Source organism: Dolichospermum sp. DET69, from assembly GCA_017355425.1.
Taxonomy (GTDB): Bacteria; Cyanobacteriota; Cyanobacteriia; order Cyanobacteriales; family Nostocaceae; genus Dolichospermum.
Window position 1 is genome coordinate 1,312,202 of the sequence record CP070233.1, and the last position, 57,671, is coordinate 1,369,872.

At 37.0% G+C, this 57,671-nt stretch carries 48 protein-coding genes (1 of these 48 cut by a window edge); 16 read left to right on the plus strand and 32 right to left on the minus strand.

Features of this window, described 5'->3' with window-relative positions; translation table 11 throughout:
* Window positions 1-60: 60 nt before the first annotated feature.
* From EZY12_06385 to EZY12_06440, 12 genes are all read right to left on the minus strand, one after another.
* Window positions 61-273 (minus strand): hypothetical protein, encoded by a 213-nt coding sequence (locus EZY12_06385; GenBank protein ID QSX69261.1) that lies wholly within the window; start codon window positions 271-273, stop codon window positions 61-63.
* 258 nt (window positions 274-531) lie between these two features.
* Window positions 532-2,805 (minus strand): NHLP family bacteriocin export ABC transporter peptidase/permease/ATPase subunit, encoded by a 2,274-nt coding sequence (locus EZY12_06390; protein ID QSX69262.1) that lies wholly within the window; start codon window positions 2,803-2,805, stop codon window positions 532-534.
* A gap of 66 nt (window positions 2,806-2,871) precedes the next feature.
* On the minus strand, window positions 2,872-3,831 hold the full coding sequence (locus EZY12_06395; protein QSX69263.1) for an NHLP bacteriocin system secretion protein: 960 nt from the start codon (window positions 3,829-3,831) through the stop codon (window positions 2,872-2,874).
* A gap of 67 nt (window positions 3,832-3,898) precedes the next feature.
* Complete coding sequence (locus EZY12_06400) at window positions 3,899-4,918, minus strand: cyclic nucleotide-binding domain-containing protein (GenBank protein QSX69264.1); 1,020 nt, start codon at window positions 4,916-4,918, stop codon at window positions 3,899-3,901.
* Window positions 4,919-5,860: 942 nt separating this feature from the next.
* Entirely contained in the window at window positions 5,861-7,372 is a 1,512-nt protein-coding gene (locus EZY12_06405; protein QSX69265.1) for a response regulator, read from the minus strand.
* A gap of 160 nt (window positions 7,373-7,532) precedes the next feature.
* Entirely contained in the window at window positions 7,533-8,543 is a 1,011-nt protein-coding gene (locus tag EZY12_06410; protein QSX69266.1) for a chemotaxis response regulator protein-glutamate methylesterase, read from the minus strand.
* Window positions 8,544-8,607: 64 nt separating this feature from the next.
* Entirely contained in the window at window positions 8,608-11,535 is a 2,928-nt protein-coding gene (locus EZY12_06415; protein ID QSX69267.1) for a response regulator, read from the minus strand.
* 232 nt (window positions 11,536-11,767) lie between these two features.
* Window positions 11,768-12,562, minus strand: coding sequence for a chemotaxis protein CheW (locus EZY12_06420; GenBank protein ID QSX69268.1), 795 nt, complete (start codon window positions 12,560-12,562; stop codon window positions 11,768-11,770).
* A 29-nt stretch (window positions 12,563-12,591) separates the two neighbouring features.
* On the minus strand, window positions 12,592-14,328 hold the full coding sequence (locus tag EZY12_06425) for a methyl-accepting chemotaxis protein (protein QSX69269.1): 1,737 nt from the start codon (window positions 14,326-14,328) through the stop codon (window positions 12,592-12,594).
* A 51-nt stretch (window positions 14,329-14,379) separates the two neighbouring features.
* Complete coding sequence (locus EZY12_06430; protein QSX69270.1) at window positions 14,380-16,239, minus strand: methyl-accepting chemotaxis protein; 1,860 nt, start codon at window positions 16,237-16,239, stop codon at window positions 14,380-14,382.
* A gap of 135 nt (window positions 16,240-16,374) precedes the next feature.
* Window positions 16,375-17,652: a methyltransferase domain-containing protein gene (locus tag EZY12_06435; GenBank protein ID QSX69271.1), complete on the minus strand. Its 1,278-nt coding sequence runs from the start codon at window positions 17,650-17,652 to the stop codon at window positions 16,375-16,377.
* The gene (locus EZY12_06440) at window positions 17,633-18,115 is read right to left on the minus strand and encodes a chemotaxis protein CheW (GenBank protein ID QSX69272.1); all 483 of its coding nucleotides are present in this window, start codon (window positions 18,113-18,115) and stop codon (window positions 17,633-17,635) included. The genes EZY12_06435 and EZY12_06440 overlap by 20 nt, the downstream gene beginning before the upstream one ends.
* 626 nt (window positions 18,116-18,741) lie before the next feature.
* Between EZY12_06440 and EZY12_06445 the strand changes: the two genes are divergently transcribed.
* Both EZY12_06445 and EZY12_06450 read left to right on the plus strand, forming a co-directional pair.
* Window positions 18,742-19,509 (plus strand): ATP-binding cassette domain-containing protein, encoded by a 768-nt coding sequence (locus tag EZY12_06445; protein QSX69273.1) that lies wholly within the window; start codon window positions 18,742-18,744, stop codon window positions 19,507-19,509.
* Between the two features lie 24 nt (window positions 19,510-19,533).
* Complete coding sequence (locus tag EZY12_06450) at window positions 19,534-21,060, plus strand: ABC transporter permease subunit (GenBank protein ID QSX69274.1); 1,527 nt, start codon at window positions 19,534-19,536, stop codon at window positions 21,058-21,060.
* A gap of 145 nt (window positions 21,061-21,205) precedes the next feature.
* Here the strand turns inward: EZY12_06450 and EZY12_06455 are convergent, their stop codons facing one another.
* The 6 genes from EZY12_06455 to EZY12_06480 all read right to left on the minus strand — a co-directional run bounded on the left by EZY12_06455 (window position 21,206) and on the right by EZY12_06480 (window position 27,457).
* Window positions 21,206-21,700 (minus strand): DUF427 domain-containing protein, encoded by a 495-nt coding sequence (locus tag EZY12_06455; GenBank protein QSX69275.1) that lies wholly within the window; start codon window positions 21,698-21,700, stop codon window positions 21,206-21,208.
* 38 nt (window positions 21,701-21,738) lie between these two features.
* The gene (locus EZY12_06460) at window positions 21,739-22,596 is read right to left on the minus strand and encodes a sterol desaturase family protein (GenBank protein ID QSX69276.1); all 858 of its coding nucleotides are present in this window, start codon (window positions 22,594-22,596) and stop codon (window positions 21,739-21,741) included.
* Between the two features lie 476 nt (window positions 22,597-23,072).
* Window positions 23,073-24,584 (minus strand): DegT/DnrJ/EryC1/StrS family aminotransferase, encoded by a 1,512-nt coding sequence (locus EZY12_06465; protein QSX69277.1) that lies wholly within the window; start codon window positions 24,582-24,584, stop codon window positions 23,073-23,075.
* A gap of 17 nt (window positions 24,585-24,601) precedes the next feature.
* Window positions 24,602-25,576 carry an L-histidine N(alpha)-methyltransferase gene (egtD, locus tag EZY12_06470; GenBank protein ID QSX69278.1) on the minus strand — a complete coding sequence of 325 codons (975 nt, stop codon included), beginning with the start codon at window positions 25,574-25,576 and terminating at the stop codon, window positions 24,602-24,604.
* Window positions 25,577-25,675: 99 nt separating this feature from the next.
* The gene (gene ovoA, locus EZY12_06475) at window positions 25,676-26,998 is read right to left on the minus strand and encodes a 5-histidylcysteine sulfoxide synthase (protein QSX69279.1); all 1,323 of its coding nucleotides are present in this window, start codon (window positions 26,996-26,998) and stop codon (window positions 25,676-25,678) included.
* Between the two features lie 276 nt (window positions 26,999-27,274).
* The gene (locus tag EZY12_06480; protein QSX69280.1) at window positions 27,275-27,457 is read right to left on the minus strand and encodes a hypothetical protein; all 183 of its coding nucleotides are present in this window, start codon (window positions 27,455-27,457) and stop codon (window positions 27,275-27,277) included.
* On the opposite strand from EZY12_06480, the gene EZY12_06485 reads away from it, so the two are divergent.
* The 7 genes from EZY12_06485 (at window position 27,456) to EZY12_06515 (ending at window position 33,095) form a co-directional block, all read left to right on the plus strand.
* Window positions 27,456-29,444 carry a GAF domain-containing protein gene (locus tag EZY12_06485; protein ID QSX69281.1) on the plus strand — a complete coding sequence of 663 codons (1,989 nt, stop codon included), beginning with the start codon at window positions 27,456-27,458 and terminating at the stop codon, window positions 29,442-29,444. The two genes, EZY12_06480 and EZY12_06485, sit on opposite strands and share 2 nt — an antisense overlap.
* 200 nt (window positions 29,445-29,644) lie before the next feature.
* Window positions 29,645-30,061 carry a photosystem I reaction center subunit II gene (locus EZY12_06490; protein ID QSX69282.1) on the plus strand — a complete coding sequence of 139 codons (417 nt, stop codon included), beginning with the start codon at window positions 29,645-29,647 and terminating at the stop codon, window positions 30,059-30,061.
* Between the two features lie 179 nt (window positions 30,062-30,240).
* On the plus strand, window positions 30,241-31,752 hold the full coding sequence (gene trpE, locus EZY12_06495) for an anthranilate synthase component I (protein QSX69283.1): 1,512 nt from the start codon (window positions 30,241-30,243) through the stop codon (window positions 31,750-31,752).
* Window positions 31,753-31,815: 63 nt separating this feature from the next.
* Window positions 31,816-32,049 (plus strand): hypothetical protein, encoded by a 234-nt coding sequence (locus tag EZY12_06500; protein ID QSX69284.1) that lies wholly within the window; start codon window positions 31,816-31,818, stop codon window positions 32,047-32,049.
* 66 nt (window positions 32,050-32,115) lie between these two features.
* Complete coding sequence (locus tag EZY12_06505; protein ID QSX69285.1) at window positions 32,116-32,361, plus strand: UPF0175 family protein; 246 nt, start codon at window positions 32,116-32,118, stop codon at window positions 32,359-32,361.
* Window positions 32,358-32,840 carry a DUF3368 domain-containing protein gene (locus EZY12_06510; protein QSX69286.1) on the plus strand — a complete coding sequence of 161 codons (483 nt, stop codon included), beginning with the start codon at window positions 32,358-32,360 and terminating at the stop codon, window positions 32,838-32,840. The genes EZY12_06505 and EZY12_06510 overlap by 4 nt, the downstream gene beginning before the upstream one ends.
* A 69-nt stretch (window positions 32,841-32,909) precedes the next feature.
* On the plus strand, window positions 32,910-33,095 hold the full coding sequence (locus EZY12_06515) for a PD-(D/E)XK nuclease family protein (protein ID QSX69287.1): 186 nt from the start codon (window positions 32,910-32,912) through the stop codon (window positions 33,093-33,095).
* A gap of 70 nt (window positions 33,096-33,165) precedes the next feature.
* On the opposite strand, the gene EZY12_06520 is transcribed toward EZY12_06515, so the two are convergent.
* The 3 genes from EZY12_06520 to cobA all read right to left on the minus strand — a co-directional run bounded on the left by EZY12_06520 (window position 33,166) and on the right by cobA (window position 35,497).
* Window positions 33,166-33,774: a dephospho-CoA kinase gene (locus EZY12_06520; GenBank protein ID QSX69288.1), complete on the minus strand. Its 609-nt coding sequence runs from the start codon at window positions 33,772-33,774 to the stop codon at window positions 33,166-33,168.
* Between the two features lie 34 nt (window positions 33,775-33,808).
* Complete coding sequence (locus EZY12_06525; protein ID QSX70545.1) at window positions 33,809-34,609, minus strand: uroporphyrinogen-III synthase; 801 nt, start codon at window positions 34,607-34,609, stop codon at window positions 33,809-33,811.
* A gap of 168 nt (window positions 34,610-34,777) precedes the next feature.
* Window positions 34,778-35,497, minus strand: a complete 720-nt coding sequence (cobA, locus tag EZY12_06530) for a uroporphyrinogen-III C-methyltransferase (protein ID QSX69289.1) — start codon at window positions 35,495-35,497, stop codon at window positions 34,778-34,780.
* A 124-nt stretch (window positions 35,498-35,621) separates the two neighbouring features.
* Here cobA and EZY12_06535 point away from each other — a divergent pair, with 124 nt between their 5' ends.
* Window positions 35,622-36,317, plus strand: coding sequence for a response regulator transcription factor (locus tag EZY12_06535; protein QSX69290.1), 696 nt, complete (start codon window positions 35,622-35,624; stop codon window positions 36,315-36,317).
* Window positions 36,318-36,582: 265 nt separating this feature from the next.
* Here EZY12_06535 and EZY12_06540 read toward each other — a convergent pair whose 3' ends face one another.
* Window positions 36,583-36,864, minus strand: a complete 282-nt coding sequence (locus tag EZY12_06540) for an Npun_R1517 family heterocyst differentiation transcriptional regulator (GenBank protein ID QSX69291.1) — start codon at window positions 36,862-36,864, stop codon at window positions 36,583-36,585.
* A 687-nt stretch (window positions 36,865-37,551) separates the two neighbouring features.
* Between EZY12_06540 and EZY12_06545 the strand changes: the two genes are divergently transcribed.
* The 4 genes from EZY12_06545 to EZY12_06560 all read left to right on the plus strand — a co-directional run bounded on the left by EZY12_06545 (window position 37,552) and on the right by EZY12_06560 (window position 42,981).
* Entirely contained in the window at window positions 37,552-37,908 is a 357-nt protein-coding gene (locus EZY12_06545) for an NAD(P)H-quinone oxidoreductase subunit M (protein QSX69292.1), read from the plus strand.
* A gap of 214 nt (window positions 37,909-38,122) precedes the next feature.
* The gene (locus EZY12_06550; GenBank protein QSX69293.1) at window positions 38,123-40,336 is read left to right on the plus strand and encodes a protein phosphatase 2C domain-containing protein; all 2,214 of its coding nucleotides are present in this window, start codon (window positions 38,123-38,125) and stop codon (window positions 40,334-40,336) included.
* Window positions 40,337-40,468: 132 nt separating this feature from the next.
* Entirely contained in the window at window positions 40,469-42,085 is a 1,617-nt protein-coding gene (locus EZY12_06555) for a CHAT domain-containing protein (GenBank protein ID QSX70546.1), read from the plus strand.
* Between the two features lie 263 nt (window positions 42,086-42,348).
* The gene (locus tag EZY12_06560) at window positions 42,349-42,981 is read left to right on the plus strand and encodes a hypothetical protein (GenBank protein QSX69294.1); all 633 of its coding nucleotides are present in this window, start codon (window positions 42,349-42,351) and stop codon (window positions 42,979-42,981) included.
* Between the two features lie 250 nt (window positions 42,982-43,231).
* Here the strand turns inward: EZY12_06560 and EZY12_06565 are convergent, their stop codons facing one another.
* The 9 genes from EZY12_06565 to EZY12_06605 form a co-directional block, all read right to left on the minus strand.
* Window positions 43,232-44,581: a PrsW family intramembrane metalloprotease gene (locus EZY12_06565; protein ID QSX69295.1), complete on the minus strand. Its 1,350-nt coding sequence runs from the start codon at window positions 44,579-44,581 to the stop codon at window positions 43,232-43,234.
* Between the two features lie 1,203 nt (window positions 44,582-45,784).
* Window positions 45,785-46,237, minus strand: coding sequence for a phosphate-starvation-inducible PsiE family protein (locus EZY12_06570; GenBank protein QSX69296.1), 453 nt, complete (start codon window positions 46,235-46,237; stop codon window positions 45,785-45,787).
* A gap of 469 nt (window positions 46,238-46,706) precedes the next feature.
* Window positions 46,707-48,887 carry a nitrate reductase gene (locus tag EZY12_06575; GenBank protein QSX69297.1) on the minus strand — a complete coding sequence of 727 codons (2,181 nt, stop codon included), beginning with the start codon at window positions 48,885-48,887 and terminating at the stop codon, window positions 46,707-46,709.
* Between the two features lie 103 nt (window positions 48,888-48,990).
* Window positions 48,991-50,487 (minus strand): NarK family nitrate/nitrite MFS transporter, encoded by a 1,497-nt coding sequence (locus EZY12_06580; protein ID QSX69298.1) that lies wholly within the window; start codon window positions 50,485-50,487, stop codon window positions 48,991-48,993.
* 125 nt (window positions 50,488-50,612) lie between these two features.
* Window positions 50,613-52,175 (minus strand): ferredoxin--nitrite reductase, encoded by a 1,563-nt coding sequence (locus EZY12_06585; GenBank protein QSX69299.1) that lies wholly within the window; start codon window positions 52,173-52,175, stop codon window positions 50,613-50,615.
* A gap of 386 nt (window positions 52,176-52,561) precedes the next feature.
* The gene (locus EZY12_06590; protein QSX69300.1) at window positions 52,562-54,799 is read right to left on the minus strand and encodes a type I restriction enzyme HsdR N-terminal domain-containing protein; all 2,238 of its coding nucleotides are present in this window, start codon (window positions 54,797-54,799) and stop codon (window positions 52,562-52,564) included.
* Between the two features lie 400 nt (window positions 54,800-55,199).
* The gene (locus EZY12_06595) at window positions 55,200-55,436 is read right to left on the minus strand and encodes a UPF0175 family protein (GenBank protein QSX69301.1); all 237 of its coding nucleotides are present in this window, start codon (window positions 55,434-55,436) and stop codon (window positions 55,200-55,202) included.
* A 118-nt stretch (window positions 55,437-55,554) separates the two neighbouring features.
* The gene (locus EZY12_06600) at window positions 55,555-55,896 is read right to left on the minus strand and encodes a XisI protein (protein ID QSX69302.1); all 342 of its coding nucleotides are present in this window, start codon (window positions 55,894-55,896) and stop codon (window positions 55,555-55,557) included.
* The gene (locus EZY12_06605; protein QSX69303.1) at window positions 55,884-56,300 is read right to left on the minus strand and encodes a XisH family protein; all 417 of its coding nucleotides are present in this window, start codon (window positions 56,298-56,300) and stop codon (window positions 55,884-55,886) included. Before EZY12_06605 ends, EZY12_06600 begins: the two co-directional genes overlap by 13 nt.
* A gap of 235 nt (window positions 56,301-56,535) precedes the next feature.
* Between EZY12_06605 and EZY12_06610 the strand changes: the two genes are divergently transcribed.
* Window positions 56,536-56,832: a hypothetical protein gene (locus EZY12_06610; protein ID QSX69304.1), complete on the plus strand. Its 297-nt coding sequence runs from the start codon at window positions 56,536-56,538 to the stop codon at window positions 56,830-56,832.
* A 2-nt stretch (window positions 56,833-56,834) separates the two neighbouring features.
* Window positions 56,835-57,239: a type II toxin-antitoxin system VapC family toxin gene (locus tag EZY12_06615; GenBank protein QSX69305.1), complete on the plus strand. Its 405-nt coding sequence runs from the start codon at window positions 56,835-56,837 to the stop codon at window positions 57,237-57,239.
* A 61-nt stretch (window positions 57,240-57,300) separates the two neighbouring features.
* On the opposite strand, the gene EZY12_06620 is transcribed toward EZY12_06615, so the two are convergent.
* Window positions 57,301-57,671 carry the 3' end of a DUF4070 domain-containing protein gene (locus EZY12_06620; protein ID QSX69306.1) on the minus strand. The gene runs 1,207 nt beyond the window's last position, so 371 of the gene's 1,578 nt are visible here — the last part of the coding sequence; its start codon lies beyond the right edge, outside the window; it ends in the stop codon at window positions 57,301-57,303.

Sequence of the window (57,671 nt, forward strand, 5' to 3'; positions counted from 1 at the left end):
TCAGGGGCTTTTCATATCTGACTAAAAACTGCCAATGAACAATATCTAAATCGCTAATTCCTAGCTTTTCTCGATAATAGGAAATTGTAACTGGAGCAAGGCTGAACGCAAAGCTTTAAATACTCCTATTTCTTCAGCTTTTGAATAATACCTTTCCCACGCGGTAATGTGGGGTTCTGAATCTAAAGGAAAAGTTGGTGATTCTGTTAAATTGGTAGAGTTAAAAGTGGTTTGAGTGTAAGCTACAGCACTTCCCGATGTTATGAGGTACAAGAACCCCACCCCCAACCCCCACCCCGCAAGCGATGAGGGGGCTAAGATGTACCTCATAAGAGCGGAAACCGCTGTAATAGTTCGGTAATTTCTGCTGGTGAGCTTCCATAACCAGCCAAAATTTCAGTTTTTATTGTGTTAGTTTGTAAAGACATAATGAATTAAGTAGTCGGACAAAATTAAATTCACTCGTTGAGAGAGGGAACAGGGAACAGGGAACAGAAAAATCAATTGTGTAATTAATTCTACCCCTACAATTTATTCGGCTTGAATTAATCTTTGATATGCTCCTTCTACATCTTTCATTTCTTCATGAGTTCCTCTTTGAACAACTTTTCCTCGTTCCAAAATAATAATCTCATCACAATCACGAATTGTACTTAAACGGTGAGCAAAGATAAGACAAGTACAACCCCGTCGCCGGATATTCCTGTCAATTATTTTCTCTGTTTCTGTGTCCAGCGCACTTGTGGCTTCATCCATCACCAAAATTGACGGATTATTCACCAAAGCCCGGGCAATTTCTAACCGTTGGCGCTGTCCGCCACTCAAATTAGATGCACCTTCTAATAATTTGCCGTCTAAACCGCCGGGAATGGCCATGACTACATCCAAAATCGCCGCGTCTTGACAGGCTTTCATTAACTGCACATCAGAAATTGTCTCATCCCACAGAGTTAAATTATCCCGCACCGTACCACCGAACAGAAAAATATCCTGTTCTACCATAGCTAGGGAATTGGTAATGACTGCACGGGGAATCTGCTGTCGGGGAACACCATCAAACAAAATCTCGCCCTCCCAAGGTTCGTATAAGCCGGTGACAATTTTGGAGGCTGTAGACTTACCTGAACCACTTCCACCGACAAAAGCTACTCGCTGTCCGGGTTTGAGGATACAACTGAAGTTTTGAATTAATGCTTCTTCTACCCGACTGTATCCAAAGGTCAGATTACGGATTTCTACATCACCCTGTAAGCGACAGTTTTCTATCGGCCAAGCATATTGAACGGGTGATTTTTCACTGGTAGCTTGCTGTTTTAGTGCGGCATCAGTAGGATTTTTTAGGACATCATCCAAGCGTTTGAGATCACCGTCTAGGGTCTGAATGGTTGTACCCAGTCCCACTAAGGTATTGACTGGAGTTTGAAATTTAATCATCAAGGTCTGAAAAGCCACTAACATTCCAATTGTTAAGTGACCATCTATCACCCGTAACCCACCGACAACTAATAACAGCATGGTAGTTAAGGATGAGAGAAACGATGGTAGCAGCGATACCCACTGTTCATTCTGGCTCATTTCCTGTTCGGAACTGGTCAGTTTAGCATAGTATCCTGCCCACCGACTAAAAGTGTCGGACTCTAATCCGGCAGCTTTGATGGTTTCAATACTTTGTAATGCCCCGATTTCTACCCCAGCGAGTTTACCACTGTCTTGTGCTAACCGCATACTCGTATCAATCCGACGACGGAACAGCCACTGAATAGCAGCAACATTAATGGCAACAGCAATTATGCCAATAAGTGTCAGCAACCAATCGTAAGCCAGCATGATTCCCCCGTAGAAAATAATCATTACCGCATCAATCGTAGTTCTCGCTAATTGTCCTGATAGGATGGAGGCAACTTTGTTGTTAATCCCAATGCGACTGCTAATTTCTCCGGCATATCGCTGGGCGTAGAAACCTGTAGGTAAGGATAAAAGATGCCACAGAAATTGCCCTGTCATGCTGATGGAAAGGCGCAGATTTAGGTATCTTAGCTTTTGCAGTTGTAGTAAGTTCATAACTGCTTGCAGGAGGGCGATCGCACCCATACCAATTAACATTGGTTTAAGCCATTCATACCTCTTTTCCATCAATATATTATCTATGAAAACTTGGCTCATGGCTGCTATTGCCAAGCTGGGAATTACTAACAAAAAGCCAATCAAAACACAAAATAACAGTTCAGGAAAGGAATTTTTGAGCCGAGAGGATAACGCGCCCATAATACTTGGTTTTTCCCCACCTTTCTTAAATTCTGTTCCTGGCTCCATGATTAACACAACACCAGTATAAGCCTCGTCAAACTCCTGCATGGTGACGCTACGAGGTCCAGTTGCGGGATCGTTTAACCAAACACGCTCACGCAGTGTTCCACCACTGGTATTACTGACAAAGCCTTCTACTACCAGAAAGTGATTGAAGTTCCAAAAGATAATAAATGGTGGTTTGATTTCTTGCAGTTGTTTGATATCTTTTTTAAATCCTTTGGCCTGCATTCCATAATTACGTGCTGCTTTGAGAATATTGGAGGCTTTAGAACCATCACGGAAAACGCCACAACTCACTCGTAGTTCTGCTAAAGGAACAATCAGCCCATAATGGCTGAGAATGATGCCTAAAGCGGCTGCTCCACATTCGACAGCTTCCATTTGCAATAAGGTCGGCGTTCGGAAACGATTGTTGTAATATTTGGATTTTTCGGGGGATTTTTCGGTTTTAGGTGTTGTTACAGCAGTTTTTTTGAGTTTTTCAAGTAGTTGCATAAGTAATTGGTAATTGGTAATTGGTAATTGGGAAGACAAAGAAAAATCTTCTCCCTTGCCCCCTGCTCAATTCATGCCGGCTATTTCTCTCAAAAAGGGTAGTAGGAAAGTAATTGGCGATCGCTCTTCTACTGTTACTCTGATTACTGCTGTTGTTCCTGGTGTAATTTTCGAGTTGGGACCTTTGGAAGAAGACCATTTGTAGCCGCTAGGATTGCGATCGTCAGTTTGTAAATTAGTCGTGATTTGAATTGCGGCTCCCGTCTCACCTATCAGACTTTTTACTATTTCTGAATTGCCAATAATCGCAACTGTTCCTTCTACGGTGACAGGCAGGGGAGAAACAGCAGTAACCTGACCAACAATACCGCCAAATCGTTCTCTTTGGACTGTATCTGGAGTAATTGCAATGGGCATTTCTGACTTAATTTGCTTACCATCTTTAATAGGAAAATAAGCCATTGCTAAACCCAATCTTTCCCCATTACCAACTCGCATATTTCCTAACCGAGTCCCAGGTTGTACTACCTGTCCCAAACTGGCAGTTAATTCTAAAATACAGCCATCTTGAGAACTAATAATTTTACTATTTTCGGTTACTTGTTGTTCTAGTCTTGTGATTTCCCGGTTAACTTCTTGGATTTCTTTATGACGCTGATTAGTAGTTTCTAGACGTAATTGTTCTCGCAGAGAAACCGGATCAATAGTTGCCAGCACTTGATCTTTTTTTACGCACTGTCCGTTACTGACATTTAAAGATTTTAATTGTCCAGCAATAGAAGATTGCAATTCCACAACTTGTCGAGGTTGTAAGAAAATACCTTTACCTTCAACGGTGATCGGAATCCGACCGACAATGCTCCATCCCAAACCTAAAATTGCCAAACTACCAAAAACTGTCAGAGCTAACCAATCTTTAGGAGCAATTACCTGCATCAATTGGTCTAAACGTTCTGGAGAAGACAAACGTTCTAAGGATTCTTGGCGAAAAATAGCTTCTTTTTTCTTATCCTGATTGAAAACCATAATTGACTATTCGCAGATTATTTTCGTATTTTCTGGTATTTTTAGAAATGAGCGATCAGGATTAAACTTAACGGCGGAGTTGTTGAATGATCCAATCAAAACGAGTACCGGCGATCGCAGTTCCTTCTAATAGGTCAAAATCAAGTTCATCTTCCACTTCGATATCTTCTGAAAGCATCCCCATGGAGGATTGACTGCCATTAGCCAGACTGCCACGGGTCAACAAGTCTAAACAACGATTAGACAGAATTAGAGCCAGGGAACGATAAAACCGTTGAGCAAATCCGTAGTCTTCTTGAAACTTGGCCGCCAACATTTTTTGTGGTAGTGCCAACACCCAAGCGTTTTCTAGAGATTTAACACTGGCAGAAGCTACACCACCATCAACAAAGGACATTTCTCCGAAGATTTCGCCTTTAACACGTTGAGCAATTTCTTTCTCGACAACACTGCCATTTTGAGGAATAGAAACATAGATGCCTAACATTCCTTCTAGCAAAAGATAAACGGCGGGTACGGGTTGTTCTTGTTGAATTAACGTATTACCTAAAGCAGCTTTTTCGGAAACGCCGTTAGCTACCATCCAAGCGATATCGCTATCATTAAGAGTGGCAAATACAACTAAAACTTTCCGCAGAGGTTCGCCTTCTTTGAGGTTGCGATTTGCCATTAATTTAGTTAATTTCCGCAAGCGTTCTGATAAGCAGATGGACAGAAGATGATAAAAGCGAGCCGCAAATTCGCTGTTTTGTGCTAATCTTTTTGTCAGTTGCTCTTGAGGTAAGACTAAAAGTTCAGCAGGTTCTTTAACCATGACGGTTGCTGCTTGTTGATCTAAAAGCAAATTTTCTCCGATAATTTCCCCTGGAGAAAACGTAATTAATTCTTCTTTGCTGGCTTCTAGTGGTGACACTGTTACTGCTAGACTACCGCTTAAGCAAATGTATAGATAAGGAGCAGATTTATTTTCCCCGGTTAAAACTGTTCCTGATGAATAATTTTTCTTTTGCCCGATTAATTCCAGCCACTCGAAATCAGCGTCTTTGAGAACTCGGAAAGGAGAAAAGCTTAAAAGGTTTTGTTTCATGACTGTTTTTTTCGTTATGAGTAGTAGTCTGTTAAGAGTAGTGGTCTGTCAAGTTTAAAATTGTCTGTATCCAATTTTGGGAATCTTTGATTTAGGAACCGATTAAACACAAAAACAAAATTGACAGACCAGTAGGTGGGCGGAGGAAAATCAAAAGTGCGATTCGTTTTGTGAAATGGCTAAAACTCAACCACAATAACGCATTGAGGTAAATTTACATACGTTACACGTTTTAGTTGTTTTACGTCTACCTACTTACCATAGATTGAGTTGACGCAAGAAAACCCAAAAAAATCCGGCTCTTGCGTCTCTTTTATGGTGATTGAGGATTGATGATAACAAAACCCTTACGGGACAAGGGTTATAAACAATTATTCCCATATTTTCAATAAAATGCCTACACAATAGGGCTTTCAATCATTTTGAACCAGGTTTTCCATAAAAATACCCGAAGAACCAAAAATCCTTGATACCTTATTATACATGAATTCTTAACGGATGACAAGGCGGTTGAAGTTGAATTTTTTCTGTTCCCTGCTCCCTCTGATAATTCCGCCCTGCGGTACTAGTAGTCTGTCAACCCGAAAATGACGGGTGAAGGCAAGCAGGGGGAGAAGAGAGGCGGGGGGGGCAGGGGCTGACAGGTGTAGGTTTTTTACAATTGGGTTTTATGCTGGACGAAAGAAGACAAGGAAGGAAAGTAGACAAGGGAGTATGAAGAAAAAGAACCGGAAAATTCTGCCCGATATGTTCCCTATCTTCATAGGTTTTAATTCTTCTTTCTCCTTCCTCCTTGTCCACTTTCCCTCCTTGTCTGCCAAGTCTGGCCCCTATTATCAATCTCAATGTAAAAAACCTACACTTGTCAGGGGGGCAGGGGAGGAAAGAACAGAAGTTTTTTCCGATCATTACCCGTCAAAATAAATTTGACGAACTACTAGGCTATTTTTCGGTAAAACGCCAAACACCATTCCAATTTTCTGGCTTATCATTTGCCAATAAGTAATTGACACGAGTTAAATATAAATCTGCGGTTTTATCAGCAGAATTTACAGCCAAAACCTTTGCAAAATAATCTTTTGCTTTGTCAAAATCACCTGAAGTATAATATTCTAAAGCACGATCAAAATCAGACTGAGTTTGTAACTTAATAAATCGGATTTCATCAATTTCTCCATCTAATACTTCATAAACAGAAATTGGTTCAGTTCTACCCTTAACAACTACCCGATCTAAAAAGCGAATTTGATATTTACTAGCATTACTAAGATTACCTAATACTTGTTCAGAAATCAATAGAGATACACCATAAAATTTAGTCAATCCTTCCAAACGGGCTGTTAAATTCACATTATCAGAAAACGCATCTCCCTGCATTCGGTTTTCTTCTCCAACCATGCCTAACATCATGTGTCCGACATGAATACCAATCCCCACTTTGATAGAGATGTAGCCATTTTCAGATCGCTTTTTATTATATTCTTCTACCCGTTTAAGTTTAGAAACGCCAGCGGCTACAGCATCATCAGCACCATCAGGAAAAACCGCCATCATCCCATCACCTAAAAATTTGACTATTAGTCCATAATTGTTCCGAATTTCGGGACTAACTCGTTTGAGGTAAGCATTGACAAAATTAAAGTTTTCTTGAGGTGTCATTCCTTCTGAAATAGTTGTAAAGGAACGAATATCACTAAACATTACCCCCATAATTTTACTAACGTGATCACCTAATTTCACATCGATAATACTTTCTTTTCGTAAAAATCGCAGATATTCATGAGGTACATATCTTCCATAAGCTTTTAATAAAGATTCTAATTGGGTATTAGCATTGGTGAGTTCTTTTTCCCTAGTTTTGACTGTTTCCACCATGTGAGTAAATACCCTTGCTAATTGTCCGAGTTCGTCGCTACGTTTAGCAACTTCTTCTAAAATAGTGGGTTGAAAGGCATCTCTTTCCACATCAGAAGCGGCACTTGTTAATTTACCAACTTGCTCAATATATGCTGCTTGACGCATAATTTCTGCTTTAAATAAAGCCTCTGCTTCTTGGCATTTGAGAAAGTTAATATAAGCTTTGGAATGATAACGAATCCGCGCTATTAATTCCATTGCATTTGGCAGTTTTACTAAGTAATCATTTGCCCCTAATTCAAATGCTTTGGCTTTAATAGTTGGATCTTCTTTACTGGAAAGAACAATTAGGGGAATATGAGCAGTCAGACAATCTTGAGAACGCAAAAATTTAACTAATAATAACCCTTCCATTTGGGGCATTACTAAGTCTTGGAGAATGACTGTAGGGCGCACATCTTTAGCTACTTTAATAGCTTTAGTAGGATCATTACAGTAATGATAAACGATATCTGCTTCAGGTTTGAGCATTCGATGAATGGCTTCACCGATGATAGATTGATCATCTATTAATAAAACTGTAATTTGTTCTTCCATAATTATGTAAGTAGGTGGGCGTTAAAAATTGTCGTTGGGGCAAGGGAACAGGGAACAGGGAACAGGAAGAGAGTTTTGAGTGATTTTACTTTTCTTCACATACCTTTAAATTTTTCTGTTCACCTACTTAGTTGGTGATTGGTGATTGATACAATTTATCTTACTTATTTAAAAATTGTTGTAAATTGGCAGCTATACCCTCTAAAGATAATACCTGAACAGCAGCATTTAATTCAACCGCAGCTTTGGGCATTCCGTAGACAATACAACTTTCTTGATTTTGGGCAATTGTATGCCAACCTTGGAGTTTTAAAGCATTTAATCCTTCTGCGCCATCTTTACCCATACCTGTGAGTAAAATTGCCGTTGCTTTCTTCTGCCAATGTTGGGCAAGACTGTGAAAAAATACATCAACAGAAGGACGATAAGGATAATCAATAGGATTTTTTGTATAGGCTAAGGTTAAATCTGGTTGTAAACAGAGGTGATCATTTGTTCCTGCTACTAAAACCGTACCTTTTTGCAAGCGATCGCCTGGTACTGCTAATCTTACAGGTAAAGGTGTTTGCTGATTTAACCAGTCGGCAAAACCGCTAGAAAAATGGCCATCAACGTGCTGCACAATAGCGATCGCAGCATTAAAATTAGTTGGTAGTTTTGATAAGATTGTTGCCAGTGCTTTGGGACCTCCAGTGGAAGAACCAATTGCCACTAATTCCAGTGATGTAAATATTGGATTTTGACGTTTTGATGTTATTTTCCTGGGTGTTGAACTCTTTTTAATTAACTTGGCAATTATAGCTATTTTATTGAGTAATTTATCAGTCATATCTGCATATTTTCCTGTATCCATTACTGGAGTATTAACAACATCTAAAGCCCCATAACCCATTGCTTCATAAACTTGAGAAATATTATCTTTTGTACTTCTAGTGACAATAAGAATCGCACAAGGAGAAGATTTCATAATATGTTGGGTTGCTGCAACTCCATCCATTACAGGCATAATCAAATCCATTAATATTAAATCAGGAAGATTTTCCTGACATTTATTAATTGCTTCCTTACCATTCTTGGCAGCCCAAATTATTTCATAGTCTGGAACAGATTGGATAATGCGCCGTAGTGTGTTGAGAGCGACAAGTGTATCATTAACAATGGCAATTTTCATATATTGGGGATTGGGACTGGGGACTGGGGGGAATGGGGACTAGGTAAAGTGAATTATCCAATGACTAATTCCCAATTAAATCAATTACTGCATTAATTAAAGTATCGTCATGAAAACTACTCTTAGTTAAATAATAATCAGCCCCAGCTTCTAAACCCTGAATTCTATCTTCTTCTCTGTCACGATAAGAAATAATAATCACAGGTAAATAATTTAAACGCGGATTATTTTTAATTTGCTTAACTAATTCAATGCCATTCATGCGAGGCATATCAATATCACTAATTACTAAATCATATTCATTGGTTCTGACTGCGTTCCAACCTTCCACACCATTAACAGCAGTATCCACTTGATAACCACGATTTTCTAATAGTTTGCGTTCCATTTCTCTGACAGTAATGGAATCATCAACTACTAAAATTCTTCGATGTCGAGTGACACTTTCTAACTCAGCTTGCATCATTACCTTAGATAAATTTCCACCTTTAAGAATGGCATTCATAGAACGTACCATATCAGAAACATCAATGATTAAAATGGGTGAACCATCTCCTAATAAAGCAGTAGCACTAATATCGGGAACTTTGCCTAAGCGGGGATCTAGGGGTCTAACTACTAAATCTCGCTCACCTAAAAACTTATCTACTACTAATCCATAGGTGCTATTTTGGTCACTAATTACAACAATAAAAACTGGGACATTTTGCTGTTTTTGTGCTGGTAATTCTAAAACTTGATTAGCAGCTATTAAACCAATATTTTGGTCATTCATGGTGAAATATTGGCGATTTTCTACATCAGTAATTTCGTCTCTTTCTAAAGTAACGATTTGGTCAATTCGCGCTAAAGGAATAGCATAGGGTTTGCCAGAAATTTCTACTAATAGTGTTCTAACTACCGACAAAGTAAGAGGAAGTTGAAAATGAAAACTTGTTCCTTTGCCAAATTGAGAATTTGCGCGTACCGTTCCGCCTACATCTTGTGCCATACTTTTGGCAATATCCAAACCCACACCTCTTCCAGAAATTTCTGTAACTTGTTTAGCTGTGGAAAACCCAGGTAAAAACAGAAATTCCATCAACTCTGCATCGGAAAGTTGAGCAGCCATATCTGTTGTCACTAAATTCTTATTGATGATTTTTTGCCGTAACTGGTCACGATCTATACCTTTGCCATCATCGCTAATAGTAATTGCTAACATTCCTCCACGATGAAAGGCTTCTAAACGAATTGTTCCTTCAGGAGATTTACCCGCAGCAATGCGTTCTTCTGGAAGTTCCAATCCATGATCTACAGCATTTCTGAGAATGTGGGTTAAAGGTGCTTCTAATTTTTTGAGAATATCCCGATCAACAGGTGTAGATTTACCAATAATTTCTAATTTTACTTGTTTATTAAGATTTCGTGCTAAATCTCGGATCATGCGCGGAAAACTTTGTAAACCATCTTCAAAAGGTCTCATGTGGGAATTAATTACTTCCCGATAAAGACGGTCTGATAAACTAGCAGTACGACGCACATATAACTCTAATTCATTCAAGCGATCGCCTATATAATCAATACATTCTTGTTTTTGTTGTCTGGCTTGCACCAAATATTCTTTACCCTCTTCCTCATATAAATTCTGCTCAATTGACTCCTGTAATTGTTCCAAACTCCGGGAAATATCTAACATCCGAGATTTGAGCGACATCATTGAATCCGCAAAAGGTTGTAACCAGTTAGCCTCAATCAGTGATTCACCCGCTAAACCCATGATCCGATTTAAATTATCAGCACTTACCCGCACAACACGATCTTGATTATTGACAGTATTAGTATTTTCTCCCCCACGAGCAGCCAGTTGGGATTGGGGACTAGGGACTAGGGACTGGGGACTGGGGACTGGGGACTGGGAATTGGGGACTGGGGACTGGGGACTGGGAATTGGGGATTGGGGACTGGGAATTGGGGACTGGGGACTGGGAATTGGGGATTGGGGACTGGGAATTGGGGACTGGGGACTGGGGACTGGGGACTGGGAATTGGGGACTGGGGACTGGGGAGTAACTATCTGTGCATTGGTGTCAAAAGCAGTGTTTACCCTTTGCTTTCTACCCCCCGGCTGTAAAATTGCTGCCACATCATCACGGATATTGCTGAAATCGGCTTGATGTTGTCCTAACCAACCTGGTAATTCCGCATCATTTAGTTGACTAATATTTTGCAGCAAGTCTACCCCTTGTAGTAACACATCCACATCATCGGGACTTAAAGTAATGGTTTTGGCTTGAGCCGCTACAAAACAATCTTCCATGACGTGGGCTAATTCTACCACCCCATCTAACCCAACAATTCTCGCAGCCCCTTTGATCGAATGAGCCGCCCGCATCAAAGCTTCTAATTCCTGTGCTGATTGAGGCTTGTTTTCTATCACCAGCAATCCATTATTTAGGATAGTAACTTGCGCTTCAGCCTCCAACCTAAATAAATCCATCATCGAATCACCTTCATTACTCATTTCTGGTAGTTCGATAGAGCTAGGGATAGTGGGGGGAGTGGGGTAGGTAGGAAGAGAATTATCTGTTACCTGCTCCCTGTCACCTGTCACCTGTTTCCTATCTATTAAATTAGCAATAGTTTCCTGAGTAGTATTCCAATCCCAAGCATGGTCTGTTATCCATGTATCTAAATTACCTTCAGCCGCTTTACTAATACTCAAAAGTAAATCACTAGCATGAAGTAAGGTTTCAATTTCTTCTTCTTTTAAATTAATGCTTTGTTGCTGAACAGCAATAAAGCAATCTTTCATTAACTGCACTAAATTGGCAGCTTTTTCTATTTCCATAATGCTGGTAGTTCCCCAAAGGGAATGAGCCGCTTGTATTGCTTGCTCAATTTCATTTTGGGAACACGGCTGATTTTTCAATGTAGGAAGACATTGTTTCAGGGTAGCAACGCTAGTTTCTACTTGCTGACGAAACAGTTCTAATATGGTGTAGTTGCTCATAATAATCTAGGGAATAGGTGACAGGTGACAGGTGCTACGCCACGGGGACAGGTGCTACGCCACGGGGACAGGTGACAGTTAATTAATAGGGAATAGGGAATAGGGAATAGGGAATAGGGAATAGGGAATAGGGAATAGGGAATAGGGAATAGGGAATAGGGAATAGGGAATAGGGAATAGGGGATAGGGGATAGAGGTTAAATTTTACCAATCACCAATTATCAATTATCAATTACAAAATCTTGTTATTAAGGGTATAAAACAATAAATCAGAATCAAGATAATTTACTTTCTTACCTTCCCAATAAACTATTCCTTTGGTATAACCTTCTTCGGATTTGGTAATTACAACCGGTGCATCTTGTAATTCGTTGAGATGAAAGCGGAAAATTCCATGTACTTCATCTACTGGAAACACCCATTTATCTTCTCCTTGTCCAGCGACAATCATCCGTTGCGGATTAATTGGTTTAACGGTGGAATTAGTTTCTTGATTTGGTTTTTTGTGGACAATATCCTGATTTATTTGGATATGTAAAAGATGATCCAGAGAAGCACAAAGTAAGGTTTCTCCACGAATGTTTACCAAACCTAAAAATAATTCATTGCTGCGATGGGGTAGAGGTTGAATGATGCAAGGATGGGTCACTTCTTGCATCATTCTGACTGGTAAGGCTAATTTCTCATTTCCTAATTGAAAGATAATGATAGAAATTGCCTCAGCAGTGCGAATAATTGCTTCATTACTGTCGTAAATATCAGGATTTGCAGATGGTTCTTCCAGAATATTTATCCAGTTTTCGAGATAGTCTGCTGGTGGTTCTCTTTCCAAGAGACTATCCCCCACTGCCGCATAAACTGAACATTCATAGCAATGAATTACGGTTTTCAACTCGCTACAAGTGCGATCGCCCTTAACGCCAATTTGATTCCAGCAATCATTGAAAACTGGCTGTTCACTATTGACAATATTTAATATTGTCTCATCGCTTTCTTTGCCATTGCTGATATAACTAGATTCTTTCATCAGCATTTCCTTTTTATTACCTATTTTTACTAATTTTTGACTTGAAAATGTGAAATTTCTGAGCGTAATAATTGTGCTGCTTCTTCCAATTGTTCCAAAGCACCATTAGTTTCTCTCAAAGCATCAACAGTTTGCTGGGAAGCATCTGTTAATTGCTCCATTGCTTCACTAATTTGTGTTGCTCCCTGAGACTGTTCTTCCATACTTTCACTTACTTGGATAAACTGCGGTGGTAAACTTTCCACTTGATTAATAACTTTACCAATTTGGTTACTAATTTTGTTTACCTGTTTAACACTATTAGTCACAGAATTATTGAATTTATCCATTTCCATCACCCCTACAGAAACAGCCGATTGCATATCTTTCACTATTTGCTCAATTTCCAAAGTTGCGACAGCAGTTTGATTTGCTAATCGGCGAATTTCTCTAGCTACGACTGCAAAACCTGCCCCATATTCTCCCGCTTTTTCCGCTTCTATGGCGGCATTTAGTGACAAAATACTGGTTTGATCAGCAACTTTAGTAATGGTGATAACAACATTATTAATATTGCCTGCTTTTTTATTCATTATTCCTAATTTGGAAGTAATAGAATTTGTAGCTTCTGTTAATTCCCGCATGGTATTTTCCATTTCTTGTAATTCGTCACGGCTTTCACTTGCACCAACAGCAGTTTGTTTTGTCATATCTGCCACTTGCTCCATCATTTTTACTAAATTTCTAGAGGTAGCAGCAATTTCTTGAGCAGTAGCAGCAACTTCATTTGTAGAAGCTAATTGTTCGGTAACTGTAGCTTCTAATTGTTTTCCAGAAGCGGCAATTTGTGTACTAGAAGTTGTAATTTGTACCCCTGAATGCTGAATACGGCGAATCAAGGCATTTAAATCCTTGTTCATCATATAAAAGGCATTTTGTAATTTGCCAATTTCATCTTGACTACCTGCTGGCTGAATTTGAGTGGTTAAATCACCACTAGCTATAGACTTAGAAATTTTGACTAATTCATTAATATTGCGAGCCAGTGGCTCAGTAAAAATAACCCCAAAAACAACAGCAGTCATTGGACCAATTATTAAGCATAATAATATCCAGAAATTAGTTTGATCTGAGTCAGCCGCTGCTTCTTTTGCAGTTTTTTGTGCTAAATTAGTATTATATTCCAGTAGTTTCATTTCTATCTCATCTGCCGCACTATAGCTAGATGCTAATGCGGTAGTTGAAAAATTCAGCATTTTATCCTTCATTCCAATAGCAGCTTCAGCTTTACTAAATTCAGGTGTGTTAGCTTTCCCTTGTTGTGATAACAATAACTGCACTTTTCTAGGGTTATTTACCCCATAGCTTCCATATTGGTCATTCAATTGTAAAAGCTGCTCATTATCCGCTGACCATTTATCCCATGCTGTTAAAACTGTTTTGTAAATTCGGTCTTCTTCTGAGTCACGAGGTAACTTGTTGTATTCCTCAAATCCCTCTTTAATATCCTGCAAAGCCATTTTAAGTTTGGCAACTTCTTTTTGTCCTTGCTCAATACTTATCAATGGCGAAAGTAAGAGATTCTGAAATGCTAGGACTCTACTTTGTGCCTCATTAATTTTCCATAAACTAACGGTACTGGGAAATGTTTTATCCGCGAATGTTTTAATAGATCCAGTCATCCGGTTAGAACCACTCCACCCGATAATGCCCACGATGAAAACAATTAAACCGATAAATAAAAATGCACTAGCTAACCGTGTCTGTAGGCTCAAATTCTTTAGCATGAATACCCCAATATTGATTTCAAAATCATTGCCGAATTGATTTTTTGTTACTTAATTTTTAACATGAAAATGTGAAATTTCTGAGCGTAATAATTGTGCTGCTTCTTCCAATTGTTCCAAAGCACCATTAGTTTCTCTCAAAGCATCAACAGTTTGCTGGGAAGCATCTGTTAATTGCTCCATTGCTTCACTAATTTGTGTTGCTCCCTGAGACTGTTCTTCCATACTTTCACTTACTTGGATAAACTGCGGTGGTAAACTTTCCACTTGATTAATAACTTTACCAATTTGGTTACTAATTTTGTTTACCTGTTTAACACTATTAGTCACAGAATTATTGAATTTATCCATTTCCATCACCCCTACAGAAACAGCCGATTGCATATCTTTCACTATTTGCTCAATTTCCAAAGTTGCGACAGCAGTTTGATTTGCTAATCGGCGAATTTCTCTAGCTACGACTGCAAAACCTGCCCCATATTCTCCCGCTTTTTCCGCTTCTATGGCGGCATTTAGTGACAAAATACTGGTTTGATCAGCAACTTTAGTAATGGTGATAACAACATTATTAATATTGCCTGCTTTTTTATTTATTATTCCTAATTTGGCAGTAATAGAATTTGTAGCTTCTGTTAATTGCCGCATGGTATTTTCCATTTCTTGTAATTCGTCACGGCTTTCACTTGCACCAACAGCAGTTTGTTTTGTCATATCTGCCACTTGCTCCATCATTTTTACTAAATTTCTAGAGGTAGCAGCAATTTCTTGAGCAGTAGCAGCAACTTCATTTGTAGAAGCTAATTGTTCGGTAACTGTAGCTTCTAATTGTTTCCCAGAAGCGGCAATTTGTGTACTAGAAGTTGTAATTTGTACCCCTGAATGCTGAATACGGCGAATCAAGGCATTTAAATCCTTGTTCATCATATAAAAGGCATTTTGTAATTTGCTAATTTCATCTTGACTATCTGTTGCTTGAATTGTTGTTGTTAAATCACCACTAGATATTTTTTGGGCAATATTTACTAATTCACCAATTTTAGATGCAACCGTGTAAAAAGCAGTTTGTAGTTTACCAATTTCATCTTGTCCATCAGATGATTGCATCTGTCCGACAGAACTACTATTAGCTATAGATTTAGAAACATTGAGTAATTCATTCACCTTTTGAACAATTGGTTTACTAAAAGCAAACCCAAATATCACAGCAGTGGTAGGAGCAACTATTAAAGAAAGTAACAAGAAAAATGAACCAGTAGCTGCATCTTTTTGCCCTTCTTTATAAGTTTCAATCCCAAATTTTTCATTCAGTTGAATATCTTCAAGAAGTAATTTTGTAGCGGCTTCAAATGAGGGGCGGTTATTTTTAGCTTTTTGTCTTAACTGTGTTAAAAAAGCATTTGCTCGTTTAGCTAATCCTATTTCTGGACTATTGGCTTGATTGAGTTCGATTAATTCCAGTTGCTTACCTACGGGATTGAGAATACCCAAGCTTTCAAACTGTTGATTCATTTGCAGGAATCTTTCATGATTCTTTTTCCATTCATCCCAACGACTCTGAAAATCAGTATATAATTTTTTTTCGTCATCATCTTTAGGTGTTGGTTCGTATTCCTTAAATCCTTTATCAATTTGTTCCCAAGCTTGTTTAATTCTTGTTGTTTCGGCATTTCTTTCTACCAGGGTGAGTTGATCATTGAGTAAGGCTCGTTCTGACGATTCTATCTGGGTTTGTCCTTCGTTAACTTTCCATAGTCCTGAGATACTGGGGATAGTATTTACACTGAGACTATTGATTGCGTAACTTATGCGTGCATTCACACACAAGCTGAGTATACATACAATTAAAACAATTGAACCAATAAATAAAAATCCAGTGACTAAACGAGCTTGTAAGCTTAAATTCTTTAGCATGAAATATCCCGATTTTCTAGTTTAAATGAAATTTATTGGTAGTTATTCACTCCCCCCCCTCTAAAATTATCGAAACCCTTGATCTCTCGTTAAAGCTAGGGGGGGAGTGTGAACAGTTACATTTACTGAGATTGATTATCTCACAATTATTCTTTGTAATCTTTGCCGTAAAATTTTTGCTTTGCTTATATCTCCTCTTTCTTCTTTAAGTAAAATTAAATGTACTAAAGCATCTGGATTTTTTGGATCAAGGTAAATGGCTTTTTGGAAGCATTCTTCTGCTTGCAATTCTAGTTTTTGAGCCTGATAAATCTCACCAAGTAAAAGATATGCTTGTGCATTGGTTGAATTATTGGATAAATAGCTTTGACATTGTGATGCAGCTTCTGTTAAATTACCTTCGTTAGCTAATTTAAGAATTGTATCTAAATTCTGATAAATTCTTTCTGTTGCCTTTGTAAAGATTGGCAATTCTATATTTTGGTTGTTATTGATTTGGGATTTTTCTAGTAAATTCGGATGTGTTTGTGTGGTTTTAATTGGTGGTGTTAGCTGTTTTTTATACTCTGTGAGCCTGTGATTATCTTTAGAGTCATGTAAATTGATATTTTCTGTATTTGTGAGTTTTTTTCGTCCTACAAATACACCATGTAACCGAATTATTTCTAAGCCTAAATTAGCTAATTCTCCGGTTTCCGATGCCCCAACTAAGATTAAGCCCTCGCTTTTTAATAAACGATTTAAACTTTTTAATGTTGTTTGTCTAGACAATGAATCAAAATAAATTAAAACATTACGACACCAAATAATATCATAAGATTGTCTATCTAATAAAAACTGCGAATCAAGTAAATTACCTTGACTAAAGTTGACAATATTCTTTACTTGATCACATATTTGATATTCTTTACCTATGGGTTGAAAATAGCGGGTTTGAAATTCTAAGTTATGTCCTCTAAAAGAATTGCGTCCATAAATTCCTTTTTTCGCTTTATCTAAAGATTTTTTACTAATATCAATTGCATCAATATGAAACTGAGTGGATTTTAAGCCTAAATCTAATAATGTCATAGCCAGAGAATAAGGTTCTTCTCCAGTAGAACAAGGAACACTTAACAAGCGAAGTTTACTGTGGTGAAATTTATTTAACCATTGATAACGAACATATTTGATCAGAGCATGATAAGGTTGACTATCGCGGAAAAACCAAGTTTCAGGAACAACTATCAATTCTACTAACTCATCAAATTCTTGGGTTGAGGTGTGTAAAATCTGTAAATAATCATTTACATTACCAACACCGCAGAGAGAACGACGAATTTCCATTGCCTTAGCAATTTTTCTAGAACCAATAATATTGGCATCAATGCCGATTTTTTTGCGTAATAGGTTCTCAATTTCTGGACAGATCATTTATATAATTTTCTCCTCCTGTTAACAAGTAAGTATTTTGGACATCAGCAAATAATTGTTCTAAATGAATACGCTGAATGATCCCTTTTTCATCCATCAGCATTCCACCTAAATATGGTGCTTCTTTTACACGAATACCAGAATCTACAAAAGCGGTTTCTGGTTTATTTAAAGTTTCTGTAATCTTTTCAGCAATTAATCCTAAGTATTGCTGTCTATCATGCTGATTAGGGTAGCTTACCATAATAATCCGCGTACTTAGACAAAGACGGCTAGATGTACCACGAATTAAATGACACAAATCTATAACTGGAACAATTTTACCCCGGTAATTAAACAAACCAGCGACATATTCCGGGACATGATGTACTTTTCTTAACGCCACTCTGGGTATAACTTCCACCACACGGGAACTTTCGAGAGCATATAAATCTTTACTAACGTAGAAAAGCAGCATTAACATGATAGTGTCCCTGAAGGTAGTTGAAATGTACAATCATCGTATCATATTTGATTAAATATCAAAAATTTATGTATAATTCAATACCTTGTCTAAATTAAAAAAAGCCTTGATTTGTAGCGACTGTCTTGATTGTCAAGCGATAGCTTTGTATCTTAGAGAACACCAAAAAATAAATTACCCAATTTTGTGGGATGGGCATCCTGCCCGTCCTTGATGGTTAGGGGACTTTTCGGCCCGCACCACAAGAAATTTTTGGGGATTTTTTTAATTGGAAGTCCCTTAGGGAACACCAAAAAATAAATTACCCAATTTTGTGGGATGGGCATCCTGCCCGTCCTTGATGATTAGGGGACCAGATACCCGCACCACAAGAAATTTTTGGGGATTTTTTTAATTGGAAGTCCCTTAAAGGTATGCTAAAAGAAGTGGCAGACCGTCCCAACCTGGGTCAGAAAAGACCGCTTTGTAGCAAGGATAGCCACAACAAGACTCAGTAAGTATCAATTATCATTGAAGGCAGAGCCTTCTAGAATTCATTCCCAGTCAGAGACTGGGAATGAGACGACTTGAGGTTTTTCGTAATTTTGTAAAAGTCCATGTCCGAACCGTGTTTAGTATAAATCATTATGTCTACAACATCAGAAATAGCAGTTGAGTTTCGTAATGTCAGTTTTGAAATTAATCATCGTCCCCTATTATCTAACTTAAATTTAAACATTTATCAAGGAGAAGCATTAATTTTATTAGGGCGTAGTGGTAGCGGGAAAACTACAACTTTAAAATTAATCAATCATTTACTTTTACCCACCCAAGGACAAGTTTTAGTCCAAAATCATCCTACAACTAACTGGGATGCCATTAAACTGAGAAGACGGATAGGTTACGTCATTCAAGAAACAGGTTTATTTCCTCATTTTACCATCGCGGAAAATGTCGGACTCGTTCCATCTTTAGAAAAATGGCCACCACAGAAAATTCAAAATAGAGTTTATGAAATGTTAAACTTAGTGGGATTAGAACCGGAAAAATTTGCTCAACGTTATCCCCATCAATTATCAGGAGGTCAACGTCAGCGAGTGGGAGTTGCTAGAGCTTTAGCCGCAGATCCACCTATCCTATTAATGGATGAACCTTTTGGCGCACTTGACCCAATTACCCGTTTAGAATTACAACAACAATTTCAACATTTACAACAACAATTAGGAAAAACCGTGATATTTGTCACCCATGATATTCAAGAAGCCTTCTTTTTAGCCACAAGAATTGGTTTAATGTGTGAAGGAAATTTAGTCGTATTAGGAACAAGAAGAGAATTTCTCCAATCTCAACATCCAGAAGCAAAAGCATTTTTAGCTTGTTTAAATATTGGTAACAATTGGGAAGAACTTAATTAAAATTAGATAAAAAATACAAAAATTATGTTTTTATTTCAATACGGTACAGAAATAATTTTCCACAGTGGAGAACATTTAATATTAGTCATTATATCCCTAGCGATCGCCATTTCTATTGGTCTTCCTGTCGGCATTTTTATCACTCGTCAACCAAAATTAGCTTCCCCCATTCTTGGTTTAGCAAATGCCATTCAAACCATCCCTAGTTTAGCCATCTTTGGCTTTTTAATTTCCGTACCTTTTCTGGGAGGAATTGGTAAAACTCCCGCCATATTTGCTTTAACTCTTTATGCTTTACTTCCCATAATTCGTAATACATATATTGGCATTAATAGCATCAATCCCGCCATTAAAGAAGCCGGGATAGGCATGGGAATGACAGATCAACAATTACTATTGCAAGTAGAAATTCCCCTAGCTTTACCAGTCATTTTAGCAGGGGTAAGAGTAGCCACAGTTATATCCGTAGGAATTGCCACAATTGCTGCTGCTGTTGGTGGTGGTGGTTTAGGAGTATTTATTTTTCGTGGTATTTCCACAGTTAATAATGAATTAATTTTAGCCGGAGCAGTCCCCGCTGCTGTAATTGCTTTGAGTGCAGATTTCGGTTTAGGATTATTAGAAAAACACCTCACGAAACAAATAGCAAATAAAGGTAAATTTAATCAGCAAATAGGTATTGTTTTGGGAATAATCACCTTAATTATCGCAGGATTAATAGCTTTTAACTATGAACAAGCACCAGCAAAAATTATTATCGGTTCTAAAAATTTCACAGAACAAGTAATTTTAGGAGAACTATTAGCACAACACATAGAAAATCATACCAAATTAAAAGTAGATCGTCGTTTTAATTTAGGAGGAACATTTATTGCTCATGAAGCAGTAAAAGCGGGAAAAATTGCCGGGTATGTAGAATATACAGGAACTTCATTTACGACTATTTTGAAAGAAAAACCAATTAGTGATCCTGAAAGTGTTTATAAAAAAGTCAAAAAATACTATGATCAAAAATTGAAATTAGCAGTGATGAAGCCTTTAGGATTTGAGAATACCTTTGCCATGATTATCAGAGAAGAAGATGCCAAAAAATGGCAAATTAAAAGCCTTTCGGAAATTGGTAAATATACTCCGCAAATGCAAGCAGGATTTGGATATGAATTTTTAGAACGTGAAGATGGTTATCCAGGATTATCTAAAACCTACAACTTAAAATTTGCCAATATTAAACAAATGGAATTAGGATTAATGTATCAAGCATTAAAAGAAAAACAAGTAGATTTTATTGCTGCAAATTCTACAGATGGTTTAATTCCAGTTTTAAACTTAGTGATTTTAGAAGATGATAAAAAATATTTTCCACCTTATCAAGCCATACCTATTTTTAATCAAGAAATTCTCCAAAAATATCCAGAATTAACAGATACAATTAATCAATTAGGAGGTAAAATTTCTACAACTGCAATCCAAAAGATGAATTATCAAGTAGATAATCAATCTCAACCCGTGGAAAAAGTTGTCAGTGAGTGGTTAAAATCTCAACAATTATAATTTTCAGATATTTGATTCTGCAGATAATTTTGTACCTCAGCAGACTAGAAATTATCTATATATTCAGGAGAAATATATAGATAATTTCTACATGATGTTCATGAATTGTCAAACTATCAATTTTGATAACTGAAATTTTCCTTATTTACCACCACATAGTTCCTGGTTCACCTTTAAATGGTCCAACAATATCAGAAGTAATCCACCCTCCGTAAAAATCACCTGTTTGCGCTTTAACTAATTCATCATTCACATAGCAAGCATCCATTAAACTAGGATAAAAACTGTAATATTCTTGAATTGATTCAAAATTAGGACTAGGTTGAATATATCGCCAAGCACCATTATTTATGTATTTATCTCCTACGGAAATATCATAATATTGACACCAACCTTTCCATTCACACCAAGTTTTTCTAGGTGTCTCTATTAAATGTTCTAACTTAATATCTTCAGCCGGAATATAATAACCTGGAGGATGACTTGTTTCTAAGACTCTTTTAGCTTGATGTGTTTGAGCCAAAACCATCCCATTCACAATTATCTTGAGATGTTTGTTAGTATCTTGTAAAATTGCCGGACGGGGATAGTCCCAGACTGATTCTTGACCCGGTTGCGGGGGGATAGGATTTGGTTTCATGTTTAGTCAGTTGCTTTTGTAAAATTGCCAGTGAAATTTTAAGAAACTTCTACATCTACACTACTAGATAATTTGAGAGTTTTAATTTTATTCTCAAGAATACTCACAGGAAACATAATTTCCAGCTTCTTGGTAGGAGGATTAAGTGTTTTAAATACTCTGTCCCAAAATCCATGAATACCATAATTTCCATTAAAACTAGTGTGATGAAGATCATGAAAGTCTGAGGGAATGAAAAATATTGATAAAGAACTATGTCCTTCCAAATTATAAATGTTACCTATCAGACTCCATGCACAAAGTTGAGTGATGTCATATCCAAATATAAAGATTGGTAAAACGTCTGTGATGGTAACAATAATATATTCTAGAAGGCTTTTATGTCCAGCTACAAAACTGGATGTATCTTGAAATTCATGATGTTTAAGATGGATTTTGAGAAATGCTTTTTTATGAAATAATCTATGGACTATATAAAAGCAGAAATCAGCCGCAACTATTCTCATCAAAAACCATCCCAAATTTAAAAGTAAACTATTACCTCTATGAACTTCTGGTGCTAAATATAGTATGATTAATGCTGCTATTAAACTTTTAATTCCTCCTGTAATTATATCTGTTAAAGTGAAAGCAGGAAATGATTGTTTTTTTACTTTTTTAACTCTTGTAGTTAATTTTTCAGTTAAATCATCTTTACTTTTGATGAATTTTTCAATGAAAAAACCAATAGCATAAAATGAGATAGAACCAATCAGCCAGTATAGTAATACCTGGGTGATAAAATTAAGTTCTATATTATTGAACAGAAAATAAAATCCCTGCTGAACCATTGTACAACCAATAGCAATCTTGAGATAAAATTCTAACTCGAAACAGCAATTAAAGAATTTTTGCATTTTTGTAACCCATAAAAATCATCAATGATATCAGCATACAGCATTTTATAAAAATTTTAACTATTGAATCCTGAATGCTGACACAAAACTTATTTAACTTGACAAAGAATCAATCCAACCCACCATTTTTCGTCTGTCCAAATTTTCACAGTTTTCAATCTTTTACTCTGAAGTTGTTTTTCCATGTTTGTTAAATCAAACTTCCAATAAATTTTCGTTAAGAGGTTGTTTGAAAAGTATTAGATGAAACCAATAATTTCCAAAAACCTAACCCCCCAGCCCCCCTTCCCTACCCCTCCCTGACCCTCCCCTACAAGGGGAGAGAAGCGGAAAAACTTTTGTTAGTTGGAATGGGGGTTTCAAAGCCTCTCCCCGCGTCGGGGAGAGGTTTGGAGAGGGGTTTATTTATACATTAAAAACTTTTCAAACATCCTCTAAGATACTTTCTCCCTCAATAAGAGAGAAACCTCAGAAATTTAATGTTTTCCTATGCTTGACTTTTGCAAAATCACTAGCTCATGGTTACAACTTTTTAAGACACTGATTTTTGTGTTTAAAATTTCTTGCCACACATTCAAAGCACAATAATCTTGGATAGGTTTGTAATACAAATCATCATCTTCAACTCTCAGAACCACAGCAAAAATACCACCTGGTTTGAGAATCCGAATTAATTCTTTAAAGCTTTCTAAAGGAACTTGATTACGAGTAAAAACGCCAGTTGATACTAAAGCATCAAACCTATTATCTGCAAAAGAAAGGGTGTTACCCAACTCTTCTAAATGCAAAGCATTGTATATCCCCTGGTCTTTTAATAGGTCTAAAGAGTTTTGGCTAATATCAAGACCTTGGATATTTTTGAACCCGTAAGAATTAAGTTCTCGAGCTAATAATCCTGTGCCACAACCAATATCTAAAATAAAAGTATCTGGCTTTAAATACGATTTGAGTGTGTAAGCAATATGATTGAGTAAAACAGTCCAACCATTGTCGTAATGTTCTTGGTCGTAAAATAATGCCCAAGAATCGTATTTACCTCTAACTTCTTCGATAGTTTCAAAGTGGTCTGTTAATCCATTAGGATAATCTTGATGATCATCTATCCTCAAGATTTTATACAAAATGTCTTTGATAATGTAGCCTATTAATTTGATATCATCGGCATCAAAAGACGATGGCAACCTAATATCGCAAGCTAACGAGATAATAGATTCTGTTTTTTCTAGACAGGGTGTCTCTTTAAATGAGTATTGCCAGTTTTTGTAATAACGAGAATTATCATCTCTACCAAAAATCTGGATAGCCACACCTCTCTCGCTGGTTTGTTGTAAAAATTGCTCCACTTGTTCTGAACTTAATCCTACAAGATTAAACTGCAAACTGTCAGGTGCGCGTTTTACTTTTTCCAAAGGAGAGGGAATATAAATATTTCTGACGGAACTGAGAGTTTCTATTAAGCAATCGTACCTTTGTTGACCTGAAGATATTTTGTGTTCTAAATATTCCATCTGCGGTCTTAATACAGCAGCTGTTAAGTTACTCATTCTCAAACTAAAATTGGGAACATGAGGTTTGAGTTTTTCAAATAAATTGTCATCATCAGGACGAGCAAGATGTTTCTTGTACAACTTCTCGTAAGAACCTGCTGCTAGAATACAATAGGCTGCAAATTGTTCATTATTGGTGGCAATTAATCCCCCTTCACCAGAGTTGAGTAATTTATAACTTTGGGTACTAAAGCAAGCAATTTCTCCATGATATCCTACTAAGTTATCATTCCATCTTGACCCTAAACTATGAGCGCAATCTTCGATTAAATAAATTCCTGCTTGATTGCAAATATTCTTGATAGTATCTAAATCGGATATATGTCCTCTCATATAGGACAAAACAAAAAACTTTGCATCTGGATAAAGTTCTATTTTGCATTGTAGATCTTCAATATCATTTTTTGGAGGCGATTGCCTCCAAGTTTGATTCCAAATCATCCAAATTTAAACAATATTTAAACTTGACAAAGAATCAAACCAAACCATCCTTTTTCATCTGTCCAAGTTTTCACAGTTTTTAATCCTTTACCTTGCAATTGTTTTTCCATTGTTGCTAAATCAAACTTACGAGAAATTTCTGTGAGAATACTTTCTCCTTCTTCAAAATCAACCTTTAAATCTAATGCTTCTAAAGATACCGCATGACTTTTTTGACAATGCAAATACATTTCAATTTGATTATCAACCTGATTATAAATTGCTTGATGTTTAAACAAACTGATATCAAAGTTACCTTGAAACCGCCAATTTAAATGAGAAAGCATATTTAAATTAAAAGCAGCAGTCACCTCCTGACTATCATTATAAGTAGCTTCTAAAATATCCAGGGGCTTTTGTAAATCAATCCCTAGCAGAAAGTAATCTCCTGGTTGTAAGGTTCGAGAAACTTGATTTAAGAAAATATCACATTCTTCCTGATTAAAATTCCCTAACGAACTTCCCAGAAAAAACAACATCCGTGATTGTAAATAATTCGATTCTAGATGAACCAAAGCCTGTTCATAAGTTCCTAATAACCCATGAATAGCAATATCAGGATACTTTTCTTGTAACTGTAAAACACTAGTTTTCAGAATACCCCCACTAACATCAATAGGAAGATATCTACAAGAATTAGCAATTTTTTGATAAGCCGTTAATAAAGCTTGAGTTTTCGTAGAACTACCACTACCTAATTCTATCAAGTCACAACAATTTGTAATTGCGGCAATTTCATCAGCATATTCTTGTAAAATCCAGGCTTCTGTGCGAGTCGGATAATATTCTGGTAACTCACAAATTTTTTCAAATAATTGAGAACCAGGATCATCATAAAAATATTTGGGAGGTAAACTTTTCAGTTTTTCAGTTAACCCCTTAATAACATCCTTGCCATCAATACTTAGCTCTTGATAATGATGATCTAAAACTGTTAAAGGCTGTGCAATCATTTTCTAAATCCTCTAGAGTGATTATAAGATCCCCGACTTCTGATATCAATTGATAATTTATTCACAAAATAAAAAAAGAAGTCGGGGATCTCGATTTTATTAATCCAAACTTGCAGCAATTCTAAAACCGACGTGCTGATAAAAAAATGGACGAAACCAGTTACGATAACAAGGTAAACCCATTGTACCATTCGTTGCCCAAGAACCACCCAACATCATAAAATGTTTATTATCAAAAAATGGTGCAGATTGATCCTCATAAAGATGGTGAGTTTTAAATCCTGGTAAGGGTTTGAATGTTTCCCCTAACCATTCCCAGACATTACCCCGTAAGTCATAAAGTCCAGATTGATGATTTTCTGAAAACATTCCTACAGGAGTTGGAGAAATAAATTGTAAGTTAAGATTATAGTTATTTGCTAAACTGGAATCTGCTGATATTTTTAAGGCTTGATGCCATTCTGCTTCGGTCATTAACCGAGTATTTTTACCTTTCCAGCGACAGAATGCCATTGCTTCATAGTGATTAACTTCCACTGGCCAATCTAAAGGTAAATCTATTTCATCAAATGTAGCACGATAGCGATATTTATTTTCTCCACGTATCCAGAATTTGGGGTGTTGGATATTGTAGAGTTGTTTCCATGCCCAAGATTCAGTATGCCAATAATTTACATTATTATAACCACCGTCTTGGACAAACTCTAAAAATTCTCCATTGGTAATGAGATATTGACTTGCTAAAAATGGTTTTACTTCAACTTCTAAATGACCATATTCACTATCCCAACCAAAAGTTAAATCATCTTGGCGTTTTCCTAATTTTACTACACCACCAGGAACTTCTCGCATTTGATGATGCGGAATTTCTCCATTAGTCGGTGCATAATTCCATCCTTGGGGACGTTTTAAGTTCTCAACGGGTAATTGACGCAGCAGCATGGAAGAGGTTTCGACATGAATACGACTATGTTCTATTCCCATTAATAAAGCCCAAATAGGATGCTGTTGATGAATGGGTAAATCTAAAGGAGTCTTATTAATGATTGTGGTAATTTCTGCTCTGGCTTTGTTTCGATATTCCCAAACTTTTTTGATATCAGGCCAGTTGACTCCTTGAATGGCTACCTCTAGTTCTGCTGGTGTTTCTGGATCAACTCCTATTTCAAATAGGGTTTCATATTGGGGATTAATCCGATGTTTGATTAATCCTACCTGAATTAATTTGTTGATATAAAAAACAGCCGAATGTCCAAGATAGAAAATTAATTTATTTCTTAAAGGATCGGGATTTAGATAAAATGTTTCTTCTTTAACCAAACTCTTCATTAAGGTTTCTTCCAGTTCCCAGGAATTTTCAAAATAGTTGAGTAAGGTTGTAGAACTACAATTATCGAGTTGGGGAATATGAGCCTCTGTCATTTTCTTAATTTGGGGAATTATTGGTATTATATGGAATAATTAACTTTTGTCAATAAAGCCAGTCTAATTTTACCATTGATAAACACTGAGCAACTATCTTTTGATGCTAATCTAAAATAAGGATATTAATTTCTAAAATGCCAAACTTTTGAGCAAATTCGCCACGCTGATGGATTAGCTCTGTTTATGGTATTTTAGGGTTAGTTGCGACTCAAGTTATATTGGAGTTAAGAAAAGAGACAAATTTTCTTTTTACTGATAATGGGTAAGATATATTTAATGACCAATGACCAATGACCAATGACCAATGACCAATGACCAATGACCAATGACCAATGACCAATGACCAATGACCAATGACCAATGACCAATGACCAATGACCAATGACCAAGTTTAAATTGTACAATGCAACTTTGACGTGAATCTTCTCTAGATTGAGCGTTTAAATATATATTCATGAGTATTTCCACTTCTGTGCTGAGTGATTTACTAAACTCACTCCCCCATCTGCGACCCCAGTTATATTTTAAGGCTTCACTAACCGCGCTCTCCCATGCAATGGAAGATCAAGTTTTAGCAGCTAATTTAGATCGTCCCCTGATCATTGCTAGTTTCCAGAAAGAGCGATTCTACCGACAAGAAGCCCATCGCTATCAACGACTTGCTGATAAAAGTAATCAAATATATGTATTATCTGCGCCAGAAACGGAGTTTGCTAATAGCTCAGAATATTATGAAAAGGTCTCTTTTGACACTGATGATGCTTTAACTCAAGAATGGCATTTGCTAGTATTTGCCCAGAACTATACTACTTGCTTAATATGTCGGGAAAGTCTGGGTTCTTTGTCCAAAAATCAACCTATTCCAGAGATGATTCCTAGTTTGGATATGGATACAGCCCGAAGATTTGAGGGAATCTGGACATCGGAAAAAGGGGCGTGCTTAAAAGCTGCCCAATTGTTATTAGCTAGGATTGAGGTTTATCGCCCGGATTTAGCGGATAAGATGAATGAAGTGAAGCAGCGGTTTAGGATTGAGGAAGCAATAAACAAGTCAAAAGTTAATTCCAGTCATGAATATGTTGCTGATATTGATACCGACCCATTTGTACAGAGATTGGTAACATATCTGCAAGCTAGTCAATATAAACTGCATAAAGCCTATAGTTCAATTGCGGCTCAAGCCAGGAAAGAACGGTTGGTAAATTCCATTAGTACAGCAATTAGGCGATCGCTTGACCCAAGAGAAATTCTCCAAGTTGCGGCTCAAGAATTGGGACAACACTTAGAAGCCTGTCGTTGTCTAATTTATCGCGTCCAAGCTACAGATGCGAAAGCGATCATCGAACATGAATTTCTTAACTCTCAAGTAAAATCTGTCCTGGGACAAAGTTGGGAGTTAGAACATAATTCTCTATTCCAGCAGGTACTACGACAGCTTGAGGGCGTATATGTTGGCGATACTCTAGCCGATCCTAAAATTAAAAAATCATCCGCCTTATCGTCAATTGTGAAGCAGTTTGGTGTGCGTTCTTGGTTAATCGAACCCGTATTATACCAAGGGCGACTACTGGGAATTGTCGAGTTACATTATTGCCATTTTCCTCCCCATGAATGGGAAGCAGGGGAGTTAGACTTAGTAAAAGCGATCGCTACCCAAATTGGTACAGCCCTGATCCAAGCGGAATCCTTTGCCAATTTAGAAAAACTCAACCAGCAACTAGAAGCCCTAGACCGCACCCGTAGTAACTTAATTGCCATTACCGGACACGAACTGCGTACCCCCCTATCCACCATTCAAGTTTGTTTAGAAAGTTTGGCTACTGAACCGGATATGCCTTGGGAACTGCAACAGGTAATGTTAAGTACAGCCCTTTGCGACTCAGAAAGAATGCGGAAACTAGTACAAGACTTTTTGACCCTTTCTAACTTGGAAAGTGGCCGGGTAGAATGGCATCCTGAATCATTAACCATCCAAGAATGTGTAGATCTATCCCTCAGTCGGTTACGGACACGCTCCAGCCAAGAAAAAATACCCAAAATTAAAACCCAAATTCCGCGAACATTACCTTTAGTAAGAGCTGACGGTGATTGGTTAGTGGAGGTGTTAGCCAAACTAGTAGATAATGCTTGTAAATTCACTCCGGCTTCTGGGGAGATTACCATTCAAGCCATTAGCAATGCTCAAGAGATGCTAGAAGTCACAGTATCGGACACAGGGCGAGGAATTGAACCCAATCGCCTAGAAATCGTTTTTGACCGCTTTTACCAAGAGGAAGGGGCATTACGGCGAACTACAGGGGGAACGGGATTGGGTTTAGCCATTTGTCGGCAAATCGTCAACGGCTGGGACGGAAAAATTTGGGCAGAATCCACCGGCAAAGACCAAGGCAGTCATTTCCATTTTACAATTCCCATCGTCCATGGTAGTCAGCAGGATTGTTGACGGTTGACGGTTGATGGTTGACGGTTGATGGTTGACGGTTGACGGTTGACGGTTGACGGTTGATGGTTGACGGTTGACGGTTGACGGTTGACGGTTGATGGTTGACCAATGACTAAAAACTGTTACAGTCTATAACGCGATCGCAACATAAGTCGAGATCCGATGTTAGTATGCCGTAAAAACCTCTTGAGAGACAGTTTATGGCAACTCTAACTGGAAAAACCCCAATCTTCGGTGGCAGCACTGGTGGTCTACTCACAAAAGCTGATGTAGAAGAAAAGTACGCTATCACATGGACAAGCCCCAAAGAGCAAGTTTTTGAAATGCCCACCGGTGGCGCAGCTAAGATGGTTAAAGGCGAAAACCTACTTTACATTGCTCGTAAAGAGTATGGTATTGCTTTAGGCGGTCAACTCCGCAAATTTAAAATCACTGACTACAAAATTTACCGCATTTTACCAGGTGGCGAAACCACAATGATTCACCCTGCTGATGGTGTCTTCCCTGAAAAAGTAAATCCTGGTCGGGAAATGGTTCGTCACGTACCTCGCAGAATTGGTCAAAATCCTAATCCTGCACAAATCAAGTTCAGCGGTAAAGCTACTCACGATGTTTAATCGTTAAGTAATGGGTGATAGGTAATGGGTAATTGGTAATGGGTAATTGGGGAAGCAGAAAAAACTTTTCCAGATTATCCATTTCCAAAAACTTCTTCTTCCTTCTTCTTCTTCTTCTTCTTTCTCCTGACTCGGTGACTCCTGACTCCTGACTCCTGACTCCTGACTCCTAATTATTTATGATTTTCCCCAATTTCGACCAGTTTCAAAAGCTTGCTGGACAAGGTAATTTTGTGCCAGTGTATCAGGAATGGATTGCCGACTTGGATACACCTGTATCTGCTTGGTATAAAGTATGTGCAGATAAACCTTATAGCTTTTTGCTGGAATCGGTGGAAGGTGGAGAAACTGTAGGACGTTATAGTTTATTGGGTTGTGATCCTTTGTGGATTCTGGAAGCAAGGGGTGATAAAACTACCCAAACACATCGAGATGGTTCTCAACAAGTTTTTACAGGTGATCCTTTTATTACTTTGTCTGAATGTCTAGCACCTTATCACCCAGTAAAACTACCAGAATTACCTTCAGGAATTGGCGGTTTATTTGGGTTTTGGGGTTATGAATTAATTAATTGGATTGAGCCGCGTGTACCAATTCATGCTCAAGATGAGAGAAATATCCCGGATGGGTTATGGATGCAGGTAGACCAACTATTAGTTTTTGACCAAGTAAAAAGGAAAATTTGGGCGATCGCTTATGCAGATTTACGTGACCCCGCAGGTTTAGAGGTAGCATATCAAAAAGCGAGCGATCGCATTCAAGAAATGGTACGCAAGCTATCTTTACCCCTATCACCAGAAAAAACTCAATTATCTTGGACAGCCCCCGGAAACAAGCCCAAAGCGGGAATAGAGGAATATACCAGCAACTTTACCCGCCCAGAATTTTGTGCCAGTGTAGATAAAGCTAAAGCACATATCAAAGCAGGTGATATTTTTCAAGTAGTTATTTCTCAACGCTTATCAACAGAATATAAAGGCAATCCCTTCGCCTTGTACCGTTCTCTGCGGCAAATCAATCCTTCCCCCTACATGGCTTATTTTAACTTCCAGGACTGGCAAATTATCGGTTCTAGCCCTGAAGTCATGGTGAAGGCAGAATGTAATGATCAAGGGGAAATTATCGCCACAGTCCGTCCTCTTGCAGGAACTAGACCTAGAGGAAAAACCAGCCAGGAAGATGCAGCCTTAGCCGCTGATTTACTTCAAGATCCCAAAGAAATCGCTGAACACGTTATGTTAGTTGATTTAGGCCGTAATGATTTGGGGCGAGTGTGCAGCAGCGGTACTGTAAAAGTTGATGAATTAATGATCGTTGAACACTTCTCTCATGTTATGCACATTGTTAGTAATGTCGTGGGTAAGTTAGCACCTGGTAAAACCGCTTGGGATTTACTCAAAGCTTGTTTTCCCGCTGGTACTGTTAGCGGTGCGCCTAAAATCAGAGCGATGGAAATTATCAACGAATTAGAACCAAGTCGCCGGGGTGTATATTCTGGTGTATATGGATATTACGATTTTGAAGGACAATTGAATAGTGCGATCGCCATTAGAACTATGGTATTACATAATCAGACGGTGACTGTCCAAGCTGGTGCGGGTTTGGTAGCTGATTCTGACCCAGAAAAGGAATATGAAGAAACTCTCAATAAAGCTAGAGGGTTATTAGAAGCAATTCGTTGTTTAAGGTGATTTTCGCACAAAGACGCAAAGTTTGAGATTTTGAATTTTCCTGATCAATACTGGAGTTAAATTATGATACCAGCTATTAGTAAACCTTCAACATTACTTGGTCGAATTAAAGTTGAAAAAGTAGATAAATTCAATTTATTTAGATTTACTGATGAACTCCAGAAGCGAATGGAAGAACTTTTGGAGAGAAAAAAAGCTGATTTACTGACTTCAGAAGAAGTTGTAGAATTGGAAGTTATTGGAGAGTTAGACAGAATTTTTACTCACATCAATGCGATGTTAGTAGCTCAAGTATGACTATTGAAGCAATTCGTTGTTTAAGGTGACTTTTAACCAATTAAATCCCAGCAGGAGAATAGAAATATGAGTATTGTGATTACAGATGAAGTTTTGCAGACAATTCAAATGTCTGATAAAGAATTAGTGCAAGAAATAGCAATTTTGCTCTTTGAACAAGAACGGTTTACTTTAGGACAAGCGAGTCATTTTGTAGGAATGAATCAACTTGAATTTCAACGATTACTTGCTAGTCGAAAAATTCCCATTCACTATGATATTGCTGAATTTAGGGAAGATGTAAAGAGTTTGAAAGCTAATAATTGGCGATGATTATTATTAGCAATACATCACCTATCAGTAACCTCGCTGCGATTGGACAATTAACTTTGTTGCAGCAACTTTATGGTAAGGTCATTATTCCACAAGCAGTTGATCAGGAAATTCTTGCTTCTGGTAGTACAGATCCGGGTACACTAGCACTTGAAACTCTCAATTGGATTGAAGTTATCCCAGTTACAAATGTTGTTCTATTTCAGACTCTACAAACAATTTTAGATCCAGGTGAAGCAGAAGCGATAGCTCTTGCTGTTGAGTTAAATGCTGATAGACTGATTATTGATGAACGAAAAGGTAGAAATGAAGCAATAAAGTCCGGTTTACAGGTTACTGGAATCTTAGGTATTGTATTAGCAGCTAAACAACAAGGATTTATTTCACTGGTAAAACCTATATTAGATGATTTGATTACTAATGGTTTCTGGATTCGTGAACAGTTGTATGCAGAAGTTTTATTAGTTGCAGGAGAATAGCAACCGGATGATATAAAATAATATAAATCTCTGTTTAGTTAAAATTTTAGCATTTGCGTGGGGTGAAATTTGAGTTTAGACAAACAACGAGAATTACTAGAAAGTTTCATAGTTGATAATGAAGATTTAGAAGAACTAGAAGCAAAACTGGCTGAATTCAATATTTTTGAAGCTATTGGTGTAGTCAGACAAGAAATTAGACATTCAAATTTTTTAGCATTTCTTTTAGATCCATCTCAAAATCATAGACATTGAATAGTGCGAGATATCATACAAACGAAAAAAAGATTGATATTCCATCAATCCATAAGCAAAAATATATTAATTATATCAGTTCCAAAAGTGTTGAATCTTGCAATAAAACTTTATCAATTTGTTGTAAAAGTGATTCTAAATTACCACAATTATCTAAAACCACATCAGCACGAGCAATTTTTTCCGCAATAGGTAATTGACTATTAATTCTCGCTGCTGCTTGTTCTGGTGTTAAATTATTGCGTTCTATTAATCGCTGTTGTTGCTGTTGTGCTGAACAAGATACCACCCAAATTTGATTAACTAGATTTTCTAAATTAGCTTCAAATAATAAAGGAATCACTAAAATTAAAGTATTTGCAGAGGATTCTTTAATATCTTTATCAAAACAATTTCTCACATAGGGATGAATTACCCTTTCTACCCAATCACGTTTTTCTGGTTGATGAAAAATAATTTCTCCTAATTTTGCTCTATTTAAATTACCATCATTTAAAAGAATTTCTGTACCATATTTTTCAGCAATTTGTGACAAAATAGGAGAACCTACAGATACCGCATCTCTAGCATAAATATCTGCATCTAAAATCGGCAAATTATAAGTTGTAGCTAAATAATTAGCCACTGTACTTTTACCCGTCGCAATTCCCCCAGTTAAACCAATTAAGTTTTTAGTCATAAGTAGGGGCGCAGGGCCTGCGCCCATTCATTAGTCAATGATTTGTCCATTTAATTATGGCATTTGTTAAGCCTTCTAAAGTATATTCTTCCGCTTCAATATCTACTCTCCCAAATATAGTCTGACAAGTTTTTGAAGTTTGGGGACCAATGGAAGCTATACAAACTCTGGCAAAATTTTCAGGATTATAGGTAAATATATGTGCTGTTAATTGCGAGAAAAATAGGACTGTTTTAGAACTGGCAAAAGTAATAATATCTACATTATTATTAACTAAAGCATATTCAGCCGCAGCCGGGATACTTTGAGGACAGCAAGATTCATAAGCGGGAACTTCAATTACTTCTGCACCTTTTGCGGTTAATTCTTTCACTAATACTTCTCTTCCCCCACTTTCAACTCTGGGAAATAATATCTTTTTCCCTGTTAATGATTCGGGAAAATTCTCTACTAAAGAATCAGCAACAAAATCAGGAGGAATAAAGTCAGCTTGAATATTTTGTTTTTGTAAACTTTGGGCTGTTTTTTCCCCAACGACTGCAATTTTTACACCCTCTAAGGCATTTTTATCTTGACCGGATTTTTCTAATCTTTCAAAAAAGTATTCTCCACCATTACTAGAAGTGAGAATTAACCAATTAAAAGTTGATAACTGCAAAATTGCCTGATCTAAAGCCTCCCAACTGCTAGGGGGTCCAATTTCTAAAGCTGGCATTTCTATCACATTAGCGCCTGCGGAGATTAAGCGATCGCTAAATTGATTTGATTGTCCCACAGAACGGGTAACTAAAATAGTTTTACCAGCAAGAGGAGATAGAGAAAGATTATAATTCATGGTTGACATTAAATTTGTTGCAGTATCCGTAGGTTGGGTTGTTCGCATTAGCGTTGCGAAGCAATAGAATGAAACCCAACAAATTTCCGAAAATGTTGGGTTTGGTCTTTGTTCAACCCAACCTACAATTACAATTTTACAAAGGGGATATTTTTAATTGCAAGTCATTTACAGAGAATCGCGTAATCGGACAACTTCACCAATAACTATAACCGCAGGAGAGAGAGATAAACCAGCAGTTTGTGCGAGGATATTTCCCAGTTCTCCTATCCAGATTTCTTGATTGGGTGTTCCAGCCCAACGGATAATAGCAATCGGGGTAGAATCAGATTTTTTATATTTTATCAGTTGCTGGATTATTTCTGGTAAATTTTTTCCCCCCATCAAAATTACTAAAGTTTCTAAGCTTGCTAATGCTTCCCAGTTTAAAGTTTCTGGCTCATGGGCTGTACAGACAGCAAAACAACGACTAAGAACATTATCCGTGAGGGGAATTCCGGCTAATAATGGTGCTGCTAATGCCGAAGAAATTCCGGGAATGATTTCAAATTCACAACCTGCATTTTTTAAAGCCGCAATTTCTAAAATACAGCGCCCAAATATCAAAGGATCTCCAGATTTTAGTCTCACAACTTGTTTTTTATCTAAACAATATTTTACTAGTAAATCATTAATTTCTGTTTGGGAAGTGCTGGGTTTACCTCCACGTTTACCAACATCTATTTTTAGACAATCAACCGGGACACAATCTAATAATTGACCATCAACCAAAGCATCATACACCAATACCTGAGCAGATGCTAACAGACGATAGGCTTTAACAGTTAAATACTCTACATCTCCAGGACCTGCACCAACAAGATAAACTTTACCTGTTTCTCTAATCATATTTATTCCTGACTCCTAATAATTTAATAAATTCTATAAATCACCAAATTTTTCCCTGCCCTAGTAGTCAATACTCACCAAATTTCGCTAGATTAGATCAAGGTACACATAATAGGAATTTTCAATGTCAGCACAATTGTTACTGGTAGATGACGAACCGGGATTGCGGGAAGCCGTCAAAGAATATTTACAAGAAAGCGGTTTTAGGGTTCAAACTGCCAGTAATGCCCGTGAAGGTTGGGACTGGATGCAACAGAACACCGCTGATTTAGTCATTTCTGATATCATGATGCCCCAAGTGGATGGCTATCAGTTCCTCAAGCAAATGCGAGATGACCCCCGCTTTCAAGCCTTACCAGTGGTATTTTTAACCGCTAAAGGCATGACAGGCGATCGCATTCAAGGCTACCATGCCGGAGTAGATGCTTATTTACCCAAGCCTTTTGATCCTGATGAGTTAGTCGCCATAGTGGAAAACTTACTAGCACGTCGCAGCGCCCAAACCCCCAAAACCGGAGAAGATAGCGAAACCCCAAATCTTGCCGATTTGGCTAATCAAATCGCTCAAATTAGAATACTATTAACTCATAGAAGTGCCATATCCCAAACCCCAGCCCCTTTTAAAATAGATTTGACTCCTAGAGAGCAAAGTGTTTTAAACCTGGTAGCAGAAGGATTAATGAATAAAGAAATTGCCCGTCGCTTAGAAACAAGCGTCCGCAACGTCGAAAAATATGTTAGCCGTTTATTTAGTAAAACTGGTACTAATAGCCGGACAGAGTTAGTTCGTTTTGCTCTAGAACATGGTCTAGCTAAGTAAACTACCCTCTTAGTGATTAGAGTTAATTGGTAAAAAAATGGTAAAATGCACCTGGATAACTTTGCTGCCGAAATAGTAACACCTTGTTACATATTCTTACTGCTGATTTTCCCAGTTTGCCAGCATGGAGACGCAAATATTGTAGACGCAATTTTACGTTTACAAGCAAACTTATGATTAAGGACAATAGGTAGAGGCAGACTTTTAAAACTTCATCTTGAAAACTCTAAATTAGATGGGCTATTATCATAAATTACACTAAATACTATTGAATAGTATCAGCGAAATTGCGTAAACGCATAAGTTGGCGACGCATTTGTGGAGAGGCTTTAAACTCCGAAATCTCCTGAGCTTTAACAGATGCTTGTAAGGTTTCTAAAAAATCATCAGATCCTTCGGTTAAAGCCTCTAGTAATACTTGTAACAATTGTTCACGATCACTCAACAGACTCTTTTCCTCAATCAAACGGAATTTGAGGTGAATTTCACACTCGTAAACACCTACTTCAGGATTATTTATTTGACGTGGTAATGCTTTAGAGTTCATATTTTTGAGGATTCCTTTACTTAGCGGTCATACGGTTGAGGGACTAAATCTCCAGAAAAATGCCTTATACTTTTTTTATACTTTTGTGAATCCAAAGTTTTTGCAGATCAGAATTTATTCTCATCCATAAAACTGGCATTCTATTCCACTCCCCCCTGTCTTTTTTTAGTTAGATTTTACTATTTTTTGTTCTTTCCTTACTAGTTATGGCATATCTGAGCCATAAACTATTATTCAATTTTTGAGATGTTATACCATGAAGTTTTTGTCAAGAGTTGATTAGTCCTTATTAAAGGTTTTTACATCAACTTATTAAAAACGTCAAGAAATATTATTTTTTTTACTTTTATCCTATGATAATACTTAGGCATTTGTACTGAAGACGCTCCTTTGATAAATGCAATTTATAACTGTAGAAAAATTCAGTCAAGTCACTACAAGATGAGTACATTTACACGAGAGAAAATCAGAATCAGTAAAAAAATCAGGGAATTTTTGTAAAAAATCACATATATTTGGACAAAATTAATTTAAAAAATTCCCAAAAACTGCTCTCGCTGATACATGGCGATATTTTTTGGACTGAGACTTCAATTTTAGACTTTAGCATTCATTTCTGCTGTAAGCTCAAACATAGCAGTTAAAATGATTGCAGTGTAATTTAGCTAAATTCTTACACCCAAATTTATGGATAACCTGATGCTGCTCAAGTCCACAACCCGTCATGTTCGCATTTTTGCGGCGGAAATGGACAAAGATGAACTGATTCCGAGTAATCATGTCTTGACACTAGATATTGATCCAGACAACGAATTCAACTGGAATGAAGATGCTCTGCAAAAAGTTTATCGCCAATTTGATCAACTGGTAGAAGCATCTAGTGGCGCGGATCTAACCGATTATAACTTACGCCGCATTGGCTCAGACTTGGAGCATTATCTGCGATCGCTTCTCCAAAAAGGCGAAATTAGCTATAATCTCTCCAGTCGGGTTACTAACTACAGTATGGGACTACCCCAAGTAGCAGCTAGTAGCAATCAATAAATATAGTACATATTTACTTAGTCCTGGCGAATATAATTCGCCGGCTATGTCAAGTTTTCTTGACAGGTTGAGAATTAGTTCTGCTATTGCTACATATTCCCACAAAAATAAAAGTTATGATGAGCCTGTGGGTTGCAAAAGAAATGCGCGGTAGCAACTGCTGCTACGAAATATTGTTGAAGAAAATGCCAATTGCAGAATCGGTGGGAAAACTATGGAAAATGATGCGGTAACGCTCTGCTGCCCAAATGAATATTGTCAATCTGCTAATCCCCTCACCCACAAATTTTGCCAGCAGTGTTCCACACCCTTACCGAAGCGTTATCTCTGGGCTGTGGGAGATGCTCTAGACCACTATCATCCTGGATCTATCTTAGCTGATACCAGCGGACAGCAAAGCGATGCCAGCGGCGGGCAAAGCCAACGCTATTTAGTCATTAATAAATCTATACTTTTAGATATCAAACCTGGTTTATTGCCCCAAATACCTGAATTAGATGATGTAGATAAAATTAAACCTTATCTCAAACTAATTCCCTATCGTCTCCATATACCGCAAGTTTATGGAGTTTTCAATTTAAGTAATGGGCAGATCAAAACAGAAATATTACTATTAGAAAGACCACCATTAATAATTGATGCAACCATCACTCAAGCAAATCTATGCAGCACTTTAGATACTGTTTGGAGTGAAGCTTCATCAATTCGCCAACTTCATTGGTTGTGGCAATTAGCTAATTTGTGGCAGCCCCTAGCCATTGAAGGAGTAGCATCTAGCCTCATAGACCCCTATGTATTAAGAGTTGAAGGGGTACTAATTCGCTTACTGGAATTGCGTTTTGATGGCAAAAACCCACCGACATTATCCCAATTAGGAGAATTTTGGCGGCAACTACTCAAAAATACTAAACCAAATATTGCGCCATTTGTTCAACAAGTTTGTGATCTACTAATTCAGGGGGAAATTAACTCATCGAGCCAATTAATTCAAATTTTAGATCAAGGATTGAGCCAATTAGAAAAATTCCAAACAACTACTATTAAAATCTATACCAAAACAGACTCAGGCCCAAGCCGTCCACGCAATGAAGATGCTTGTTACCCCTGTGCGGATACTCTGATTAATAAACCACCTCAAAATAACGCCCTAGCCATTGTCTGTGATGGTATTGGTGGACATGAAGGCGGCAATGTGGCTTCTAACCTGGCAATTGAAACTATTAAGCAACAAGTCAAGGAACTGACTTCACTTCCTGACGATTATATAGATCCCTCAATGCTACTTTCTGATTTAGAACGAGCAGTAGCAACCGCTAATGACAAAATCAGCCAGCGCAACGATAGCGAAAATCGTCAAGGACGACAACGCATGGGAACAACCATTGTGATGGCTTTACCTGTTGCCCATGAAATGTATATTACCCATGTCGGTGATAGTCGTGCCTATTGGATTACTCGCCATAGTTGTCATCAAGTTACCTTAGATGATGATGTCGCGTGCCGTGAAGTCCGTTTAGGCTATGCTCTCTACCGAGAAGCATTGCAACATAATGGTTCAGGCTCATTGGTTCAGGCTTTGGGAATGGGTAAAAGTACCTCACTACATCCCACATCTCAACGCTTTATTATTGACGAAGATGCTGTTTTCTTGCTCACATCCGATGGCTTGAGTGATTTTGATAGGGTGGAAGAATCTTGGGAAACTGAAATATTACCCCTTCTCTCCGGGAAAACAAGTATAGAAGATGTTGCCCAAAGACTAATAGAAGTTGCCAATACTAAAAATGGACATGATAATGTCACTGTTGCTTTAGTACATTATGATGTTAAATACTCTGAACCAGATATAATAATTACAGCAAATATTTTTAACCTTTTAGCTAACACATTATTAGATCCATTCGCTGATCCGGTCAATGGTGAGAGTTTTATTAATAATCAGAAAACTCAAGTTATTGCCGAAAATAAAAATATCAAACTTTCCCAAGTACCATTACAGTTGTTGATTATTTTAGGATTAACGTTATTCGCAGGTTTATTAGGATATTGGTTTAAACTACAACTCAAATCACCAACAAAAATATTTTCATCTCCTTCCCCATTTTCTACTCAACTGCCAAATCTGGCTACACCAAGAACTTTACAAAATCTCTCGACTAATTGGGTAATTCAAGCTAATAGTCCCATAACTGTAAATAATAAAACTTTTCCGGCTGAAAGTTTTTTCCAAGTTATGGAGAAAAAAGCTAATCCTAATGCTGAAGATAATCCACAAGTGCTTTTGCGCGTCTGTAAACAATCCAATTCTGCACCACAAACTTCTAAAACAGTCCAACTTAACTTTTCTGAACTACAAAATTTAGCTAAGGACATATCTATATTACAATCTGATCAACGCAGTCCTTGTGGGCAAACAACTGACAACTGACCACTGACAACTAACAACTAACAACTGACCACTGACAACTAACAACTGACCACTGACCACTGACCACTGACAAAAATATCTGTGTCTTGAACGTTTAGTTTCTACCAATCCATGTCCAGCCTGAATTTGGCGATGCCTTCGGTGAGTATAGCGATCGCCCGTCTAGTAAATACTGGTACAGATCACTTCGCCATTTGGGTAGTAAAAGCACCATATCCCAGTGGCTATGTTCTCCGTGATTGTATTTTCTCGGCTGAACTTAATCAAGTTTGGCAAGAATGGCAGCAAATGTTTGCTGGTCATAGTCCATTAGATGTTACATCCGGTGCAACTTCCGCATTAGTTAAGACATTACCCTTAACTATAATTTCATCTACTGAAGGTCAAATTCCCAGTCCCTATAGTAGTCGTCTGATGCAATCCTTGGGCATTAATCTCTGGCAATGGATATTTGATGGGGCTATTCTGAGTAGTTGGGAACGGAGTCGGGGGATAGCTATGGGTCAACAGACTCAATTACGCTTTCGTTTGGAAATCCGTGATCCTGATCTGATTGCTTTACCTTGGGAAATTATGCAGCGGGAAGTAGGACAATCAGCCATATCTCTATCCCAAGATGTTTTATTTAGTCGGACTATCAGCGAAGTTGAACCTCTGCCAGAATTGCGAACCGACCGGGCTGTCAATATTCTGTTGGTGTTAGGACATGATCAGAAATTACAATTAGATCAGGAAGCGTTATTACTGAAAAAGACATTGTTAGAGGGTCGCCCTGTGGGTAAAACTGCCGCTGGATATGCACCTAGTACAGTAAAAACATTGGTGCAACCTACTAAGACAGAGTTAATTCGGGAGTTAGAAACTAAAGCTTATAATGTATTCTTTTATGCTGGACATGGATTACCAGATCCAGATGGAGGCTCATTATTTTTAGGAAATGAACTGAGAATGAATGGTAGAGAATTAGCTCAGATTTTAACTCGTACAGGCATAAAACTGGGAGTTTTTAACGCTTGTTGGGGAGCGCAACCAGCAGCAGTTGATCACCAGGCTATACCTGCTAGTAGTTTGGCTGAGGTGCTGATTCGTCATGGTGTGCCAGCGGTTTTAGGGATGCGTGATCAAATTGCTGATGCCGAAAGTCATAGTTTTATTCAAACGTTTGCTGCCAGTTTGCGATCGCGTAAATCAATTGATGAAGCAGTGACAATAGCCAGACAAGAACTATTAACACTGTATAAATTCAATCAACCAGCTTGGACATTACCAGTTCTCTACCTCCATCCTGATTTTGACGGAGAACTGATTAAGGATGTAGGTGAAGGAGTTACGGAACTACCAGATACATGGATTTCTGGCACAGCTACCCCTAGGAATACAGCTTATTTGCGATGCCTAGGGCGGGCGAAGACATCGCTCTTGCCAGGGGGTAAAACTTGGCCATTACGTCCTGGTGTCACCCGCATCGGTCGCACGAAAGATAATGATATTGTCATCCCCGAAATTTATATTTCCAAACGCCATGCGGAAATTTTATGTCGGCATACTCTCCAGGAAACTACATCAATTACTACTTATTACTTGCAAGATTTCTCCACCTATGGAACTACCTGGTATTTAAGCCCTAACGGTTGGCAACAAATCCTGCGGGAAGAAGTACCTTTAACATCGGGAATGCAGTTGATGTTTGGGAGTTCTAAAGGTGAAATTTGGGAATTTATTCGAGAAGAAGATAGTAGAAGTCAGTAGTTAGAAGTCACCGAGTCACCGAGTCACCGAGTCACCGAGTCAGGAGTAAAACCCTGTTGTGGTCTGAGTTTCATTAATTGTAAGTTAACAGGACAATTAATGTGCTTACCACCTTGTTTGTTTGATATTATTTATCTGCTATTTACTGTATTAAGATTTCTTAACTTCAACAGATAAAGATGCTGGAGTTAATTATTTTACGGAAATCCAATTCTTCAGATTGTAGCTGTCAACAAGAGCAATGAATTAATAGTGAGAAGAAAATGACAAACCAAATTAACGACTTAAATATTTTAAATATTGTCCCCTCGAATATAGATTTAGAATTTCTAGAAGCACTACTAGAACCTGAAGATGCTACATATCCCTGGAATCTGGCTGATGAAGCCTCAGAAGCTTATTTTCATGATTTAGAACTACAGTTTGGTTTGCAAGAGTTCTCAAACGCAGAACTGATCACGAGTGCTGATAATTTTTATCAAAACCTAGATATAATTTGGGATCAAGTTACTGTTATTGAAGACAAAAATATTAATAAAAATACAGTTAATTATCTTCAGGAAGCTTTGCAAACTGCTTTTTCGGTTATCCCTGGAGTTTTACTCACTGCGATAGCGCAAAAGGCTTCTGAAGTTTTCATTCTTGAACAATCAGTTAGTGAGAAACTAATGGAATGTGTGCAAGCTTTACTACCCAATTGGGAAACAGATGATCTGTTGGTTTTAGCTCGTCCTTTTGCTTATGCAATGCGAAGTGGTGAATCACACACACTAACATCCATAATTAGAGATATTGAACATCGAGATTGGGCAAGTTTATCAGAAATAGAACAAGCAAAAATTACTTTAGCGATCGCTGATTATGCCCTTCAACATCTCTCAAACTCTGACTCCTAACTGGGCGCAGGCCCTGCGCCCCTACTTCCGCTGATTATGCTCTACAACATCTCTCAAACTCAAACTCTTAACTGGGCGCAGTCCCTGCGCCCCTACTTCCGCTGATTATGCTCTACAACATCTCTCAAACTCAAACTCTTAACTGGGCGCAGGCCCTGCGCCCCTACTTCCGCTGATTATGCTCTACAACATCTCTCAAACTCAAACTCCTAACTGGGCGCAGGCCCTGCGCCCCTACTTCGGACTCCGGCTATTTTGAGTCGAGAAAGCGGGTAGCAAAGTTTTGTGATCTTGTTGGTGATAATACCCGGGCTTTGAGAATGGCAGCCATGAGAAAGGCATAAGATAAAACACCAACTACTACCAAGAAAAAAGCATTAATAGAACCTGTCGCATTCCATAAAGCGTGAAGTGCAGAAGCACTCAAATAACCCACAGAGAGAATTTGCTTGCCTTTCAGGGGTTTTAATACAGCCAAACCAACAAAGTAGCCTAAATATCCGCTATAAGCCATGTGTCCAGCTACAGAACCTAAAATGCGGGGAATAAGTAGCTGTAAACCCATTGATTGACCAGAATTTTGAGAAATTAAGGGTACATACTGACCAAGGGTTTCTAGTAAAGTAAAGCCCACAGCGGAAGCTGTACCCAGAAGAATGCCATCCAAGGGTTCCCAAACTCCAATCCGTTCTTTCCAAGGAGATGGTAAGGAGTTGCCAATCCAATACGCGCCTAATACTGGTAATATTTTTAGCAGTTCCTCCATTAACCCCGCACCAAAAAACATTCGTACTAATAATTCGGTAAAAGTGATCCCATCTTGAGATGTAGTATCCAACGTTCCAGGTAAGATATCTCGGAATACTTTGATGAATAAATCTAATATAGGACTGAGCAAAATTAACATTGTACTCAATGCCACAGCCATGAGTACCCACCAAGGCTTGGATTTACCACATAATTGATAAACAAAATAGTAAGCCGCAAAAGCAATGTAAGATCCCACAATTACCTGATTTGCCTGGGGATAACCTACACTAGCAAACATCAACACTACAAAAACTACCGTCAAGATTCCTGGTATAAGGTAGGCTTTGCGAGTTAGATCCTTACCAGTAGAGATAATAGGAAACAATTGTGTGAAGCTTACAGAATCTTGCTTTGATGATAAATGATGGTTATTAACAGATGATAATACTGTGGCTTTACTAACATTTATCACCGTTTTTTGAGCAATAACTTCATACTCGAAAATAAATTGTGGTCCATCAGCACCAAGGGAAATGTGATCACCTAAATGTAATTCTTGACATCCTTGTAAGTGTTTTCCATTTAAAAAAGTGCCATTGGCACTATTCAAATCACAAATTACCCAGCTATGACGGCTGTCTGGAGACAAAGAAAGGGGACGGATTACCGCATGACGACGAGATACCATTCGGTATATCATGGCATCCAAGACAATTTGGCAGATGGGGTCACGTCCAATTACCATTTCTTTACCAGGAAGCAATGAGTAGCGAGATGCTGACTCTGAAGCTTCGACCTTACTGGACACCAACCGCAGAAATGCATTCTGTCTTGCGTTTTTGCCTGTCATCGAGTTACTGAGTGTGTCTAAACAAATTCTATGGCTGATGCCACGCTATCAAATTTTGTGGTAGTAGACTTGACTTTAGCAATATTCACGGCCGCGCACCCTTTCTAAATATACTATAGCTTTACTAATCTTCCCATTGCTCTCTCCAAAATACAAAATTGAAAAATCATTTTTTTTAACATATCTCTTACGGGAGCCGTAGGCATACCACTCTAGATGCAGAGAACACAAAGTAAAGGAAAATTCTTAACTGCAATGTATTGGAATATATACAATTTACACAGAAACTGGACAAAAGACTTTCAATTCTGTTCCATTTTTCCTGCTATAAGAATGATAAATGATATTTGAAAAATTTTAAGTAGTGTAGGGTGGGCAATGCTCACCCTAGGTATATTATGGCTACGCCACGCAAACTATCAAAAATCAAATATTAGTCCTATCAATACCTTAGCCATTTTTGTGTAGGTCGGGTTGAGCCAAGAGAAACCCGACGTATTTGTTGGGTTTGTTCCCTCAACCCAACCTACGAATCAATGATTTTTTTTTAGCTAAGAGGTCGTTTGATAGCGTAGCCATAAAGTCATGATTGATGTATCAAATATTTTTTTACCCCACCCTAACCCTCCCCTTGGAAAGGTGAGGGAACTTCATTTTCCGATTTCCCCCCTTTATAAGGCTACGGTGTACACACATCTCTAGACAGGATGCTAAACGTGATCCGATCCCCCTAAATCCCCCTTAAAAAGGGGGACTTTGAAGAATTTAGCCCTCCTTTATAAGGCTACGGTGTACACACATCTCTAGACAGGATGCTAAACGTGATCCGATCCCCCTAAATCCCCCTTAAAAAGGGGGACTTTGAAGAATTTAGCCCCCCTTTTTAAGGGGGGTTGGGGGGATCTAAACGTTGTGGGGCAACTCTAGAAGACTTGTGTGTACACTGTAGCCTTTTTAAGGGGGGTTGGGGGGATCTAAACGTTGTGGGGCAACTCTAGAAGACTTGTGTGTACACTGTAGCCTTTTTAAGGGGGTTGGGGGGATCTAAACGTTGTGGGGCAACTCTAGAAGACTTGTGTGTACACCGTAGCTTATTAAGGGGGGATTAAGGGGGGTAAAAAATCACGACGTATTACTTTTCAAACATCGTCTAAGGTATTGCATCCTGTTAATCCTTAAATCCTGGCAATCCTGATTCAGACTTTATTTTTGAGAATGACTACTCCGAATTATCCAATAACTAATTGATAGAGAAAGAACCGCAATCCCTAAACCGATAATTTCTATACCTTCAGTTACTTTTAAATCAAGAATAATAATTTTCCGAGCAATGGCAATCAAAGAAGTAGCAATAACTAATTCAACTTGTAAAACGTGCTTTTTTAAGTAGCCAGTAATATTTTCTAATATTTCTAAAGCAATTAAAACATTCAGAAATAATCCAAAAGTTTGAAATAATGTCTGACTAAAACGACCTTTTTCTGGAGAAAGTATTTCCCAAAAAATAAATATTGCTAAGTCAGAAAGTGTAGCGAAAATTACTATTACCATAAGTAGAGATAGTAATTTGGAAACTATTACCTCGATTATTTCAATCAAGTGAATAAAACTTTTATCATTGCTAACTTCTAGAAACCTTTTAATTAATTTTCTCATTTGATACTCCTTGGTTAAAGTTAAGCTGAAAATTATGAAGATAAAACAAAAACCTTGTAGATAAATCTCAAGGATAAAAAAGCATCATATATTTTCTGCTTTCACAAACTTTGCAGTTTAAGAAATTGCATTTAAAAGTAATAGCTTATTACGGTTCTACCGCTCCCTTTATGATTTTCCCGGAAAAATATGGCGTAAACCCTTATCATGATTAGGTTTGAGGCTTTAATATTCCTCAAAAATAGCGATCGCTTATTAATTTAGATCAAACCCATGTACAGCAACGGTTTTAGACACCTAAAAGGGATGTTTGATCATAAGGGGAACGGTAGAACCCTTATTACTTAGATTTTAAGATTAATCATGATCATGCTTTGACAATTTAGGTATTTAAAATAATAATCATAACTATTGATCATTAACTATAGATTAAATTGTGAATTCCTAATTGAGGAATCTAATTAAAAGCTTACCATTGGGAGGACTGAAGTTGATAATTTTTAATAGTAGATTCTATAAGAATTGGTAATAATTGCACAGCACAGGCTTTTAATTCTGGTTGGTGGGAATCAGGACAAGCTTCTGGATGGGTAAGCGTATTAGCTTCCGCATCATCTGCCCATAGTTTACCCCAGTGCATAGGTACAAAGACAGTACCGGGAGAAATAGCTTTTGTGACTTTAGCCGGAAACTTAGTTGTACCACGACGCGATCGCACTTCTAACCACTGATTATCAATAATACCCAAATTAGCAGCATCACGGGGATGGATTTCAATAAACGGTTGGGGGTGCAATTTGCGAATTTTCTCAATTCTGCCAGTGCGTGTTTGTGTATGCCAATGTCCGTACAATCTACCAGTAGTTAATATAAAAGGATAATTGTCATCAGGTGGTTCGGCTAAACCTTTAGAATAATATGCACCAAACGTAGCGCGTCCATCAGTTGTATGAAAGCATAAATTAGTATATAGACGTTTAGTTTCTGAATTACTACCTTGTGAATAAGGCCAATGAGTTGGACCTTGTGCGGCTAAAACCTCATGATTTAAACCAGACATATCACAAGGACGCTGACGAGTTAACTGGACAAATTCCTGATAAACTTCCGCAGAATTATTAAAAGCAAACTTATCTTCAAAACCTAATCTTCTTCCCACTTCTGCAAAAATTTCCCAATCAGCTTTTGCTTCTCTTGGTGGTTCACGAAAAGCTGAACACAGAGTTACAATTCTTTCAGAATTAGTCATAATTCCAGTTTTTTCACCCCACTGCGCCGCAGGTAACAAAACATGAGCATAAGCTGATGTTTCTGTTGGGTAATAAGCATCCTGATAGATAGTAAAAGGAGATTTTAATAAAGCCTTTTTAGTGCGTTCTAAATCTGGCATACTCACAGCCGGATTAGTAGCAGCAATCCATAATAAACCTACATTTCCTGTTTCCAAACCAGTAATTATTTCCCAAGCAGTTAAACCAGGAACAGAGGAAATTTGTCCTGTTTCTAAACCCCAAAAATCCTCAACTTCTGCCCGATGTTGGGCATTTTTTACCGACCGATATCCTGGTAATAAATGAGATAAACCTCCCGCTTCTCTGCCTCCCATAGCATTAGGTTGACCTGTCAAAGAAAAGGGACCAGCACCAGGTTTACCGATTTGTCCCGTCATTAAATGTAAATTAATAATCGTTCTGACTTTAGCCGTACCTTCAGAAGATTGATTAACACCCATTGACCATAAAGAAAGTACAGATTTTGATTTTCCCCAATATTTAGCAGCGGTTTCTAAATCTTCAATACTAATACCACAACGACTGGCTACAACTTCTGGTGAATAATGCCGAATTACCTCAGCATAAGCCGGAAAATTGCTAGTACAATCATCAATAAAAGCTATATCTATATAATTCCATTTCATTAATAAATGGGCCATCCCATTTAACAAATCAATATCTGTACCTGGACGAATAGCTAAATGTAAATCGGCTGCTTCTGCGGTAGGAGTGCGACGAGGATCAACCACAACCATTTTAACATGGCGATTTTTTTTATGATATTTTGCTAACCGATTAAAAATAATTGGATGACATTCTGCTGTATTTGTCCCAATTAAAAAAGCACAATCAGTTAATTCTAAATCATCGTAACAGCAAGGAGGCCCATCAGCACCAAAACTTTGAATGTACCCAGATACCGCGCTAGACATACACAACCGGGAATTAGCATCGAAATTATTAGTTCCTAAACAACCTTTAAGTAACTTTTGAGCAATATAATAATCTTCAGTTTGAAATTGTCCAGAACCATACATACAGATAGAATCTGTTGCTTGATTTAATCGCAATGTTTGAATACGTTGAGTAATAAGATCAAAGGCTTCATTCCAGCTTACCCGCCGAAATTCTTCATCTAAAGAATCGCGTACCATTGGATGATGCAATCTACCCTTATCTAAAGATTCAGCAATTGTCGCCCCTTTAACACATACCATTCCTTGACTTGAAGGATGGGATTTATCACCCCTAACTCGCCAAATTGGAGTTCCTTCACTATCTCTATTTGTGGCTTTTCCATGTTGGGCTGGTGGAGAAACTTCTAAACCACAACCAACACCGCAATAAGGACAAAGTGTTTTGGTAAATTCATTCATGGTATTTGCAGGGTTAAAAATTTATTTCGCGCAAAGACGCAAAGAAGCAAAGGTGCAAAGTACATTATTAGATTTTGCTTTTTTACGTCTCTGCGTGAGATAATTATTCTTCCATGAAAACAGGTTGAGAATTGATTATTTCTATCTCATTTTCATGATCAGATGCAAATGAATCTTTGGGTTCTTTGAGGAAGAATCCACACATGAAGGCGCAAATCATGGCGGCTATTCCCATTGTTGCAAATAGGGTTGATGCGTCTGTTAAACTAAAGATGGTCAGATAAACTACGCCGCCAAAGTTACCATAAGCACCGACGTTTCCGGCTATTTGTCCTGTTGCTTCTTTTTTGATTAATGGGACTATTCCATAAGTTGCACCACAACCAGCTTGAGCAAAGTAAGCAGCAAACATTGTCACAGCAATTGCTAAGGGAATAGGCCAATCTTTGTTAATGAAATGTGCCATTAAATAACCAATTGCAATCCCCGCAGAAACTATTGTTATTGTCCATTTACGCGAACCTAATTTATCAGAAATTAACCCACCGCTAGGACGAGAAATTAGGTTAAGAAAGGGATAAATAGAGGCAATCATTCCAGCTACAATATGTTCTAAACCAAAGGTTTTTTCAAAAAATGCCGGTAGCATGGAAACGACTGCAAGTTCTGAACCAAAGTTAGTAATGTAGGTAAATTCTAATAATGCTACTTGTCCGAATTGATAACGTTGATTTGCGGGGTAAGTCTTTTTCCCAGTTAGTAATTCTTGATTAACTTGATATGCTTGGTAACTTTGGTAAGCAAATAATCCTGCTAATACAACCCAAACTATATACATTTGGCTGAGTGTGAGGAAATGAATTTTCTTTTGTTCTAGTCTCCAAGCTAATAAGCCTAATGCGAATATTAAACCAAGGTTAGAAACAATTAACGCCCAAAAGCTTTTGATTGATGTTACTTCTAATGAGCCATTTTTCTTGGGTTTTTGATAAACTTTACCAATCGGTGTATCTTGAACGCTTTTAAAGTAGAATAATCCGTAAATTGCGGCAACAATTCCTGTTAATGCGATTGTTAATCTCCAGTTAGAACCACTACCACCTAAAAAGCTAGTTGCGATTGCAATTGTTGGTAAAGCAAATTCTGCTCCAAATGCGCCAAAGTTACCCCAACCACCATAAATACCTTGAGCAATTCCCATTTCTTTGGGAGGAAACCATTCAGCTACCATGCGGATTCCTACAACGAATCCAGAACCAACTATTCCCATTAATAAGCGACTTATTACTAATTGGTTAAAGTCTTGGGCTAATGCTGTTGCTAAACAAGGAACAACTGCAAACATTAATAACAGGGAATAGGTAATTCTTGGTCCGAATTTATCCAATAACATCCCAATAATCAGACGAGCGGGAATTGTTAATGCTAGGTTACAAATTCCTAATGTTTTAATTTGTTCTGGTGCTAAATGTAATTCTTTACCTATTGTGGTGGCGAAGGGGGCAAGGTTAAACCAACAAACAAATGTTAAGAAGAATGCAAACCATGTCTGATGTAAAATCCGATAGCGTCCTGTAAATGACAATAATCCTTTTAGCATTTTTGTTTCTCACACAATAATTTAACAATTGGATATGAAAACCTACAGACAATTATGAAATTGCCTAAATTGATGATTTATCAAACGCGGATAAACGCAGATGATTTGATATCTAGTTTGTGAGGTTATACTATTGCTGGTTCTCGCAATTTTGCATCAAATTGGGTAATTAGTATTTCTCTTAATATGGGTTGTAAGTCTTCGCAGGGAATACTTTTTTGCACACAAGTTCCTAAATGTGCGTCTTTTCCCACTGTTCCCCCCATGTAAATGTCTACACCTTCAGACATTTGGCCATTTTTACGGACTTTTGTTCCCATTAAGCCAATATCTGCTACTTGGGGTTGTCCGCAGGAGTTAGGGCATCCTGTCCAATGAATTCGCACAGGACGTGATAATATTAATTCAGATTCCAATGATTTAATCATTGCTAGGGCGCGATTTTTGGTTTCTATTAAGGCAAAATTACAAAATTGTGCGCCTGTACAAGATACTAATGATCGCATCAATAAACCAGGATTAACTGAAAATTTCTCTAATATTGATTCTGTGAAAAATGTTGTTAAACTCGAATCAGGAATATTAGGGATAATGATATTTTGTTCTACGGTAAACCGGATTTCTCCACTTCCATAAACTTCCGCTAATCGGGAAATTGCAAACATATCATCAGCAGACAATCTTCCGACGGGAATATTTAAACCTGCGTAGTTAAATCCAGGTTGTTTTTGTTTATATATTCCCACATGATCCCGTTTTTCCCAGTCAATTTCATCTTTAACTGCTGCGGGTAATAATGATTTACCAAACCGGGTTTCTACTTCAGCGCGGAATTTTTCTATTCCCCATTCATCAAGTAGCCACATTAATCGGGCTTTTAGTCTATTTGCGCGTAAGCCATGATCTCGGAAAATCTCGACAATGACTTTGCATAATGATACAACTTCGGCGGGAGATACCCAAACATTGAGAGGAATAGCAGCTTCACAACGTTTTGCCGAAAATAAGCCGCCGACAATGACGTTAAACCCAAAGATTGGGGTTTCATCTTCATTTCCCCAAAAAGCGGGAATAAAGGCTAAATCGTTAATTTCTGCATGAACTGAATTATCTCTTCCCCCAGTAATTGCAATATTAAATTTGCGGGGAAGATTGCTAAATTCGGGATTACCTTCACCGTTGTTAGTCAGCATATCTTGGATTTGCTGGACTAATTCTCTAGTATCATAAAACTCATCTTCATCTAAGCCAGCTACAGGATCACCTGTAATATTACGGACGTTATCCATCCCGGATTGGATAGTAGTCAATCCGACTTTGTGAAATTTATTAAAGATATCGGGAATATCTTCAAAACTGATCCCGCGTAGTTGTATATTCTGTCTGGTGGTAATATCGGCGCTGCCATTTTCACCGTAACGCTGTACCACTTCTGCTAAAGCAGACATCTGATTGCTGTTGAGAATGCCGTTAGGTAAACGCATTCGCATCATGAATTTACCGGGAGTGACTGGACGGAAAAATACACCTAACCATTTTAGGCGATGGTTGAGGTCGTTTTCGTCCATTGCTTCCCAACCGATTTGGGCAAAATTTTCTATTTCGCTTTTAACTGCGAGTCCGTCTTTTTCGGCTTTGAGTTTCTCGAATTTATTTAGTTTGTCTGTGGTAGTTGCTGTTTCTATCATGATCTTTTTTTGGGGAACAGGACTTAATTAACTGTGTATCCGTGTTCTTATCGGTTTTGTGCTTGCCACTTTGGGGAAATAACTGATAGTAGTTTCCTGGTTGGTGGTGTGACAGTTTCGATATTGTTACGTTAGTGTGATTTTTCATAACAATTCGTATAGTAGGTTACTAAATTTGAGCAATTATGCAAAAAACGAATATGGTAATTGCGGTTTTTGCATAAGCCAGATAATTTGTTTTTGCCAAATAAGCTTATATGAATTGTTTAAGCGTTGTTAAGTGAAAGTATGATGTTTTTCATGCAGAGACGCAGAGACGTAAAGGCGCAGAGACGAAGAAATTGAGAGATAGAATTTTTGACTTTTATACCTCGAATTGTCTCTAATCAAAATAGTGAAAGTTGACCTTCTTTTTTTAGTGTCCAACTATTTTCTCCTATTCGTTCTCCAATATCTTCCAATACACTCAAAATAGTTTGATTTTCTGGGGTAGTTCCATTTTTCAAAAGCGGTAACAGATGCAAAACTATTTCATCAAAATTTAAACTTTTATTTTCTCGTTCCATTCTGCGTAAATAACTAATCAAATAGTATTTAATTCTCAATTTTACATCAATATGTGACTTGAATTTTGCATCTTTTTTTAGGGTAAATAATTCAGTTTTTTCATCATAGTCAAAATTACCCATTAAAATAGTTGTTAAATCTGAATACTCTTTTTTTAACAAGTCTAAAAAGCCTAATTCTAAACCTTTAATAATTAGTTCGTCGTTAATTTGTTCCAGGGTTGCACCGTCATTTTTAGCAATAATTCCTTCAATAGTCTGAATAACAATTTCTGCAATATCCATTCCTAAATTGGCTTTCATTATGGCTTTAGGACTGCGAACTTTGCGAAAATTAATGATTAGTTGTCCTGATAAAACTGTAAAAGGATTTTGTCTTTTCTTAAAACTTGTTTGTCCGTTTTTTTGCGGTACTGCCCCGATATATTCAAAACCACAACTTTCCGCAGTGTCAATAATTAAATGCCAAAATTCAGGATCTTTATGAGCAAATACAAATGATAACCAACGATCAAATTTTAACACTCGATACATTTCTTTGATGCTTTCAGCTATTAATTGATTATATTGATATTTAGTTTTTTGATGTTCTCCTCCTTCAATTGCTTCTTGTTCATAGTCTTCCTCAGTTACTTCTAAATCAAGCCAAGTATTCCACATTATCGATAAATCTAAATAGGGGATTTTTTTCCCATAAGGAGGATCTGTATAGATATAGTCAACACTTTCTTTAGAAATAAAACTTAAATTAGTGGCTGAAGCTTTAAGTATTTGAGCATGAGAAATGGTTTTTTTATTAATATAATATTCGATCTCTTTTTTAGCTGATACTATTTTTTGAAATCGTAGTTCAAAATATTTCATAAAATCAAGTTCAACTGGGTTAGGTGCAATTCTATAGCGATAATAAACAAACAGAGAACAATTACCACCAGGACGAACAAGACGATTTGAAGTATGATATGTTAAATTTATTCTAGTTATCATTCCAGAAAACATTAGCATTAATGTTTTTTTGATGTTAATCTCTTTTTCTTTTTTAATTAGAGATTTTAATAAAGCTAACCGCGCTAATTGTTGCTCAGTAAATAACTGTTCTACAGTTTCCACATCTGAACCTTTAGGTAATTTTATACCTTTGGGATAGGGATATTTTGTTAATGCTTTTTTAATATCTGTTTCCGTAGTAGGTTCTTTCTTTTGATATTCTGTTTTTATTCTTTCAAAAGCTGCTGAAATTTCATTAAAATCTACAGGATTAATTAAGGAATTAACTAGAAAAACTGCCATAGGATTAATATCTGTACTAATGGCTTTTCTATTATTCATTAAAGCTTCAATTGCTGTTACTCCACTACCTCCAAAAGGATCAAGAATTAAATCCCCCGGTTGACTAAAATTTTTAATATATTCAGCTACAACATTCCAAGCTTGTTTAGTAAAATATCCATGAACGCCAAAATGTCTTCTCGCTGCTCGTTTTGTAACTACAATTTCTTCTAATAAAGGACGGGTATTATAATTAAAATCACCCTTAGATTTAACTGTAGCTATGGTAGTTTCATAATTAAAGTTTTTACCAGATTGAAAACTATTAGGTGATAAATATTGAGTTAATTTTTCCCAATGATATTCAATCTCATCAAGTTTAAAAAATAAAACAGGTATATTAGTTGCAGTAGTTTTAAATATAGCAAACTCTACACCATTACAAAGAGAAAAATAATTACTCCTAATTTCGGGGTGCGTAGCATAACTATAAACTTGCTCAACATTATCACCATCTTTGATATTTTGATTTGGTGCTTTAGCATCAAGTACCCAAGCAAAATTATTTTCTACTTTTAAAACGTAATCAGGAATAAGATTTACAGGGCGTTTTTTACTACCACTTTTCAAAAAAGGATGTTGTAATGTTTTACTACGAACTATATTTGTTTCTGTATACCCAAGTGCTTTTAAAATAGGAAGAATAATTACTTCTCTGACACTATCTTCTTTGAAATCTGGGTTTTGTTGTAGTGTCTGAAAGTTTAAATTACCAAAAAGATTATCCATTTTTTCTTTTTCCTTATCAAATTTTTAGATTAAAGCATTTTTAACCGCATCATGGCAAGTTTTTATAGCTATATATTATACTAAACCAAAACTTTATTATACATCAAACTTAATAGTTAAACAATTAACTTCAAAATCTGACACAATTTATTACTTATAAATTAACACTGGAGTAATGAACAGACATCACAAAACTAACATTATTAACAGCTTTTACAATAATCCAGTTATAAGTTTTGACTTCTTTTGCTCCTGGTATTGAATCTCCCCATTGTGTTAATTCTTGAAAAACGGCTGATGATATGATAATTTCTCCATAAAGTTGTTCTAATAATTGGATTTTTCCTATAGCTGAATAGATTAGTAATAGGTGAAGTATTGCTAACTATGATCATAAATTTTAGATAATTCCCAAGTTTTTTAAATCAACGTCTAAATCAGTTTCATCATAATGAATATTAATGTTTCTCATAGCTAATTCATTTTGAAATTGCAGTAAAGGCATTTTAGCCAGTTGGGATGCTTTACCGATACTATTTTTTTTTCTTTGAAACAATAAGATAATCAACTCTAAAACTAATTCTTTTTCTGATAATCCACTTGCTTGGACAATATCTTCGGAAATGACTAAGCTCATTGAGATCCTCCTGTTAAGACAGACTAGAAAAATTATAACACACAGGTAGAGGCTTGATACTTTCTGTTATAAATTTGAAAAGAGACACTAACTTATTTGCATCATTTTAAAAAGAAAATTAAGCAACAGCAAACTCTGTCAACTTCCGAGTTTCTGGATCATAAAAAGCTAAAACAATATCTTCTTTCGGTACACTTTCTCTTAATAAATCTGTAGCTATTCCCTCTTCAGTCCAATCTTCCTCAATGTAAATTTTCTCATTTTTAATGCGAATATAAACAGAAATTGTTTTTACTCGTCTATCATTTTTCCAACCAATATTAAACCAAAGATATTGACTTCTTTGATCATCAAACATTAACACCTCATCTATATCAGGATCAATTACTTGTGATGAGATTATTTCATATTCAGTTAAAATTTGTTTGATTAAGTTTTGATAATGAGTTAGCTTGTCCATTTGATAACCTCCTCTTGATTAATATCAATAACTAATAGTGAAACTTGATATTTTTGTAAAATCAGTTGAATAGCAACTTGTTCAAAAAACTTTTCATAAATATTTTTACCGATTGCTAAAAATACTTTATATTCAGGATGAGTAGCCAAAAGAAAAGTTTGATAAATCAGATATTGACCTAAAGCTGTTTCAAATTCACCCATGGGAGAACGACTCAAAAAACTTTTAACTTCAATAACAATTTGTTCACTCTCTTTTGTCGCAGCAATCGTTTTTTCACCAGCTAAATCAGCGATAAGTCTGATTTCTTCATACTTAATCGGATAAGGATCAGCGGTAATCGTCCAACCAGCCTTAATTAAAGCATTTTTAACTGCATCATGGTAAGTATCCTTTGCTGGCATTGTTTTATTTGTAATTACAGGGTAAATATTACCCACTCTAATATTATACTAAGCCAAAACTGCATCATATACAAAACTTAATAATTAAACAATTAACTTCAAAATCTTTATGAACAACAAGATCCCCGACTTCTTAAAGAAGTCGGGGATCTGAAACTCTGGCATCACAAAACTAGGAAATGCTACAATAGATAACGCCCATGAATATCATTTACATTTCTTTGGAGGAAATATTATGTTATCAACAGAACTTCAACAAGAATCAATGAAAACAAGAATTGAGAGAATTGTGAATATTTTGATGGAAGAACGTCCTTTATTTAAGGAAGAACTGAATGATGAGGAAATGATTCAGCATTTATGTAACATATTTCAGAAAAATTTATCTATTAAGGAGTTTAATATTATAGAAGATCAAGACTTAAAAAAACGTTGTAGCGGTATTTTGTCTGTAGAAATGCTGTCAGGATTATTAGATGATTTAACTCCTGAACAAATAGCTATTTTTGACGAAGCAGTTAAAAGGAAATAAAAATGACTTATTTATTAGATACTAACATTGTTTCTTTTGCTATCAAAAATAATCTCATAATTAAGGAAAGATTAGAAGAATTACGTTCACAAGAAGAATTAATATCTATTAGTTGCATTACTTATTTTGAGGTTAAAAGAGGTTTGTTTGCAGTAAAAGCAAGTAAACAATTAGAAAGATTTGATGATTTTTGTAAGGATTTTCAAATCATTTTCTTGGATGATTTAGCGATTTTAGAAAAAGCGGCAGAAATTCATGCAAATCTTAGATTAAGAGGATTACCAATCCAAACAGAAGATATTTTAATTGCTGCAACTGCTATTATTAAAGATTTTATTCTCGTTTCTAATGATAGTGATTTATTGAGAGTTGAAGGATTATGTTTAGAGAATTGGTTACAGGAATAGAAATAGATCCCCGACTTCTTTAAGAAGTCGGGGATCTGAGTATTGAGTATTAAGGAGCTACTTAACTCACAGTTTCTAACTGTAAAGTCTTAGCTTCTTCTTCCCGTTGATGTTCCTGAAATTCTGCTAATTCTGCTTCTATTTCTGCCTTTACTTCATGACGGAATTTGAAAAAATGTTCACCTGTACCCAAGGCAATTAAATAATCATATAATAGATGAGGTTTTTGCCGGGCCATTGTTATTAATTGCTGCCAAAAAACAAACCGTGTAGAACGCAACATTCCTTGTCGCCAACAAATAGACATTAAAAATTGGAACTCTGGTTTTGTTAAAGTCCGTTGGTATTTAGCCCGCCAACCTTCCATCATCATAAAATGGCGAAAAGTCCGTTTTAGGTAGGGCATAGGTTCATACAAATTCCAAAAAGAAT

Excerpts from the sequence above, each read along its gene's own strand:
- EZY12_06390 (QSX69262.1), bottom strand. The coding sequence starts at position 2,805 with ATGCAACTACTTGAAAAACTCAAAAAAACTGCTGTAACAACACCTAAA.
- EZY12_06395 (QSX69263.1), bottom strand. The coding sequence starts at position 3,831 with ATGGTTTTCAATCAGGATAAGAAAAAAGAAGCTATTTTTCGCCAAGAA.
- EZY12_06400 (QSX69264.1), bottom strand. The coding sequence starts at position 4,918 with ATGAAACAAAACCTTTTAAGCTTTTCTCCTTTCCGAGTTCTCAAAGAC.
- EZY12_06405 (QSX69265.1), bottom strand. The coding sequence starts at position 7,372 with ATGGAAGAACAAATTACAGTTTTATTAATAGATGATCAATCTATCATC.
- EZY12_06410 (QSX69266.1), bottom strand. The coding sequence starts at position 8,543 with ATGAAAATTGCCATTGTTAATGATACACTTGTCGCTCTCAACACACTA.
- EZY12_06415 (QSX69267.1), bottom strand. The coding sequence starts at position 11,535 with ATGAGCAACTACACCATATTAGAACTGTTTCGTCAGCAAGTAGAAACT.
- EZY12_06420 (QSX69268.1), bottom strand. The coding sequence starts at position 12,562 with ATGAAAGAATCTAGTTATATCAGCAATGGCAAAGAAAGCGATGAGACA.
- EZY12_06425 (QSX69269.1), bottom strand. The coding sequence starts at position 14,328 with ATGCTAAAGAATTTGAGCCTACAGACACGGTTAGCTAGTGCATTTTTA.
- EZY12_06430 (QSX69270.1), bottom strand. The coding sequence starts at position 16,239 with ATGCTAAAGAATTTAAGCTTACAAGCTCGTTTAGTCACTGGATTTTTA.
- EZY12_06435 (QSX69271.1), bottom strand. The coding sequence starts at position 17,652 with ATGATCTGTCCAGAAATTGAGAACCTATTACGCAAAAAAATCGGCATT.
- EZY12_06440 (QSX69272.1), bottom strand. The coding sequence starts at position 18,115 with ATGTTAATGCTGCTTTTCTACGTTAGTAAAGATTTATATGCTCTCGAA.
- EZY12_06445 (QSX69273.1), top strand. The coding sequence starts at position 18,742 with ATGTCTACAACATCAGAAATAGCAGTTGAGTTTCGTAATGTCAGTTTT.
- EZY12_06450 (QSX69274.1), top strand. The coding sequence starts at position 19,534 with ATGTTTTTATTTCAATACGGTACAGAAATAATTTTCCACAGTGGAGAA.
- EZY12_06455 (QSX69275.1), bottom strand. The coding sequence starts at position 21,700 with ATGAAACCAAATCCTATCCCCCCGCAACCGGGTCAAGAATCAGTCTGG.
- EZY12_06460 (QSX69276.1), bottom strand. The coding sequence starts at position 22,596 with ATGCAAAAATTCTTTAATTGCTGTTTCGAGTTAGAATTTTATCTCAAG.
- EZY12_06465 (QSX69277.1), bottom strand. The coding sequence starts at position 24,584 with ATGATTTGGAATCAAACTTGGAGGCAATCGCCTCCAAAAAATGATATT.
- egtD (QSX69278.1), bottom strand. The coding sequence starts at position 25,576 with ATGATTGCACAGCCTTTAACAGTTTTAGATCATCATTATCAAGAGCTA.
- ovoA (QSX69279.1), bottom strand. The coding sequence starts at position 26,998 with ATGACAGAGGCTCATATTCCCCAACTCGATAATTGTAGTTCTACAACC.
- EZY12_06485 (QSX69281.1), top strand. The coding sequence starts at position 27,456 with ATGAGTATTTCCACTTCTGTGCTGAGTGATTTACTAAACTCACTCCCC.
- EZY12_06480 (QSX69280.1), bottom strand. The coding sequence starts at position 27,457 with ATGAATATATATTTAAACGCTCAATCTAGAGAAGATTCACGTCAAAGT.
- EZY12_06490 (QSX69282.1), top strand. The coding sequence starts at position 29,645 with ATGGCAACTCTAACTGGAAAAACCCCAATCTTCGGTGGCAGCACTGGT.
- trpE (QSX69283.1), top strand. The coding sequence starts at position 30,241 with ATGATTTTCCCCAATTTCGACCAGTTTCAAAAGCTTGCTGGACAAGGT.
- EZY12_06500 (QSX69284.1), top strand. The coding sequence starts at position 31,816 with ATGATACCAGCTATTAGTAAACCTTCAACATTACTTGGTCGAATTAAA.
- EZY12_06505 (QSX69285.1), top strand. The coding sequence starts at position 32,116 with ATGAGTATTGTGATTACAGATGAAGTTTTGCAGACAATTCAAATGTCT.
- EZY12_06510 (QSX69286.1), top strand. The coding sequence starts at position 32,358 with ATGATTATTATTAGCAATACATCACCTATCAGTAACCTCGCTGCGATT.
- EZY12_06520 (QSX69288.1), bottom strand. The coding sequence starts at position 33,774 with ATGACTAAAAACTTAATTGGTTTAACTGGGGGAATTGCGACGGGTAAA.
- EZY12_06525 (QSX70545.1), bottom strand. The coding sequence starts at position 34,609 with ATGAATTATAATCTTTCTCTATCTCCTCTTGCTGGTAAAACTATTTTA.
- cobA (QSX69289.1), bottom strand. The coding sequence starts at position 35,497 with ATGATTAGAGAAACAGGTAAAGTTTATCTTGTTGGTGCAGGTCCTGGA.
- EZY12_06535 (QSX69290.1), top strand. The coding sequence starts at position 35,622 with ATGTCAGCACAATTGTTACTGGTAGATGACGAACCGGGATTGCGGGAA.
- EZY12_06540 (QSX69291.1), bottom strand. The coding sequence starts at position 36,864 with ATGAACTCTAAAGCATTACCACGTCAAATAAATAATCCTGAAGTAGGT.
- EZY12_06545 (QSX69292.1), top strand. The coding sequence starts at position 37,552 with ATGGATAACCTGATGCTGCTCAAGTCCACAACCCGTCATGTTCGCATT.
- EZY12_06550 (QSX69293.1), top strand. The coding sequence starts at position 38,123 with ATGGAAAATGATGCGGTAACGCTCTGCTGCCCAAATGAATATTGTCAA.
- EZY12_06555 (QSX70546.1), top strand. The coding sequence starts at position 40,469 with ATGCCTTCGGTGAGTATAGCGATCGCCCGTCTAGTAAATACTGGTACA.
- EZY12_06560 (QSX69294.1), top strand. The coding sequence starts at position 42,349 with ATGACAAACCAAATTAACGACTTAAATATTTTAAATATTGTCCCCTCG.
- EZY12_06565 (QSX69295.1), bottom strand. The coding sequence starts at position 44,581 with ATGACAGGCAAAAACGCAAGACAGAATGCATTTCTGCGGTTGGTGTCC.
- EZY12_06570 (QSX69296.1), bottom strand. The coding sequence starts at position 46,237 with ATGAGAAAATTAATTAAAAGGTTTCTAGAAGTTAGCAATGATAAAAGT.
- EZY12_06575 (QSX69297.1), bottom strand. The coding sequence starts at position 48,887 with ATGAATGAATTTACCAAAACACTTTGTCCTTATTGCGGTGTTGGTTGT.
- EZY12_06580 (QSX69298.1), bottom strand. The coding sequence starts at position 50,487 with ATGCTAAAAGGATTATTGTCATTTACAGGACGCTATCGGATTTTACAT.
- EZY12_06585 (QSX69299.1), bottom strand. The coding sequence starts at position 52,175 with ATGATAGAAACAGCAACTACCACAGACAAACTAAATAAATTCGAGAAA.
- EZY12_06590 (QSX69300.1), bottom strand. The coding sequence starts at position 54,799 with ATGGATAATCTTTTTGGTAATTTAAACTTTCAGACACTACAACAAAAC.
- EZY12_06595 (QSX69301.1), bottom strand. The coding sequence starts at position 55,436 with ATGAGCTTAGTCATTTCCGAAGATATTGTCCAAGCAAGTGGATTATCA.
- EZY12_06600 (QSX69302.1), bottom strand. The coding sequence starts at position 55,896 with ATGGACAAGCTAACTCATTATCAAAACTTAATCAAACAAATTTTAACT.
- EZY12_06605 (QSX69303.1), bottom strand. The coding sequence starts at position 56,300 with ATGCCAGCAAAGGATACTTACCATGATGCAGTTAAAAATGCTTTAATT.
- EZY12_06610 (QSX69304.1), top strand. The coding sequence starts at position 56,536 with ATGTTATCAACAGAACTTCAACAAGAATCAATGAAAACAAGAATTGAG.
- EZY12_06615 (QSX69305.1), top strand. The coding sequence starts at position 56,835 with ATGACTTATTTATTAGATACTAACATTGTTTCTTTTGCTATCAAAAAT.